Source organism: Aquimarina algiphila, assembly GCF_007489275.1.
GTDB lineage: Bacteria > Bacteroidota > Bacteroidia > Flavobacteriales > Flavobacteriaceae > Aquimarina > Aquimarina algiphila.
On sequence record NZ_VLNR01000056.1, the window covers coordinates 1 to 54,935 of the forward strand.

At 33.8% G+C, this 54,935-nt stretch carries 52 protein-coding genes and 1 pseudogene; 27 read left to right on the forward strand and 26 right to left on the reverse strand.

All coding sequences use genetic code 11. The features are described from left to right. The first annotated feature begins 129 nt into the window (after nucleotides 1-129). The 23 genes from FOF46_RS21790 (at nucleotide 130) to FOF46_RS21905 (ending at nucleotide 15,449) form a co-directional block, all read left to right on the forward strand. A complete protein-coding gene (locus tag FOF46_RS21790; protein ID WP_143917901.1) occupies nucleotides 130-699 on the forward strand; it encodes a hypothetical protein in 570 nt (189 codons plus the stop codon). A gap of 18 nt (nucleotides 700-717) precedes the next feature. Next, nucleotides 718-1,098: a hypothetical protein gene (locus FOF46_RS21795; protein ID WP_143917902.1), complete on the forward strand. Its 381-nt coding sequence runs from the start codon at nucleotides 718-720 to the stop codon at nucleotides 1,096-1,098. After that, nucleotides 1,098-1,883, forward strand: coding sequence for a DUF2586 family protein (locus FOF46_RS32975; protein WP_143917903.1), 786 nt, complete (start codon nucleotides 1,098-1,100; stop codon nucleotides 1,881-1,883). Before FOF46_RS21795 ends, FOF46_RS32975 begins: the two co-directional genes overlap by 1 nt. Before the next feature lie 14 nt (nucleotides 1,884-1,897). Beyond that, nucleotides 1,898-2,344 carry a DUF2586 family protein gene (locus tag FOF46_RS32980; RefSeq protein ID WP_262713263.1) on the forward strand — a complete coding sequence of 149 codons (447 nt, stop codon included), beginning with the start codon at nucleotides 1,898-1,900 and terminating at the stop codon, nucleotides 2,342-2,344. Beyond that, the gene (locus FOF46_RS21810) at nucleotides 2,344-2,760 is read left to right on the forward strand and encodes a hypothetical protein (protein WP_143917905.1); all 417 of its coding nucleotides are present in this window, start codon (nucleotides 2,344-2,346) and stop codon (nucleotides 2,758-2,760) included. Before FOF46_RS32980 ends, FOF46_RS21810 begins: the two co-directional genes overlap by 1 nt. A gap of 9 nt (nucleotides 2,761-2,769) precedes the next feature. Further along, nucleotides 2,770-3,090 carry a hypothetical protein gene (locus tag FOF46_RS21815; RefSeq protein ID WP_143917906.1) on the forward strand — a complete coding sequence of 107 codons (321 nt, stop codon included), beginning with the start codon at nucleotides 2,770-2,772 and terminating at the stop codon, nucleotides 3,088-3,090. A gap of 223 nt (nucleotides 3,091-3,313) precedes the next feature. Continuing rightward, nucleotides 3,314-3,895 carry a DUF6046 domain-containing protein gene (locus FOF46_RS21820; protein WP_143917907.1) on the forward strand — a complete coding sequence of 194 codons (582 nt, stop codon included), beginning with the start codon at nucleotides 3,314-3,316 and terminating at the stop codon, nucleotides 3,893-3,895. A 2-nt stretch (nucleotides 3,896-3,897) separates the two neighbouring features. Continuing rightward, on the forward strand, nucleotides 3,898-4,884 hold the full coding sequence (locus FOF46_RS21825) for a hypothetical protein (protein ID WP_143917908.1): 987 nt from the start codon (nucleotides 3,898-3,900) through the stop codon (nucleotides 4,882-4,884). Further along, nucleotides 4,881-5,432, forward strand: coding sequence for an N-acetylmuramoyl-L-alanine amidase (locus tag FOF46_RS21830; RefSeq protein ID WP_143917909.1), 552 nt, complete (start codon nucleotides 4,881-4,883; stop codon nucleotides 5,430-5,432). The genes FOF46_RS21825 and FOF46_RS21830 overlap by 4 nt, the downstream gene beginning before the upstream one ends. After that, the gene (locus FOF46_RS21835) at nucleotides 5,422-5,778 is read left to right on the forward strand and encodes a hypothetical protein (RefSeq protein WP_143917910.1); all 357 of its coding nucleotides are present in this window, start codon (nucleotides 5,422-5,424) and stop codon (nucleotides 5,776-5,778) included. The genes FOF46_RS21830 and FOF46_RS21835 overlap by 11 nt, the downstream gene beginning before the upstream one ends. Further along, nucleotides 5,720-6,097: a hypothetical protein gene (locus tag FOF46_RS21840; protein ID WP_143917911.1), complete on the forward strand. Its 378-nt coding sequence runs from the start codon at nucleotides 5,720-5,722 to the stop codon at nucleotides 6,095-6,097. The genes FOF46_RS21835 and FOF46_RS21840 overlap by 59 nt, the downstream gene beginning before the upstream one ends. Nucleotides 6,098-6,119: 22 nt before the next feature. Then, nucleotides 6,120-6,620, forward strand: a complete 501-nt coding sequence (locus FOF46_RS21845) for a hypothetical protein (RefSeq protein WP_143917912.1) — start codon at nucleotides 6,120-6,122, stop codon at nucleotides 6,618-6,620. Continuing rightward, entirely contained in the window at nucleotides 6,620-6,826 is a 207-nt protein-coding gene (locus FOF46_RS21850) for a hypothetical protein (protein ID WP_143917913.1), read from the forward strand. The genes FOF46_RS21845 and FOF46_RS21850 overlap by 1 nt, the downstream gene beginning before the upstream one ends. A gap of 1 nt (nucleotide 6,827) precedes the next feature. Beyond that, nucleotides 6,828-7,121, forward strand: a complete 294-nt coding sequence (locus FOF46_RS21855; RefSeq protein WP_143917914.1) for an oxidase — start codon at nucleotides 6,828-6,830, stop codon at nucleotides 7,119-7,121. Continuing rightward, the gene (locus tag FOF46_RS21860; protein WP_143917915.1) at nucleotides 7,121-7,432 is read left to right on the forward strand and encodes a hypothetical protein; all 312 of its coding nucleotides are present in this window, start codon (nucleotides 7,121-7,123) and stop codon (nucleotides 7,430-7,432) included. The genes FOF46_RS21855 and FOF46_RS21860 overlap by 1 nt, the downstream gene beginning before the upstream one ends. Then, nucleotides 7,432-7,725 carry a hypothetical protein gene (locus FOF46_RS21865; protein WP_143917916.1) on the forward strand — a complete coding sequence of 98 codons (294 nt, stop codon included), beginning with the start codon at nucleotides 7,432-7,434 and terminating at the stop codon, nucleotides 7,723-7,725. The genes FOF46_RS21860 and FOF46_RS21865 overlap by 1 nt, the downstream gene beginning before the upstream one ends. Continuing rightward, nucleotides 7,722-8,645: a hypothetical protein gene (locus tag FOF46_RS21870; protein ID WP_143917917.1), complete on the forward strand. Its 924-nt coding sequence runs from the start codon at nucleotides 7,722-7,724 to the stop codon at nucleotides 8,643-8,645. The genes FOF46_RS21865 and FOF46_RS21870 overlap by 4 nt, the downstream gene beginning before the upstream one ends. Nucleotides 8,646-8,675: 30 nt before the next feature. Beyond that, nucleotides 8,676-9,491 carry a hypothetical protein gene (locus tag FOF46_RS21875; RefSeq protein ID WP_143917918.1) on the forward strand — a complete coding sequence of 272 codons (816 nt, stop codon included), beginning with the start codon at nucleotides 8,676-8,678 and terminating at the stop codon, nucleotides 9,489-9,491. Nucleotides 9,492-9,501: 10 nt separating this feature from the next. After that, complete coding sequence (locus FOF46_RS21880; protein ID WP_143917919.1) at nucleotides 9,502-10,383, forward strand: nucleotidyltransferase; 882 nt, start codon at nucleotides 9,502-9,504, stop codon at nucleotides 10,381-10,383. A gap of 76 nt (nucleotides 10,384-10,459) precedes the next feature. Next, a complete protein-coding gene (locus FOF46_RS21885) occupies nucleotides 10,460-10,873 on the forward strand; it encodes a hypothetical protein (RefSeq protein ID WP_143917920.1) in 414 nt (137 codons plus the stop codon). After that, on the forward strand, nucleotides 10,861-11,766 hold the full coding sequence (locus FOF46_RS21890) for a hypothetical protein (protein WP_143917921.1): 906 nt from the start codon (nucleotides 10,861-10,863) through the stop codon (nucleotides 11,764-11,766). The genes FOF46_RS21885 and FOF46_RS21890 overlap by 13 nt, the downstream gene beginning before the upstream one ends. Nucleotides 11,767-12,017: 251 nt before the next feature. Then, nucleotides 12,018-12,842, forward strand: a complete 825-nt coding sequence (locus FOF46_RS21895) for a DNA adenine methylase (RefSeq protein ID WP_244299705.1) — start codon at nucleotides 12,018-12,020, stop codon at nucleotides 12,840-12,842. Nucleotides 12,843-13,715: 873 nt separating this feature from the next. Then, a complete protein-coding gene (locus FOF46_RS21905; protein WP_109438152.1) occupies nucleotides 13,716-15,449 on the forward strand; it encodes a carboxypeptidase-like regulatory domain-containing protein in 1,734 nt (577 codons plus the stop codon). A 53-nt stretch (nucleotides 15,450-15,502) separates the two neighbouring features. Here FOF46_RS21905 and scpA read toward each other — a convergent pair whose 3' ends face one another. The 23 genes from scpA to FOF46_RS22020 form a co-directional block, all read right to left on the reverse strand. After that, nucleotides 15,503-17,632 (reverse strand): methylmalonyl-CoA mutase, encoded by a 2,130-nt coding sequence (scpA, locus tag FOF46_RS21910; RefSeq protein WP_143917923.1) that lies wholly within the window; start codon nucleotides 17,630-17,632, stop codon nucleotides 15,503-15,505. A gap of 122 nt (nucleotides 17,633-17,754) precedes the next feature. Then, nucleotides 17,755-18,384 (reverse strand): hypothetical protein, encoded by a 630-nt coding sequence (locus FOF46_RS21915; protein ID WP_143917924.1) that lies wholly within the window; start codon nucleotides 18,382-18,384, stop codon nucleotides 17,755-17,757. Between the two features lie 85 nt (nucleotides 18,385-18,469). Further along, nucleotides 18,470-19,837, reverse strand: a complete 1,368-nt coding sequence (locus tag FOF46_RS21920) for a methylmalonyl-CoA mutase subunit beta (RefSeq protein ID WP_143917925.1) — start codon at nucleotides 19,835-19,837, stop codon at nucleotides 18,470-18,472. Then, nucleotides 19,830-20,195, reverse strand: a complete 366-nt coding sequence (locus tag FOF46_RS21925) for an FtsB family cell division protein (RefSeq protein ID WP_109438156.1) — start codon at nucleotides 20,193-20,195, stop codon at nucleotides 19,830-19,832. The genes FOF46_RS21920 and FOF46_RS21925 overlap by 8 nt, the downstream gene beginning before the upstream one ends. Before the next feature lie 32 nt (nucleotides 20,196-20,227). Beyond that, nucleotides 20,228-20,836, reverse strand: coding sequence for a uridine kinase (udk, locus tag FOF46_RS21930; RefSeq protein ID WP_109438157.1), 609 nt, complete (start codon nucleotides 20,834-20,836; stop codon nucleotides 20,228-20,230). Nucleotides 20,837-20,891: 55 nt separating this feature from the next. After that, nucleotides 20,892-21,977 (reverse strand): anhydro-N-acetylmuramic acid kinase, encoded by a 1,086-nt coding sequence (locus tag FOF46_RS21935; protein ID WP_143917926.1) that lies wholly within the window; start codon nucleotides 21,975-21,977, stop codon nucleotides 20,892-20,894. Between the two features lie 5 nt (nucleotides 21,978-21,982). Further along, nucleotides 21,983-23,557, reverse strand: coding sequence for a glycoside hydrolase family 3 protein (locus FOF46_RS21940; protein WP_244299707.1), 1,575 nt, complete (start codon nucleotides 23,555-23,557; stop codon nucleotides 21,983-21,985). After that, entirely contained in the window at nucleotides 23,535-24,809 is a 1,275-nt protein-coding gene (locus FOF46_RS21945) for an MFS transporter (RefSeq protein ID WP_109438159.1), read from the reverse strand. Before FOF46_RS21945 ends, FOF46_RS21940 begins: the two co-directional genes overlap by 23 nt. Before the next feature lie 53 nt (nucleotides 24,810-24,862). Next, nucleotides 24,863-25,612 carry a hypothetical protein gene (locus tag FOF46_RS21950; RefSeq protein ID WP_143917927.1) on the reverse strand — a complete coding sequence of 250 codons (750 nt, stop codon included), beginning with the start codon at nucleotides 25,610-25,612 and terminating at the stop codon, nucleotides 24,863-24,865. Nucleotides 25,613-26,009: 397 nt separating this feature from the next. Next, a complete protein-coding gene (locus FOF46_RS21955; protein WP_143917928.1) occupies nucleotides 26,010-29,345 on the reverse strand; it encodes a VCBS repeat-containing protein in 3,336 nt (1,111 codons plus the stop codon). A gap of 80 nt (nucleotides 29,346-29,425) precedes the next feature. Continuing rightward, nucleotides 29,426-31,000 (reverse strand): RagB/SusD family nutrient uptake outer membrane protein, encoded by a 1,575-nt coding sequence (locus FOF46_RS21960; protein ID WP_143917929.1) that lies wholly within the window; start codon nucleotides 30,998-31,000, stop codon nucleotides 29,426-29,428. A gap of 10 nt (nucleotides 31,001-31,010) precedes the next feature. Continuing rightward, complete coding sequence (locus FOF46_RS21965) at nucleotides 31,011-34,361, reverse strand: SusC/RagA family TonB-linked outer membrane protein (protein ID WP_143917930.1); 3,351 nt, start codon at nucleotides 34,359-34,361, stop codon at nucleotides 31,011-31,013. 362 nt (nucleotides 34,362-34,723) lie between these two features. After that, nucleotides 34,724-35,236 carry an RNA polymerase sigma factor gene (locus FOF46_RS21970; protein WP_109438164.1) on the reverse strand — a complete coding sequence of 171 codons (513 nt, stop codon included), beginning with the start codon at nucleotides 35,234-35,236 and terminating at the stop codon, nucleotides 34,724-34,726. 65 nt (nucleotides 35,237-35,301) lie between these two features. Then, entirely contained in the window at nucleotides 35,302-38,106 is a 2,805-nt protein-coding gene (locus FOF46_RS21975; protein ID WP_143917931.1) for a Kelch repeat-containing protein, read from the reverse strand. Nucleotides 38,107-38,123: 17 nt separating this feature from the next. Further along, entirely contained in the window at nucleotides 38,124-39,230 is a 1,107-nt protein-coding gene (locus FOF46_RS21980; RefSeq protein ID WP_143917932.1) for a glycoside hydrolase family 5 protein, read from the reverse strand. A 45-nt stretch (nucleotides 39,231-39,275) separates the two neighbouring features. After that, nucleotides 39,276-39,701, reverse strand: a complete 426-nt coding sequence (locus FOF46_RS21985; protein ID WP_143917933.1) for a GlcG/HbpS family heme-binding protein — start codon at nucleotides 39,699-39,701, stop codon at nucleotides 39,276-39,278. Nucleotides 39,702-39,703: 2 nt separating this feature from the next. After that, on the reverse strand, nucleotides 39,704-40,663 hold the full coding sequence (locus FOF46_RS21990; RefSeq protein WP_109438167.1) for a sugar phosphate isomerase/epimerase family protein: 960 nt from the start codon (nucleotides 40,661-40,663) through the stop codon (nucleotides 39,704-39,706). 28 nt (nucleotides 40,664-40,691) lie between these two features. Continuing rightward, nucleotides 40,692-41,255, reverse strand: coding sequence for a D-lyxose/D-mannose family sugar isomerase (locus FOF46_RS21995; RefSeq protein ID WP_143917934.1), 564 nt, complete (start codon nucleotides 41,253-41,255; stop codon nucleotides 40,692-40,694). 11 nt (nucleotides 41,256-41,266) lie between these two features. After that, on the reverse strand, nucleotides 41,267-42,535 hold the full coding sequence (locus tag FOF46_RS22000; RefSeq protein ID WP_143917935.1) for an MFS transporter: 1,269 nt from the start codon (nucleotides 42,533-42,535) through the stop codon (nucleotides 41,267-41,269). Continuing rightward, nucleotides 42,528-43,163 (reverse strand): GntR family transcriptional regulator, encoded by a 636-nt coding sequence (locus tag FOF46_RS22005; RefSeq protein ID WP_143917936.1) that lies wholly within the window; start codon nucleotides 43,161-43,163, stop codon nucleotides 42,528-42,530. Before FOF46_RS22005 ends, FOF46_RS22000 begins: the two co-directional genes overlap by 8 nt. 360 nt (nucleotides 43,164-43,523) lie before the next feature. Then, nucleotides 43,524-43,988: a c-type cytochrome gene (locus FOF46_RS22010; protein WP_244299709.1), complete on the reverse strand. Its 465-nt coding sequence runs from the start codon at nucleotides 43,986-43,988 to the stop codon at nucleotides 43,524-43,526. A gap of 9 nt (nucleotides 43,989-43,997) precedes the next feature. Next, nucleotides 43,998-45,119 (reverse strand): PQQ-dependent sugar dehydrogenase, encoded by a 1,122-nt coding sequence (locus tag FOF46_RS22015; protein WP_143917937.1) that lies wholly within the window; start codon nucleotides 45,117-45,119, stop codon nucleotides 43,998-44,000. 41 nt (nucleotides 45,120-45,160) lie between these two features. Continuing rightward, nucleotides 45,161-47,461 (reverse strand): TonB-dependent receptor, encoded by a 2,301-nt coding sequence (locus tag FOF46_RS22020; RefSeq protein WP_143917938.1) that lies wholly within the window; start codon nucleotides 47,459-47,461, stop codon nucleotides 45,161-45,163. A gap of 193 nt (nucleotides 47,462-47,654) precedes the next feature. On the opposite strand from FOF46_RS22020, the gene FOF46_RS22025 reads away from it, so the two are divergent. The 4 genes from FOF46_RS22025 to FOF46_RS22040 are packed head-to-tail and all read left to right on the forward strand — an operon-like array spanning nucleotide 47,655 to nucleotide 52,435. Further along, nucleotides 47,655-49,982, forward strand: a complete 2,328-nt coding sequence (locus FOF46_RS22025) for a TonB-dependent receptor (RefSeq protein ID WP_143917939.1) — start codon at nucleotides 47,655-47,657, stop codon at nucleotides 49,980-49,982. Nucleotides 49,983-50,010: 28 nt separating this feature from the next. Then, a complete protein-coding gene (locus tag FOF46_RS22030) occupies nucleotides 50,011-50,709 on the forward strand; it encodes a hypothetical protein (RefSeq protein WP_143917940.1) in 699 nt (232 codons plus the stop codon). Between the two features lie 23 nt (nucleotides 50,710-50,732). Continuing rightward, on the forward strand, nucleotides 50,733-51,761 hold the full coding sequence (locus FOF46_RS22035; RefSeq protein ID WP_143917941.1) for a sensor histidine kinase: 1,029 nt from the start codon (nucleotides 50,733-50,735) through the stop codon (nucleotides 51,759-51,761). Next, complete coding sequence (locus tag FOF46_RS22040) at nucleotides 51,758-52,435, forward strand: LytR/AlgR family response regulator transcription factor (protein ID WP_143917942.1); 678 nt, start codon at nucleotides 51,758-51,760, stop codon at nucleotides 52,433-52,435. Before FOF46_RS22035 ends, FOF46_RS22040 begins: the two co-directional genes overlap by 4 nt. A 3-nt stretch (nucleotides 52,436-52,438) precedes the next feature. Here FOF46_RS22040 and FOF46_RS22045 read toward each other — a convergent pair whose 3' ends face one another. From FOF46_RS22045 to FOF46_RS32655, 3 genes and pseudogenes are all read right to left on the reverse strand, one after another. Further along, a complete protein-coding gene (locus FOF46_RS22045) occupies nucleotides 52,439-53,587 on the reverse strand; it encodes an NAD-dependent epimerase/dehydratase family protein (RefSeq protein WP_143917943.1) in 1,149 nt (382 codons plus the stop codon). 64 nt (nucleotides 53,588-53,651) lie between these two features. After that, nucleotides 53,652-54,719: a helix-turn-helix domain-containing protein gene (locus tag FOF46_RS22050; RefSeq protein WP_143917944.1), complete on the reverse strand. Its 1,068-nt coding sequence runs from the start codon at nucleotides 54,717-54,719 to the stop codon at nucleotides 53,652-53,654. A gap of 106 nt (nucleotides 54,720-54,825) precedes the next feature. Next, a pseudogene (locus FOF46_RS32655) lies at nucleotides 54,826-54,935 on the reverse strand (IS982 family transposase); the annotation flags it as partial.

Consider the following 54,935-nt stretch of genomic DNA (forward strand, 5'->3'; position numbering starts at 1 on the left):
GAGAGTCGATGAGAAGAAAAAGAAAAAAATCGTAATTTTAACACTGAAATAAACACGCTTTTGGGAACTGTTTTGCTATGCTCTATTTAAACAGGAATACCCGGGTCAATTTCATAGGAATCTCCAATTATGGTGAGTAAACACAATAAGGCTGTACATGCACTGGGGGCTAATGAGGAAAAACCAACTACTCCAATACTGGTCACAACTGGCGCGGATGATGGTACAGGGAGAAGAAGGTTTGTACTTAAAGATGTTGCAACTCATAAAAAACAATATGATGATCTGAAATTACCATTAATGGGACGTACCCTGGTATTATCCTCTGAGCATTACAATGATTTACTTTTTGAGTGTTTAGATGCAAAAAAAACTACGGATCATTTAAGTTACGATGAAGCAGGGATGTTAAAACAACGCTTGTTTGGTTTTGAGACGTATCTGTATATCGATTGCCCGTATTACACTCTTTCTACCCTTAAAAAGAAAAGTTTTGGGGCTGTTATCGAAGCTGGAGACGTTCAGGGGTCTGTTTCTTATTTCTCTTTAGACATGTTCCGCGCTTCAGGGCTTACCAAAAACTATGCGGATGAGCCTACCACCCAAAACCACGCATGGTTATATAATGCGCGACATAATTATATCGTACTTCCAAAAAAGGAGCGTGCGGTGGGTGCTATTGTATCAGCGGATGTATAACCTTTAAAAACTTCAAAAATGAACCAGAAATTAAAAGCCAGGGCAAAACGGATATTTGAAAGTTCCCCATTTAAATTGGATACACTTTATGTAAACAAACACGGTAATTTTTTCACATCTCATAACCTAGCCCTTAATAGCGTAGAGAACGCTGAAGAAGTGGAAAAAATCACCATAGGAATGGTATTCGACACACAGGATAAAGCTCCGCAAAAACTGATCATAACGGCAGCCGATCAAAGTAAACTTTGTTTTGTTGAGCTTTCCCAGGGAGATGCCCCAAAGGTGGGTGATAAAGCCAAAGTAGGTAAGAAGAATGCGGAAGGTGTTTTTCAGATAAACCCACAGACCTCTTATAAGTTTGAGAAAGGAGCATTAACCCAAATCATTGAGAAATAATGGCAGATTTAGATGGAGTAGATATAAAAAAGGGTAAGATCGGAGCCAATACCATTGCCACTGGCGATGCTATCTCCGGGCTGGTGATTGCCAGCCCGGCTCCGGCAGGGCTCGCTCATGGTAAAGCTACCAAACTCTATAATATGGTAGATGTGAAAAACCTAGGGATTTCACTCGAATTTGATACCGCTAATGGTGTAAATCTATACCGTCATATCAAAGAATTTTACCGTATGGCTGGTGAAGGCAAAGAATTACACCTTATGCTGGTTCCACAGGCAACGACCATGGTGGCCATGTGTGAAGATACCCAGGAGGAATTGGGGAAAAAATTGCTCATTGAGGCTATGGGGAATATCAGGCAAATTGCTATTGCTGTAAACCCAACAGAAGCCACCACGCACCTTAACGGATTACCGGATGATGTGTACAATAGTATTGCTATGGCACAAGGGTTGGCAAAATGGGCGTTTGAGCGGCATATGCCATGCCAGATACTACTGGAAGGTTATGATTATGCCAGTCCGGCCGCTTCAGTTATTGATCTGAGAAAGTTACCCAATTTAAAAGCCCCAAAAGTAAGCCTTGTTATTGGTCAGGACTGGACATATGCCGAGGGGCTTACCGGTAATGCTCAAAAAATGGCAGATGTAGGTACCGCTTTAGGGACATTGTCCAAAGCAAGGATTAACCAAAATATCGGGGAAAACGAAAGTTTTGACTTACCGATGCAACCCGTAAAGCTTGGCTGGTTCCCGGGCTTTCTTCTCACCAGAAAAATGTAGATGTATTTAGTGATCTGCAAACCCTGGAAGATAAAGGATATATTTTTGGGATGACTTATACCGGGCTATCAGGGGTACGTTGGAATAATGACCATACGTGCACAGAGATTATACTGGATGCCGAGGGGAATGTAAATGAGCATACCATCGCATATGGGCGAACCCTGGATAAAGCGATACGCCTGTTACGAACGGCACTGCTCCCTAAGATAAAAACCTCACATCCCGTAGACCCGAAAACCGGAAAACTGCCCGTTGGAGTGATCAAAAACTTTGAAGATATAGGGGACACCGTGCTAGGGGATATGATTTTACGTAAAGAAATAACAGACGGGAAAACCACTGTTGACCCTGATAGCGACTTGGTTGTTGAGAAAAACTTAGGTACAGATTTTACGATAGTGCCCTATGGAAGTGTTGGGGAAATTAAAGGAAGTATTAACCTAAAAACCAATGTATAATGGGGAATGTAATAAAAAACAGTAAGGCATATGATAGTGGTGATGTAGAAGTAACCATTAACGGCACCCCTATTGATATTCTTGAAATCACTTACGACACAGAGCAAGAACACCAGTTAAACCATACGTTAAAAAATAATGCAAGATCATGGAGCCAGGGAAAAATAACCCATACCGCGTCCATACGAATGATGATGCATGATGCTGTAGTCCTGGAAGCTGCCGTGGGAGGTGATCTATTGTCGGCAAGACCATTTAATATCAATGTAACCTATATCAATCTATATAATGTGATTATCAATGACACCATTACCGCCAAATTTATGAAACAAGGCCGGGAAGTAACTGGGGACATGGGACTCAATAAACAGTACGATCTATTTGTATTGGATATCAAATATAACAACCTAATTTAATTAAAAATCATGGCAAAATTAACAAAAGAGCAACGCGAAAATTTTAAAAAAGAATATGGTGAGGATAAACTAAAATGGCTGGAGATTCCTACCGATGACATGAATACTGACTATATGGAGGTATTGGCGTGTATTCCCACAAGAGCGGTGATGTCCCAGTATATGAAGTATATCGATGTAAACCCTAAAAAAGCCCAGGAGATTCTTATTAAACAATGCGTGCTAACGGATAAAGAGACCATTATGGTGGATGACGCTCTTTTTATGACGGCTGTATCCATGCTGGCTGAACTTATCCCGATTAGAGAAGGAAGAATAAAAAAGTTCTAGCGGAGGACTGCTCCGGCCTCCATCATAGTGATTATAAGGATGTGATTATGAAAATTGATGCCTACATCAGTTTTGTACTTCACATCCCATACCCGGAGCAACTAAACGATACCGTATGGGCGGAGAAATGGGCACAAGTCCGTTTTTTGGCTGAAAAAGGAGTATTAGGAGATTTAAAAGAAGGGAAACTAATATGATAGAAAAACAAACTATAGCCATTGATTTGAGCAGTCGGTACCTGGCAGCATTCGGACTTTTGTTTGCAGGGCAATTGCCATCAAGAGCGAGCCTGTCACAAGATGAAAAAGGGTTTGAACTGACCTCATTTGACACTATAGATCCTGATTTTGAAAATATCAAATTTATATATTCAGGCAGCGAGATTAATTTCGCTGCCCTTCCTTTTGTCAGTACTCCTGATGAACCCATAGCAAATATATTGGCACCGCCCCCTATTATTAGTTTTAGTCGTCAGAAAGCGGATATCGAAACCCCTACAAATGAAAACGATAACATTGTAGTGGAACATTGGGGAACCCGTCCATGGGAGATCAGGATGCGAGGGCTTTTAATTGATGTGGAAAACCACCATTACCCGGAGCAAAGGATCAACCAATTGTACCAATTATTCGAATATAATGGGGTTGTGGAAGTATCCGGGACTCAGTTTTTTGACAAGGATATCGCTAGTATATACTTTAAAGGTATCGAGATCACAGGGATTCAGGGGTACCAGGATACGGTACAATATTCCCTGCAAGCCAGAAGTATACGACCTGTGGAATTCACGCTTTTAAACCCGTAGTTATGCAGTATTTGTATTACAATATGAATTGTGAGGTGACTATTGGCAAGGTGGTATTTGACCGGGTCAATAGTATCACCATTATGTCATCCATTAAAAAGCTAGCGGATACCGCAACTATTGTAGTGCCCCGTGCTTTTAACAGGGCTACAATAGCAGGGAAACCAGGTTCATTGGAAAAACGCAATATCACCGAGTATATAAAAGTCGATGACCCGGTATCTATTAAATTAGGATATGACGGTAACCTGGAGGAAGAGTTTTCCGGATATATCACCAAGATTGGTGCGGATATCCCCCTTAAGATTGAGTGCATGGATGAAATGACCCTGCTGAAGAAAAATAATTTTACCAGGACATTTGCTAGTGCAAGCCTTATGGAGTTGTTAAACTATATCGCTCCGGAATACACCCATGAGGTGATCGATGATGTAAACCTTCAGAAGTTTACCATTAATAATAAATCCGGGTTCCAGGTGCTTGAGCTATTACGTAAAAATTACGGCTTGCATAGCTATTTTAAAGATAAGGTATTACATGTAGGTTTTCCGATTTCGTTGATCCCAACACAAAACCACCGTTTTGTTCTGAATAAAAACGTTCGAGCAAAATCGAACAATCTAAAGTTTGTCAAAAAAGAAGATGTAAAACTCTTACTAAAGGCAATTAGTATCAATACCGATGGAGGTCGGATTTTTTCGGAGTTTGGAGATAAGGGTGGTGCACAGCGCACCTTACATTTTTCAAATAAAACCCTGGAGGAATTAAAAAACCTCGCTGAAAAAAATTACAAAAGCCTGAGTTTTGATGGATACCAGGGGAATATCCCAGGTTGGGGAATACCAAGAACCAAGCCCGGTGACGCCATTGAGATTACTGCACCCAAATACAGCGAGCGTGATGGTCGGTATTTAATTGAAGGGGTGACTATTAAATTTAATGGAAGTGACGGCTTTTTAAGAGAAAATAAACTAAGTCTAAAACTATGAAAACAGCAATTATTGTAGGGCATACAAAACGAAAACAAGGAGCAAAATCTCCTTATTTAAGTATACCAACCGAATGGAGGTTTAACAAGCTTGTTGCTGAAAAACTCCAGGACGTAGCTACCGTGTTTTATTACGATAGTTATAATACTGGATATACAGGTATGGTCAAACGAATGGCCAAGCAGATCAACCGTGAAAAATTTGATTTGGTACTGGAGTTACATTTTAATGCTTCGCAATCACCACAGGCAAATGGTTGTGAGGCGCTGTATTATTTTAAGAATGAAAGTGCGAAAGCATTGGCCGGGTATTTCTGTGAATTAATAGAGGAAGAACTGAAGATAAAAAACAGGGGTGCAAAGCCGTTACATGGAAAATCCCAACGAGGATTTGCTGCGGTATATTACCCTGAAGCCACAACGCTGATACTGGAACCATTTTTCGGCTCTAATGCATATGATTGTGTAAGAATGAATAGTCTAAGGGCAATTGATACTTATGTCCAGATAATAAAGAACCTAATTAAAGTATATAGGAATGATCACTAGGATTAACATATTCATAGGGGTAATCTTGGTGCTATTAGTGATCCTGATTATCCAGGGGATACAACAAGGTATTGAGAATCGCCGGAATGAAAAAAAAATAGACGAAATCTACCAGGTACAAATGATCAGCCTGGAACATATCAAAAGAAAAAATCAAGCGGTACTGGATAGTCTGGAGGTTCTTGTCTTGAATAAAAACAAAGAAATCAAATCCCTGGAAGAATCTTTATATCAAAATGTTGAACATATTCATAAAAACAATATCAAATATGAGAAACTCAAAAAAAATGCACTTCATATTACTGATACTGATAGCCTGGCAAACTCACTCACAAAACGTTATTAAAATTGATAGTATTACGTTGTCTTTTCAGGTAGCTAAAAAGATCAACCTGGATTTACTGGACTATGACCGGCTTATCTCTGGAGAAGTAGAACAAAATTTACAAAAATGCCTCTATCTCCAGGAGCAAAAGGATAGCATCATAATGCATATGCAGTCACAACTGGAAACGACCAGGAAACAAATAACACTTTCAAGGCAACAACATCAAATATTAAAAGAGCAATTACAATTCAAAAGTAAACGAAAAAGTAGCGGTTTTGTCTGGGGGTTTGTGGGTTTGGCTTTGGGTGTAACAACTGGGGTACTGATTGTAAATTAAATAGGGTTTAAAAGGTATTTAAATGGGAGCAGTCGAAGAAGTATTTAGCCAGATTATAGAGGCAAAAGGAAAGCAAAATGAAAAAATGATAGTGACTTTGGGAACCGTGACCCAGGTCAGGGAACTGGATTGTGATGTGTCCAGGGAAGAACTCCCGGAACTATTAGGGGTGCGCTATCATTCTATTATAGGGAATATTGACCAGTATATGCGGATCACACCAAAACAAGGAAGCAAAGTACTATGTGCCATTATTGAAAATGATATCAGTGAGGCCGTAATCATAGCTTATAGTGAGATTGATAGCGTACAAATAAAAATACAAGGGGCTGAGTTTGAAGTAAAGCAAGGCAAGTTTACTATTAAAAATGAAGCTGTAAACCTGAAAGATATTATTAGCAATGGATTTGACACCCTTATTAATGCAATTATAACGACTCCATCGGGACCAGGGGATTTTTCACCGGCAGACAAAACTAAGTTTGAAGAGTTAAAAAGTAAAACAACACAATTATTTATCTAATGGCACTAGTAACAGCACTTTTAAAGAAAGATATAAAAGGGATTTTAAATGACCTTAAAAATGATACGGATCAGGAGGCCGCCATTGAAAAGTATGCGGATCAGTTATCCAGGGCAATCGAGACTTATGTGAAATCAGCAACAGTAATTGTGACCGGTACCAGTGTTAGTGGTGGTGCTGTTACCGGAACTGGGCAAATTCAGTAGTATGGCAACACAAAGAAAAGATATCGCCAGGGATGAAAACAACGATATCAAAATCGAAAACGGTGATTTTGTGATCGAGGCTAGTGACCAGCAACATGTACAGGATATATTCAGGGCGCATAAAGGAGAATATAAACAGTGGCCACTGGTTGGTTTTGGAGCTTCCAGATACCTGAAGAAAACTACACTTTCAAAAGCGGAATTTTTACGTGATCTGAAAGTGCAATTAAAATACGATGGGTATGATAACCCTAATATTAACGGAACAATTGAACAATTAACCATCGAAATATAATGAAAGAGTTTTTAACAAACCATATAGAAAGCATTTTGGGTTTCCTCTTTGGAGCTGGAGGCTTATTTAGTGCATGGGCAGAACGAAAAAAACGAAAACAAGAATTGGTACAGGCAGAAATACAAAGCCAGCAACAAGTAGTTGACTTGTATCAGGAAGCCTTAGACGATTTAAAAAAGCGCTATGATGAAAAATTCAGCGAATTGGAAGGTGAAATAAAACAACTCCGTACTAATCTTGATTTATGGAAAGGTAAATACAGAACCTTAAAAAGTGAGTTTGATGCCTACAGAAAAGCACACGAGAATTGATGGAAACGACCATTTTAGAAAGACAAAACGTACTGGATATTACCCTACAGGAGTACGGGAGTATCACCGCGGTCTTTGATTTTGCATTAGGCAATGGATTAGGGATAACCTCAGAACCAGGTATCGGAGAAGATTTTATACTTCCTAAAAGTGAGGAATATGATCCGGATATACTGGGATATTATCAAAATTATAATATAAAACCGGTAACTGGTTCTACCGGGGGTCAGGTCTCTCCCGATGATAAAGGGATAGGTGTAATGATAACAGAACAAACGTTTATAATTGGATGAAAAAGCCACTACATTTAATAAAAACATGGTTTGAAACCGGAGATGTACCCACCCAGCAACAATTTCATGATGCTTGGGATAGTTTTCACCATAAGGATAACGGAGAAGTATTAGTAGGTAAAACTGTAAATGACAAAGGAGATATTACTTTTGTATTTTCAGACAAGGAAGAATTAATTATTGAAAAATTCATTCCTGATGTATCCAAGCCTATCGGATATATTGACGGATTAGTAGAGCAGCTTACGGGTATCCTTGATGCTATTGGTGGGTTACAATTGGGTAAAGTGGATACCATTGACGGTAAAGGATTGTCTGATACTAATTTTAGTCAAGGTGAAAAGGATAAATTGGAAGGTTTACAAAATTATACTCCTCCTACTTCGCAGCCTGTTTCCTTTATAGAAGGGTTACAAATGATTGTTGATGAGCTTACCCAAGATTTGAACCTTAAAGTAAATCAAGTAGATGGTAAAGGGTTGTCTGACACCAATTTTAGTCAAGAGGAAAAGGACAAACTAGCCAATATAAGTCCTGACTTAGCAGTATACAATTTATCAAATACCCCGGCATTTCTAAACTATAGGTATTTCGGTAAAAAAGTATATGGTGTATTGCTTGCTATACCCACTCCTGAGCTTGAGGTTAACTATACCTTTACTCATGCTTTAAATGTAGAAAAATATTTGCGTATAGAACTTTGGGAAGATGGATTGCCGCCAAATAATACAAGGCAAATAGCTAGGCAAGATTTGGCAAAACTCATTGGTGAGAATGCAGGAACTTTTAACCATACAAAAAATGTAATTACCACAACAGGATATAAAATACCAACAAACAAGTTACTCTATATTGAATATACAGAAATACCCCAAGGTGTTGGAACGGATATAATAGGGGTAACACCAATAGGAAGATAAAAGGAAACAAAATAATTAATAGACAATACAATGGCCAAAACAATTGCAGAACAAAAAGAACTTTGGAAAGATGGGTTTGTTCCTAATGAAAATCACTATTCCGATCTTTTTGATACTATAGAAGAAGTATCAGCAGGCACAACAAAAACACGTTTAGAGCAAAATAGACCTATAGAGGAATTTTTTGGATTTGGTGGAGAAGAATTCTTAGACCCGAATAGAATCATTTTATCAAATCCTATGAATCAAAATGATACTATAATAGATGTTTCTATCTCCTATACGACCTATATTCAAGGCGATATAGAAATGTCTGTAGAGAGTATTGACGATCCGGTTAATACTGGTCGTAAAGCATTAAGAATTGTATCTATAAAAGATGGAAGGAGTGACTTTTCCCTTTCCGGCACTTTTGAATTTTTCGGAAATGCTACGGATACTAAAGCTTTTAATTTTGATGGTAGCACCCCGGAAATTCTCATTGATAATATAGACCCGAGATTAGCAGGTGTAGGTATGAGGTTTGTCAATACAAAAGAATCAGATTTAACATGTACCAATGTAGCTACCTCTCAGGAAATAAAAACGTTTGGAACATCCATAGTTTTTGGTAATAGTTTTACCTATTCTGAATATATAAACGAAGGTGATACAACAGTAGTCAGGGAAGGGAAATATACTTCATCCAAACGAAATAGTTATTTAGTTCCAAAAAATAAAATTGGCTTTGATAGCGAAAATAATATCGTATTTGATGCTGATGGGCTTACGTATTTTTTCCTACTACCAGAGGCAGAAAAGCTTGTAAACATAAAAATAGAGTACATGGAAAGTCCAACATCTTAAATAAGTATCAATGGCAAGAACATTAAACGATATACAGCAAAGCATTTTAGATAAAAAAACGCATACCGTGGAGTTAGGGTTGAAGGTGTTAACCATCAATGAGCAAAGTACTTTAACAGACCTGACCAGTACTTCAAAAGTAGCAATATGGAGGTTATGGGTGTATATTGTTGCTTTTGCTATCTGGACTCTGGAAAAGCTTTTTGATATTCATATCATAGAGACTGATAAAAAGATAGCAGAAAACGAAATACATAATTTCCTTTGGTACAAAAAAAAGGCGTTACTTTTTCAATATGGGCATGCTTTGGTATCTCAAACAGATTATTACAATAATTCTGATATAGAAGTATCAGAGATATTGAAAAGTAAAATCATAAAGCATGTAGCCGTTATCCGAAAAATCATAAATGGTCATGGTTTTTTAGAGTTGAAGCTCGCCAAAGAAGAAAATGGGCAATTAGTGCCATTAACAACTCCTGAGATGGAAGCCTTTAAAGCGTATATGTTCTTGGTTGCTGATGCAGGAACGTATATACAATATATTTCTTTGCCTCATGATAGTTTAAAACTGGTTTTAGAAATACAATACGACCCACAAATACTATGGCAAGATGGTACTCGAAAAGATGGTACTGACAATACCCCAGTTATAAACGCTATCAATGAGTTTTTATATACCCTCGAATTTAACGGGGAATTGATACTAACCAAACTTACCGATTACTTGCAAAATGTAGAGGGGGTAAAAATTCCTAAGATACGGGAGACCTATTCTAAATATGGAAATTTTGATTATGAAATTATAGACGAAACCTATATAGCAAGAGCCGGGTATATGCGTTTGGACTTGGATAATACAATAATAAACTACATCCCTCGTGAACTTTGATAAAATATACATAATAGATTACAACAAATTAATTGTTTGGTTGTTACCCACATTTTTAAGAAGGGTTAAGCTCTTCATGTGGTTACAAGTACTGATTACACCGATAAGAGAGCTTTACAATAATTTTTTAAAGTATCGTAAACAGGTAAATTATAAGTTAAGTCATAATTCACAGGTATGCTATTTACAAAAAGTGTTGAACGATGCCTTTGATAACGAATTAAGACGTATTTATATTGAAAATGGGGTGTTTCTGAAAGCTTTATATGTATATACTCCTGAAGAGGAGTTACCTGTTTATATCGGTACAGAATACATATACAGCGATGAAGATTTAATTGGAGGACAGGACGATTTTATAGTAAATGTGCCTATCGATTTAAAACCATCTTCCACTATAGCTTTAGAGGGGATTTTAAGTGATATGAAAGGATTAATTAATGAATATAAACTAGCATCAAAAACATATAGTATAACATGGATAGAGTAGAACTATATAGTGGAGGGTTTCCCGTGACAACCACCACGTTTAATTTTTTACAGGAAGCTTATGGAAAAGCAATAAGTGCATTAACAGCATTAGGAGGTGAAACCTTTATTTTAGAAGGTGTCCAGGTAGTCGGTGATAATATTACCGATGGTACCATTGTATATAATGGTGAATACCTTCCGTTTTCAGGAGGGACGTTCAATGAGACGGTAAGTATATATGAGGATGTACAAGAAGTGGCCTATAACCAGGACAACGATAATGACGGAAATCTAGACCTAAAACGTGCATATATTAAAAGGTATGCTAAATGTGGTACCGATGGCCTGGAGTCATTTAACTTTGATCTTCTAAAAAGTTTCACACCACTTACAGAGTTATCCATGCCAATAGGATCAATAATCATGTGGAGTGGTTCCGTTACTAGTATTCCAAAAGGATGGGCGCTTTGCGATGGTGCAAATGGTACTCCTGACTTAAGAAATAGGTTTATAGTAGGTGCAGGAAGTTCTTATAATGTTGGTGCAAAAGGTGGATCAGACCAAGTAACACTAACCCAAAACCAAATGCCTTCGCATTATCATGATGGAAACACCAGTAGTGGGGGAAATCACAGGCATACAGGATCAACCTACTCAGGAGGTAGTCACAGCCATTCCGTACCAAATGAAAATGGAGTAAATGGAGGATCAGGAGTGCATTTTAGAATAGAAGGTCGTAACAGAGCTAGACAATCAGGAACAGTAGCAGGAAGTCACTCACATACCTTAAATATGAGTTATGCGGGTACTCATAACCATGCTTTTACAACTAACTCAAAAGGTGGTAATGCTGCCCATGAGAACAGACCGCCGTATTATGGATTAGCTTTTATAATGTTTAAAGGATTGTAGCTTACTTAAGGAGGTAGTAAAAAAGTCCTCCAGTTTTAAAAAATATCTCACCACTTTTTAAACCAAGCGCACCAAGCGACTGGAGGACTAAAATCTTCTGGTTCCTTGGTGTGTTTGGTTTGTGGTGAGATGTAACAAAAATAGGGATATTAATTAAAAAAGTAGACAAAAAAATGAATTGATATTAAGTAAAAAAACAGAGGAAAACAAAAGGAATAATAATGGGAAAATGTAAACAAAAAATGACAAAGATGTACACAACGGCACCGTTGCCGTTTCAAGGGCAAAAACGAAATTTTATCAAGCAATTTAAAGAAGAACTTTCAAAACAAAGGGCTCCGGCCTTCTATGTTGATTTGTTCGGGGGTAGCGGCTTGCTGAGTAGGACTGCTAAGGATATACATCCTGAAGCAACAGTAGTTTATAATGATTACGACAATTTTAGAGAGCGATTACAGGCAATACCCAAAACAAATGAACTTTTGGCTGACATACGGGTATTAGTTGAAGGGATAGCTAATAAATCAAGGATTGATAATGATATTAAAACACAGATTATCGATCGTATTGCACAAGAGAAGGGGTATATAGATTATATTACCATTTCCTCAAATGTGCTATTCAGTCAGAACTATGCGAATAGTATTGAAGCTTTAAAAAAGGAAAGTTTCTATAATAGAGTGCGTAAGTCAGATATTACCCTAGCAGATGATTATCTGGATGGATTAGAAATAGTAAGCATAGATTACAAACAATTATTTGAAACTTATAAAAACCATGAACATGTCGTGTTTTTGGTTGATCCTCCTTATTTATCTACAGACTGTACAACATATAAAAACTATTGGAGATTAAAAGATTACTTGGATGTTTTAAAAGTGCTTATAGAGCAAAAGTATTTTTACTTCACTTCAAATAAAAGCAGTATTGTAGAGCTTTGTGAGTGGATTGAAACCAATACAGGAGGTGTAAATCCATTTTATGAAGCAACCATTGTAGAACGTAAGACGAATATCAATCATCAATCAAGTTATACCGATATGATGCTCTTTAAATGGACTACCACGACAACATGATTTAAATAGTGTTTATATGGTATTTAAAAACCACTCTATATGAGTGGTTTTTTTATCAAAATAATCTATCAAAAAAGTTGCGTGCATTAACGATTTTTTTTGCACTTTTGGTTTTGCCGATTATATATTAATATCACCTATCAAGGAAATAAAAAATATGAACCTACCTATCTAAAAGCTACTGTGTATAGAAATTGGGGGAGAATCAATCAAACTCAGGAAATAAAGGTATTCAAACTTCAAAGAAAAGAATATAAGATGGGGTTGTTAAAATTTAATTCAAAACTCTCTACTGCAGGATATTAATCAATAATACTTTCTTCAATCATTAGATTCTAGTATATATTCTTAATAAAATCATAAAAATTATAAATAAAAATTTTTATGACACAATGTGGCAAAATATTTGATGCATTAAAACTAATAGGTTTTTTGCTAATTATCTAATTATGTGCGCAATACCATTGAGGAGATATTTAGTTTTTAAGCTAATACTAATTATTATATATGATTTGGAAGAAAGAGACTGGTCGGTTAATATAACTTATTAAGGAAACAAAAAGTATGAACCTACCTATCTTAAAGCTTCAATATATAAGAATTTAAGACAAGCAAATTTACCCTAAGAGAAAAAACTTTTTAAGCTATGCAATCAAAATTATAAGATGAGATTGCTAAAACTTAATGGCGGTTTTCTTAACTAGAATAAGTAGGTATCATTTTGCTAGCCAGTAAATTAGGAGGCGAAAACGAAGTGCGATTTAATGGCTTCATAAAATTAGTTAATTAACATTTCTATATTATAATCTGAGGGATTTCTTCAGTAAATTTAATAGGAATGTAACATATCATAACCTTCAAAATTCAACTAAAATGTTATTACAAAAAAACAGTATTACCAAAATCCTTATAGGGCTAACTTTATTTTTAAATTATTCACTTTCTTTTGGACAACCTTCCTCGATGAATAAAATAACCGGATATGTAACTCATGATAATGTACCATTAAATAATGTGAATATTTTCGTAAAAGGAACAGATAGAAAAGCTATCACTAATAAAAAGGGGCAATATTCTCTTCAGGCATCAGAAAAAGAAGTTATTCAATATTCCTTTGTTGGAATGAAACCCGTCGAGATAGTGGTAGAAGATGTGACTGATTTTTTAAATGTAAAAATGGCCAAAGTAGTAAGTGATTTAGAAGAAGTTTTGGTAGAAGGAGATGAAAATGTGAAGAGTTTTGGCACAAAAAAACAAAAAAGACCAAAAGTTTCAACGGCTTACGGGGATATTGATAGACGAAGTTTTTCAAATGCTGTTCAGATTATAGAGGGTAAAGATTTGTGGTTAGGTTCTGGGAATATTGCCCAGTCTTTGCAAAATCAGTTAGCTTTGAGTGGATATGGAAGTTTTGGAATACGACCTACAGGTACTTTCTCTGGCAGAAAAACTGCGTTATGGGATATTGATGGGATGATTTTTGAAAATAATCCTCCGCATGTAGATCTGGTTGATGTAGATTATGTTGCTGTCCTTAGATCTGTGGCTTCAACCACTTTATATGGGATGCGAGGCGCTTCAGGAGTAATTGTTGTAAGAACAAAAGGAGCCTCAAAATCTGAAGTATTAAAACAGCAATTGGGTTTTAGAAATCAATCTAAATATAAAAATGATGCATTGCCATATAGAGACTTTTCATTTAATACTGAATATTTGAAAAAATTGGAGCGTGTACCAAATCAAGAATTATATGATTCTTATAAAGATTTATCTGCTCAGTATAAGAATTCACCTAGTTTTTATTTAGATGTTTCTAATTTCTTTAGAATCGAGAAAAGAAATAAAAAAATGTCTTTGGCAGTGCTAGAAGATATGGAAGAAGCATTTGATCAAAATCCTGAGGCATTAAAAGCTTTGGCATATACGTATCAAGAGTTAGGAGAGAAGTCGAAAGCAATAAAAGTATATTATAAAATTGCTTTTTTAAGATCATCTTACACACAATCTTTTAGAGATCTTGCAAATGCTTATATAAAAAACAAGCAATATAAAGAAGGTTGGGATATGTATCTTAGATATTTACAAAGAGGTAATAAGCTGCAGGATAAAGGTATAGAGCAGATTGTTTATAATGAGATGAAATCTTTGTATTTACAAAAAAAGAAGGTTGCCAAAATAAAAGAAGTTTTCATTCCTAAGGATAAAAAAAATAATCCAGAAAGTGATTTAAGAGTGGTTTTTGAGTGGAATACTTCTGAAGCAGAATTTAAATTTGAATTTGTTGATCCAAAATTAAATTCATTTGTTTATGAACATTCTATGGAAAAGAATAGCGAACGTGTTGCAGATCAAAAAGCAAAAGGATATTCTTCTGAAGAGTTTTTTATATATGATATGAATAGTGGAGATTGGCTTATTAATATGACATATTTGGGAAACAAAAAATATGATCCAACTTATTTGAAAGCGACAGTTTACAAGAATTGGGGACGAAAAAACCAAAAAGAAGAAACAAAAGTATTTAAGTTAAGTGATCTTAATAATAAAGTACAGCTTTTTAAATTTAATTCTACGATACCGGTATCATCCGCTGTATCTTCAAATTAGAGGAACATCAATATATCCAATTATTATCTTAATCTCGACTTTTTAGGAAACTACTAGAAAGTCGAGATTAAAATTTCTAATATGGTGATAGCAGCATCACTAATCTTGGTTCCAGGTCCAAATATAGCTACTGCTCCTGCTTCAAAAAGAAAATCATAATCGTCGGGAGGAATTACACCTCCAACGATAACCATGATATCTTCTCTTCCGTATTTTTTGAGTTCCTCAACAATCTGCGGAACTAAAGTTTTATGTCCTCCAGCTAGAGAAGATACACCTACAATATGTACATCATTTTCTACAGCTTGTTTTGCAGCTTCTACCGGAGTTTGAAATAAAGGTCCGATATCAACATCAAAACCTACATCAGCATAACTGGTTGCAACTACTTTGGCACCACGATCATGGCCATCTTGTCCCATTTTAGCAATCATGATTCGAGGTCTTCGTCCTTCTAATTCTGCATATTGATTTGCTAGTTCTCTGGCCTTGTTAAAGGAATCATCATTTTTTATTTCTTTAGCATACACTCCTGTAAATGATTTTATTTCTGCTTTAAATCTTCCAAATTCTTTTTCTAAAGCATCACTAATTTCTCCCAAAGTAGCTCTTAATTTTGCTGCTTCTACAGCTAAAGCTAGTAAATTTTGATTATCATCGGCTGCAGCCACAGTTAAATTATTCAATGCCTCTTGTACTGCTTTTTCATTTCTTGAAGCTTTTACTTTTTCAAGCCCTTCTATTTGTTGAGTTCTTACTGCCTGATTATCAACTTTGAGGGTGCTTATAGCTTCTTCTTCCTCAAGCTTATATTTATTAACTCCTATGATAACATCTTGCTCACTATCAATTCTAGCTTGCTTTCTGGCGGCGGCTTCTTCAATTCTCATTTTTGGAATACCTGCTTCAATAGCTTTGGTCATTCCTCCCAGTTCTTCTACTTCTTCAATTAGTTTCCAAGCTTTTTCAGCAATATCATTGGTTAGAGATTCTACATAATAACTTCCTGCCCAAGGATCTACTGTACGAGTAATGTATGTCTCTTCTTGTAAGTAAATCTGAGTATTTCTGGCAATTCTTGCAGAAAAATCTGTTGGGAGTGCAATAGCTTCATCAAGAGCATTAGTATGCAAACTTTGTGTACCTCCAAAAGCTGCAGCACTTGCTTCTATACAAGTACGCGCAACGTTATTAAATGGATCTTGCGCAGTAAGACTCCATCCGCTAGTCTGACAATGGGTACGTAGCATTAAGGATTTTGGATTTTTTGGATTAAACTGTTTAATTAGTTTAGCCCAAAGCATACGTGCTGCTCGCATTTTTGCAATTTCCATAAAATGATTCATTCCTATAGCCCAAAAGAAAGAGAGGCGAGGAGCAAAAGAATCCACATCCATTCCAGTTTCAATTCCTTTCCTTATGTATTCTAAACCATCAGCCAATGTATACGCTAGTTCGATATCACAAGTAGCACCGGCTTCTTGCATATGGTATCCAGAAATACTTATAGGATTAAATTTGGGCATATGCGTAGAACAATATTTAAAGATATCTCCAATAATTCGCATTGAAGGAGTAGGAGGGTAAACATAGGTGTTACGCACCATAAATTCTTTAAGAATATCATTTTGAATTGTTCCCGAAAGAAGATTTTTAGCTACTCCTTGTTCTTCTGCCGCTACAATATAAAAGGCCATAATAGGTAAAACAGCCCCGTTCATAGTCATAGAAACAGACATTTTATCGAGGGGTATCTGATCGAATAACACTTTCATGTCTTCAACAGTGTCTATTGCTACACCTGCCATTCCAACGTCGCCAAATACACGTTCATGATCACTATCATACCCGCGATGTGTCGCAAGGTCAAAAGCTACTGATAACCCTTTTTGGCCAGCAGCAAGATTCCTGCGATAAAAGGCATTACTCTCTTCTGCTGTAGAAAAACCAGCATACTGTCGTATGGTCCATGGCCTTCTAACATACATTGTAGAATATGGTCCACGTAAATATGGAGGTATTCCAGCAGAAAAATTGAGATGGTCTAAAGTATCAATATCATCTTCAGTATAGGAGGATTTTATGTTAACTCCTTCTGAGGTAGTACATGTAGAAATCTCTTCCTGTCTTGTAGGAATTACTTTTTTTTGTAATTGGATGTGTTGTACGTCTTTTCTATTCATTATTCAACGCCTCATTTTTGGAAATGATAAATTAACAAGGCCATAAAATTAAGGTTTTAAAAATGATTTTTATTATAAAAAATCAATTCTACCTCAGGTTTTTAGAGAATAATGCAAAAAAATTACTTAAACGCTTTTTCAATAACCATTAAAATAGAATAATAGATATCAAAAGCGATAAAGTTTTTTATTTCAACAGCACAAAACTCTTTATCAGGAATGTAATAAATTCTTTGCGAGATCAATGAAGTACTAACATTTCCATCCTTTTCAAGCGTATCGATAATTTCTTTAAAATCATCACTGTCACTCGTGTTTTTAAGACATTGAATAAATCCACCTCTGTAATTAAATATTAAAACTTCTTCTTCATTTTTTTTGCTATTAGTAGAAGGAGAAGATTTCTTTACAGCTTCTTGATTTTCATACTCACTTAATCTGATCCAAAGTGAATTTTTATTATCCGCTATTTTCTTAAACTCACGGGCTAATTGAATAGAGTTACTAGAAGGAAGTTTTCTAAGATCTAGAGATAAACTTGCAACTTCTGCAAGGAAAGTTCTGTAGGTCTTAATAGAATCGTTACCAAATTTATAATAATCGAATAGGTCATTTTCGAAAGAATCGAATGCTTTTTTGATAATTCCTGTTTCATCTACACGATGACAATTAATACCATTTTGAGCATAAGTCATATTCAGAATTAATGATAAAGAAACGACTATGATTCTAGATCTAATCTTTAGGGGCATTGATTTAGATTTAGTACTGTTAGTATATAAGCTAAGTTTTATAATTAGCTCGAAAGTTAACAATAAATTAGATAATATTAACGTTTTATTGTGTTTTTTTCTCGACTATCTCACTTAATCTATGTTTTGTGATAGGTTGAAGTAGTGTTTTTCTTACATTTTTATCTGGAAAAACAGATTTTTGAAAAGGAGGTAAAACTTCCTCAGAGTTTACATATTTGTTAGCTCCGGTTAGTATAATGGTTTGATTGTCGAATAATTCTTGCTCTTTTTTAGCGCTTTCTTTTATTTTCTTTTGTAGGATTCCAGATTTTAATTGGTTTAAAAAACCACCACCTTCTTCAATATTTTTAAATAATGATAATCCTTTTTCTGCTAATTGATCTGTCAGACTTTCTATGTAATAAGATCCTGAAGCTGGGTTAGTAACCAAATCAAAATAACTTTCGTTTTTTAATATAAGAAGTTGGTTGAGAGATATCCTTGTTCCAAAATCATTTTCGAGATTATAAATATCATCATAAGGAAGATTCTGAACCGTATTTGCTCCGCCTAGTATAGCACTCATACATTCTGTAGTTGTACGAAGCATGTTTACATTATAATCCATGATTGTCTTATTACGGTGTGAAGGATATGCCAAAATATAGCATTCTTCTAGGATGTCATACTCAGAGGCTAATGAACGCCATAATATTCTTAGTGCTCGTAGTTTTGCAATCTCAAAAAAATAATTACTACCCACCGCTACCTTAAAAAGTATTGGGGTTTTTGTAAATGAAGAGAGCGTTATATCCTTAAAATGATTTAGATATTCATTAACATGGGCTAATGCATATGCCAATTGTTGAACCATTGTAGCACCCGCATTTTGATATAAACCTACGTCAATACTAATTGTACTTTTAAGGTGTTTGCTCTGCTTAATAATATCTTGTAGTATTTGATGATCATCTTTTAGGCTTGTAAACCAATTACCCGTACTTGCCAAATTACCAATGATATCTGTTGCTAAAAAGATATCTAAATTTAAATTTTGAGCAATGTCATTTAGCTCTTTTATATAGGAAAGCGAAAGAAACTCAGTTTCAATGAAAATCTGAGTATTTGGGGGTATATTTTCTAAAAGAAGATTAAGATCAATAGTTTCTTTTGCGATAACGAAATGAATACTTTCTGCACCTTTTTTAATAGCTTCCAGTGCTTTTTGATTACCAATAGTTGCATCTGATACTTCGATCTTTAGTGAATTATTCCAGGAAGAATTTTCTGAAATTGTTGTACTAATATGCTCCAGATCTTCTTGATGATAAAAAGGTTTAATATCAATTCCTTCTAAAGATTTGAATATTAGAGCTTCATTGTAATCAGCTCCTTTGAGATCAAATTGAATTTTTTGTTTCCATTGTTTTGCAGAAACGTCATCAAAACTATCAAATAAGGATTTAGTCATCTTTTTTGTTTTTAGGAACACTATCTTCATATTCGATAATGTAAATTTCTTCATTATCTCGTTTCATAAAGTATTCTTCTCGAGCAAATTTTTCAAGTTCACTACTGTCTTTTAGTGTTTTAATATCTTTTTGATCTTTTACAATCTCTTTGATATAGTACTCTTTATTATCCTCAAGTTCGCGAATCTCCTGATCCAATTCTTTATGAATAAGCCATGAGTTTGTATCAAGAAACAACATCCAAATCACAAAAAGAAGAACGATCAACACATATTTATTTAAAAATATTGCGAATATCGGTATCAGTGCCGGTTTGTTTTTAAGTTTCTGAAAATAACTTTTAAGCTTCAATCTCATTAAGAATTATATGGGTTATAAAGGTACAAAAGTTAATTCAAGCGTTCTTTAATAATGGTACGTACTATATCAACTGCTACATTGTTATAATTATTATTGGGGATAATAAGATCTGCAAATTCTTTGGTTGGATCAATGAATTGCTGATGCATAGGTTTTAATGTATTTTGATAACGATCCAAAACCTCATCCATATCTCTACCACGTTCTGCAATATCTCTTTTTAATCTTCGTATTAAACGTTCATCACTATCGGTATGTACATATATTTTGATGTCAAACATATCCCTGATTTTTGGGTTGGTAAGAATCAAAATTCCTTCTACAATAATTACTTTACTTGGAGCAGTTGTGATGGTTTCCTTAGTACGGTTATGCTCTACAAACGAGTATACTGGTTGGTCAATTGTTTTACCATTTCTAAGCGCGATCAAATGTTCACCTAATAAATCAAAATCTATAGATTGTGGATGATCAAAGTTTATTTTTACTCTTTCATCATAAGTGAGATGACTGGTGTCTTTATAGTAGGAATCTTGTGAAATTACACATACCTCATTTTCGGGTAATTCATTTACAATTTGATTGACTACAGTAGTTTTACCACATCCTGTTCCGCCAGCGATACCGATAATTAGCATTTCTATTTTTTTGGCAAATTTACAGAATGCAAATTAATCTTTGACATAAACTTATTCACGAAGGATAATAAATAGTTCCTGAAGAGGAATCTTTCTTCGCTCCGGTTACTGATTGCAGGCAATTGACTTCATTTCTTTCTTTTAATACTCCCATAAAACCAAAGACTAATGCTTCTTTAAAATCGATAATGTTTTCTGGTGGAATAATAACCGTAGTCAATTCATTTAACTTTTGTTGTAAAATTTCTATAAGAAAATCATTTTTTGCTCCGCCACCTGTTATTAGTATGGTAGCATGTTTTTTTGTTACTTTTTTTATAGTGTCCGCAATCTGCGTAGCGATATGATGTACAGCCGTATGCAAGAGATCCTGGGGAGAATCTTCAGAAACATTTATAATAGGTATTACTTTTTCTAAAAACCATTCGTATCCTAATGATTTAGGGAAGGGTTGCTTATAATATTCTAAATTGTTTAATGCACTTAATAAGGCCAAATTCAATTTTCCTGTTTTAGCAATTTCTCCACGATTATCATAGGATTTATCGATAGTTGCGCAAATAAAATTAAGTAACATATTTGCGGGCGAAATATCATAGGCAATTCTTTTTCCTTTATTTTCAAAGGAAATATTACTAATTCCTCCAAGATTAAGACAAAAATCATATTGATTGAACAATAATTGATCTCCTATGGGAACCAAAGGAGCTCCCTGTCCTCCTAAAGCGACATCATTAGTTCTAAAATCACTTATCACTTTACATTCACAAGCATTAGCCAAATGCTGTCCAGAGCCAATTTGATAAGTTAATCCAATTTTAGGTTGATGAAAGACAGTATGACCATGGCTTGAGATAAAATCAACCTTAAGGTTATGGTCAAGAATAAATTTTTTTACCTGATTGCCTAACCAACTTCCGTATTCATTATGAAAAGCCAATAATGAGACTGCATCAAGATTAACCGTGTTTTTAAGTTTTTCTTTAAATGTTATGTCATAATCTACACTTTGTGTGTTAAGAATTGTAAAATCCCAAATATCATTTTTTTTCTCAAAATGACAATAAACGATATCAAGACCATCCAATGAAGTTCCTGACATTAAACCTATGACTTTATATTGGTCTTTATTTGAATTCATGTTTTTTAGATTGAAAGTTGAACTGGCGATATTCCAATAGCCTTATGTTTGCCAATAAAATGTTGTGCCGCAACCTGCTGAAAGGTTTCAAGATCCTGATACCCAAGAATAATGTTGTTAATATTATCAGTTTGTAATATTCGCAAAGCGTAGGGGTTGCCAAACAGGTATAAAGCTACATTTTTTGTACGGCTTAATTCTGCAATTGTCTCCTTCATCTTTTTGTCTATTCCAAATTCGTTTTTTGGTTTTATAGAATCAGGGAATAGGGCAATAAGGATATTGTTATTTGTAGTCGTTTTAGAAAGATTTATAAGGTTAAAATTTTTTGTTTTTTCGATTTCTGTAAAGAAAATACAGTGGTCTGTATTTTTTATTAAAATAGCATCAAATCCCTCAATCATGAATTTGGATAAACTTTTTTGATCTGAGATATAATGAGTAAGTGATGCTTTGGCTATATTTTGATTTAGAGAAGTTATTTTGTTGATATCGATATTATGTTCTGAAGAGTGTTTTGTAAATGCATTTTCTTTAAATGCTGCGATTCTGCTAAAACTTTCTTCAATTTGATCAGTGGTCGCATTTTTTTCAATAGTTAGTATTCCTTCTTCCACATGCTCCGCAAAGCATAAAACATCGTTACCGGCATCAAAGGCCTTCCATTCTAAAAGTCCTTTTTCTGGGTATAGTTTTGAAACGCTATGCATATTAAGTGCATCAGAAATTACAACACCTTTAAAACCTAATTCTTGCCTTAATAGTCCCTTAATAATATCTTTTGATAATGTGGCTGATATATTTTTTCCTTTAGAAAGAGAAGGAACTGCTAAATGGCCAATAAGTATACTGTCGATACCTTGAGCAATAGCTTTTATAAATGGATATAATTCTGTGTTCTGTAATTCTTGTTTTGATTTCATAATCACAGGAAGACCCAAATGAGAGTCTACTTCGGTGTCCCCATGACCAGGAAAATGTTTGAAACATCCTAAAATTCCTGATGCTTTAAGTCCATTGTAAAATGCAATAGACTTAAGTGTTACCTGTTCTTTATTTTCTCCAAAAGCACGATAACCAATTACAGGATTATTAGGGTTGATATTTACATCTGCTACTGGGGCAAGGTTAAGGTGAATTCCAATATTAGCCAAATCATTTCCTACATGTTTTCCTACTTCAAAAATCAAATCTGTTTGGTCTTTTGGGAGGGCTCCTAATGTGATGGCATAGGGATATTGCGGAGTGTTTTCTACACGCATTGCTAGGCCCCATTCTGCATCTATACTTATAAGTAAAGGGTACGAGGCTATATTTTGATAGTGTTCGATAAGTTCTGATAATCTTTGTGCACTATTTTCGTTGCGTATTACTTTTTTCTTTCCTTCAAAGTTTGTTGCAGCACTAATTCTGCTATGAAAAAAAGTTACCCCTCCTATTTTATAATCTCTTATAAGTCTTTCAATCTTTTTTATTTCTGAATCACTATCATTTATAAATGCAGCAGGAAAGAAGAACTGACCAATTTTTTCTGTTTTGGATACGATATTCATACTGTTATTTTTTATCTTTCTTTCCATAATCATTAGGGTATTGTATATATCTGGTAAGGATGATTCCGGGTACAGCTGCTACTGCAACCCAAATAAAAAAGCCCGTATAACCGATAGCTTCCTGGATAATGCCACTGACCATGCCTGGCAACATCATTCCTAATGCCATAAATCCCGTTGCAATCGCATAATGAGAGGTTTTAGAAACTCCTTCGGCTACATAAATCATAAACATTAAATATGCGGCGAATCCAAAACCATATCCAAATTGCTCTATAATTACTACTAATGTTGCAAATAGAGTGGATGAAGGTTGCCAAAATGCAAGCAAAGCATATAATAGATTAGGTAGGTTTAATGCCAATATCATAGGAAGCATCCATTTTTTTAATCCGTGCATTGAGATTACGATTCCGCCAAGAATACCTCCAATAGTTAAGGCTATAAGTCCAAAAGTTCCGTATATAGTACCTACAGCTGTAGTAGATAATGCAAGTCCTCCAACTTCGGTTTGATCCAATAAAAATGGGGAGGCCATTTTGACTAATTGAGATTCTCCTAAACGATACATAAGGATAAAAGCGATCGCAAGTCCAATTTGTTTTTTTTGAAAAAATGTACTGAAAACATCAAAAAAACCTATTTTCTTCTCTTTATCCAGAGTATTCTCCTGTTCTATTTTTGGAGTAGTGAAGAAATTAGTAAGTGTTAATATCACCATAAAAACAGCAGTGATAGTTATAGTGTAGGACCATGCTTTCTGATTATTTCCATAATACTCTTCTAAAAAACCCGCAAGTACAACAATAAGCCCTTGTCCGGTAATCATAGCTAAGCGATAAAATGTACTACGTACACCGAGAAAAAAAGATTGTTTCTTTTCAGAAAGGCCAATTAAATAATATCCATCTGCGGCGATGTCATGTGTGGCAGAAGCAAAAGCAGCAATCCAAAAACAAGAAAGACTTAAAATAAAGAAATTGTTGGTAGGAATCGTTAACCCGACTCCAAGAAAAGCTATAGCAATAAGAAGTTGCATACCTAAAAACCAATTGCGTTTAGTGCTTTTAATATCTACCAAAGGACTCCACAAAGGTTTAAGAACCCATGGTAAATATAGCCAACTTGTATATATACCTATATCGGCGTTACTCACACCTAATTTTTTATACATAATTACAGAAACTGTAATTACTATTACATAGGGTAGACCTTCTGTGAAATAAAGTGAAGGTACCCAAGCCCAGGCATTTTTATCTTTATTTGATGATTCTATCATGAATTGTTTTTAAGGAAAGTAAGATACTCACAAATTTATTAATAAAACTTAGTTTATATTTTATCAATATAGTCTAACTCAAGCTTGTCAAGATGTATCTCGGGGAGTGATTTTTTATAAAAGAAATCAATGATTTGATTTTCAAGATATGAATTGATTTTGTCAATTTTTTTTTCTTCAATCATTGTAAAGATATTCATTGCTTCAGCCTTTTTAAATTCTGCAATAAGCTCGTCTGGATTTTTAACCGCATCCATGCCTCTATATCGTTCTATTTTTTTCTTCATCCATCGATGACTCATTAATTTTATTTGGCTATCATGAAATTCTTTACTCAGTCGATTAATTTCTTTAATATTATTTTTATCTTCTTTATTAGCACGATCCAGAGCTACTTTAGCTTTTGTAAATTGTCTTTCAAACTTAAAATCAAGACGTCGCATATCTCTTTTTAGATGTAAAATCACCGCATAGAGAGCATTGTCATATATGATTAAGAAATCTTCATAAGCATATAAAGCATCAAGAAATATGATCGCACGTTTTTTATACAATCGGGGTATGGGTTGTTCTCGTACTTTTTTAAAAAGCATATTAAGTTCGACTTGTTTTTCTTCAGGAATATTTACAAACCATGAATTATTCTTTAGCGTCCTTATTTTTTTGGTTATTTGGAGTTTAGTCCCTTTGTATAATTCTGATTTATAACTAAACCGATAGGTATTTGGATTAACTTCCTCAATTTCTTGAGCGCTGCTTTGATATATGAGTATAAATACAATAATGAATGTGAAGAGTTTCATATATCGTCTTTGATTAGTATAAGCCTTATTAAGTGTGTTGTAATGTTAACGTAAGATATGATTTGATTGTTGTATTATAAAATAGACATTGAATTTTAACTCATAAAAACACAATGTTTTGAACTTTGTTGTGAAAAAAAGTAAGGTGTAGAACGGCAATTCTACACCTCTTGTAATTAAGAAAAAAAGCTAACTCAGACTTAATTAATAGTTTTTGATTATATATTAAAACACAAGTTTAGTACTCTTTATAGAAGATCTCTTTATAATAAGACCCTAAAAAACACAAAAAGGGTAGTGGTAATATGAAAAAAAAAGAATAATGATTTAAAAAAGTTACCTCAATATTGTAATGTAGTTTTGCGTTCTAGGAGAATGATTAAAAAGTTTTGCTTTTTTAGGGTAGCGCCTGGATTGCTTTAGAAGAGTTATTTCTTTTAACCTTTACAAATTGAAGATCATCATTATTTTTAACAACACCAATATACCTTGTATTACCAATAGTGATGAAGGAGAAATCTTTAACATCCCCCTTAAGATATAATCCACATTGATCATTTGGTACTACAATAAAGTTACCATTACCATCACCCTTTAAAAAGGTACCAATACTTGAATCGTTTCTAGGGGTTTCGATTTCAGAAGCATACAAATTTCCTCCAAGTATAATGTCTTTGAAGCCATCTCCATCAATATCGTCAGAGATTATTTTATTAACCGAAGAAAATTGAGCTTCATTAGGCAATGGAGTTATTTTAAACTTTCCTTTACCTAAATTTTCTATGTAACTACTCGCAAAAGTTTGAACTTTGTAATGTATCTCGGCATTGTCTAGTTTTTCTTTACCATATACTTCATTAACATCTGCAATTGCAAACGAATTATAGTCTTGGAATTTTTTTCTTAATGTTGGCATTTGCTGAGATGAACATGATTTACCACGAACCGGAAATAATTTTCCAAAATTATAATAACTCAGTACTATATCTTTTCTCTTATTACCGTCAAAATCATCTGCATATACTTCAAAAGGTTCATCTTTTGAGGCTTTGTATTTGTAATTTAGACCTAAATTACCAATTATATAATCAATATCGCCATCATTATCAAAATCATCTTGAGTTATGCTTGACCACCAACCATTGGTGTTTTGAAGCCCAGTAGATGTTGTTGTATTTTGAAATGTATTACCATCATTGCTATAAAATAAGATTGGTGTCCATTCACCTACGATAATAAGATCTAGTGTACCATTATTATCAAAATCTGTCCAACTAGCATCTGTAATCATTCCTAATGTTGAAAAATCCGGGGCTATTTCTGCTGTTACATCTTTATAAATACCATTATCATTATTTAAAATATAACTCTTTGCCGGCCAGGGGTATTGTCCAACAACTAATCTCCCACCTACAAATAGATCTAAATCTCCGTCATTATCGTAGTCACCTGCTATTACTCGAGAACCGCTAGTTTCTATGCGAGGTAAAACGCTTATACTTTTAATAAATTTGCCTTTACCATCATTTATATAAAGACGGTCTTGAAAATTTGCTAAGTCTTGATCACCTTCATTGCCGCCACTCACTACATATAGATCTTTATCCCCATCATTATCATAATCCAAAAATAAAGCACTCATATCTTCCATAGCTTTATCAGCTTCCCAAATAATATCGTTGGTTCTGTTGAACTTACCTTCAGTATTTTGGACAAATAGTGTTGCTGCTTGTTTTGAAGCACCACCTATGTAAAAATCTTCTAAGCCATCTCCATTTACATCGCCAACCGCAATCCCTGGACCCAACATAGAAGTTTGATGAGGTAATAGAGGCTCAAAATAATAGTCATCATATTTGTTTTCTATATGGGCAAAATCTACACCAATGGTATCTAAAGCTATAGTTTGAAATAGCGGTTTATTTTGAAGAGATTCTTTTTTTGATTTCTGAGCAGAGGAAAAATCTACCAGGAGATTTTGATTTGCTTTTACATCTTTTATTTCAGAAATATCACCATTTGGCCATACTACTTTTACTAATGATACGATTTCTTCTTTCCCTAAACCAAAGTGTAATATAGGAGCTACAGAAGATTGAAATCCCCTGGTTAAGGTAAGTTCATTGAATTGTTGTGATTGATTGGTCGTTATATATACTTTTGCTCCAAGACCATTTTGGTTGTTTTTAGTGCCTTTTAGACTTATTGTTAAAAAATTATTATGGTTTAAATTATTGTTTTTATAAATCGAGGGATGCTGATCGATATTATTAATAACAAAATCTAAATCCCCATCATTATCCAAATCAGCATATAGAGATCCATTAGAAAACGTTTTTTCATCCCATCCCCATTCATCTACCATATTTTTAAAAGTAAAATCTTTGGTGTTTTTAAAAATATAATTAGATATTTTTTCTGAAGGGATTTGTTGTACTTCTTCTGCTGATAATGCTGCATTCCCAAAATAGTTCTTCGTTTTTAATTTTGCGAAATAATCCCTGTTATTAATATCCCTTCGTGTTCCGTTAGAAATAGTTATGTCTTTCCAACCGTCATTATCTAAATCTGAAAAAAGTATTGACCAACTCCAATCAGTGGTTGATATTCCGGCTATTCTTGAAACTTCACTAAAAACTGGATTTCCGTTAGCATCATTCCCCCTGTTTAATTGAAGACTATTTTGCATGTACTGATAGTTTAAACCAGAATTTACCATTTTAGTAAATCCCAATGGATTCATGCTTGACATATTAGCTTTAGATCTTCTGTTGTCTTCTGGAGTCATGTCTACCTGGGCTATGTCATGAAGATTATCATTGTTATAATCGGCTATATCTGCCCCCATGCCATATTGAGAAGTATGATTTACAGCTTCTTTAGCAATTTCCTTGAATGTCCCATTCTTATTATTTATGTACATGAAATCTGGAGAATCGAAATCATTAGAAACATAAATATCTTTAAAACCGTCGTCATTAAAATCTGCAATGGTCGCACTTAAGGAAAGTCCAAAGTTTAATATTCCAGATTCGATAGTGACATCAGTAAAAGTACCATCTCCATTGTTTTTAAATAGAATATCAGATTCTTCTATTTTTGGATTATTTACTTTACGTCTATAAAAAGATACGGGGCTTTTAAATGGAGTAGGTGGATAGTTGGCCAGATATAAGTCTAAATCCCCATCATTATCATAATCAAAAAAGGTACTTTGGGTAGTATGCCCGTCATGGTCTATCCCAAATGCTTCAGCCTTTTCTGTAAATGTTATTTGCCCAGAGTTTACCGAAGGACCATTATTAATATATAAAAGATTATTTCTTTTGTTGCTTTTCCCAGAAACACTTACGTAAATATCTAAATACCCATCGTTATTAATGTCAACCATGGTAGTTCCTGTAAACCACCTATCATCTCCTGCTACATTAGCCGCATCTGTAATATCTTCAAACTTAAATTTTCCTTTATTTAAGTATAATGAATTAGATTTCATATTAGCAGTAAAAAACAAATCTACAAGCCCATCGTTATTAATATCACCAGCAGATACTCCTCCTCCCATATACATATATGGGTAAGTAAAGTAATTTAGACTATCCGTCTCAATAATATCATTAGAAAACAAAATACCTGTACGATCACTGGATAGCAAACTAAACTGTTTTTCTTTATTTTCCTGACAAGAAAACAATACTATTGAAAAAAATACGATGCTATATATCCTCTTCATTTTTAAATTTTTTAGAAAATTATAAAAAGGGCCCCAAATAAACAATATCTAAGACCCTTTTAAATCATAATTATATTTTTTTAGTATCCTTCATTCTGTGGAAGTAAGTTCGGATTTATACTTAATTCAGAGTTAGGTACAGGAACTAATTCGTGACCTGCAGGTATGGTTTGATCATATCGTTCTTGAATATACCGGGTAGCTTCACCTGACCTTCTAATCACTGGCCATAAAGAAAATTCCCCTCCCAGCTCGTGTCTGTACTCTTCAAGAATAATATCCATCATACTTCCTGTTGGAGTAGGGGCAATGCCTCCCCAGGCACGATTTCTAATTCTCATTACGTTTTCCATGGCTTTACCGTCATTACCTGATTTATGATAGGCTTCAGCTAAACTTAGTAGTACTTCACCGTAACGTATCCAAATATGACCTTGACCTCCAAAAAGTTGAGTTCTACCCCAACCATCAATATTAGGATCTCTCCAGCTTTTAATACCCCAATATCCTGTTCTTTGATCAGATTCTGCTTCCCCTGCTGGTGCACCTGTCCAAGGATCAGCAATTGTACCACAAGTATTGATATCTACTCCCTCATACATATTAATATCAATTAATGGGTCAGGATGTTCTTCACCTGGTCCAATCACTGTGGCTTGCCTCCTTAAGTCTCCGGGTTCAAAAGAATCATATAATTCTTTTCTTGGGATACCTGCAAAACCACCACCACCGGTGATATCAGTTGGCATAGCAAATAATTGTAAAATATTTACTTCATCATTTCTGTTCCAGCTTAAATCACCATTAGCAGCCCATTGTATTTCAAATATTGATTCTTTACCATTTGGGTTTGCTACGGCATGAATATCAAGATAATTTTCTTCTAAAGAAGTAACTCCTCCAGTTTCTATAGCTTCAAAAGCTGTAATTGCCCTATCATATTGTCCTAACCACATATGAGCATTTCCTAAAACGGCATAGGCGGTTCCTTTGGATACCCTGCCTTTTTCATCATCATATGACCACGGAAGTCTATCTACTGCCTCTTCCATATCAGTAACTATTCGTTGCCAGATCATCTCTTCAGGGTCTCTACCCTTAAAAGGGTCATCATTTTGACTCAACATTAGAGGTACATTTCCATAGGTTGCGGCAAGATATTGATACGATATAGACCTGATTACCAATACTTCACCAATTAGCCTGTTTCCTAGGTCTGCATTTACATTTCCAGCATCAATAGCTGGTTGTAAATTATCAAGTGCATTATTGGCTCTACCAATAGCTCTATAAAGGTTGGGCCATATTTTAACAGCAACATCACCATCGGGACTAAGATCTAATCTGTCATATTCTGATTCTCCCCGTACAGCACTATCTTGCCAATCTAGTGTAATGTTATTAGCCATTCTAAAAATACCTTTAACATTAAACTCATTGGGTAGACCGGGATCACCCTGTGAATCATTTTGTAATCCATCATATACACCTGTTACAGCTGCTAATGCTGTATTATCATCGCTAAAAACAATGTTCTCTGATAAATCTTTTTCATTTTCATCTAATAAGAACTCATCAGAACAGCTCAATACAAAGGTTAGTATTGCAACTCCAAAGAAAACGAAAAGCTTAGTGTTTTTGAGTTTTATATTCATAACAATTTATTTAAAATTTTAAATTAAATCCAAGTGTAAAAAATCTTGATACTGGATAAGCACCAGCATCTATACCTCTGGTAGTAACACTGCTCTGACCTTGGATATCTGAGTTTTGTCCTACTTCAGGATCAGAACCACTATAATCTGTAATAGTGAATAGATTTTGAGCACTTAGATATAGTCTAAAGGAATTTAGACCAATTTTATCGGTTATTTCGCTAGGTAAAGTATACCCTAAATTAATGTTTCTTAACCTAAAATACGAACCGTCTTCTACAAAGTAACTGGAAGCCCTGTTATTTTGGACACTTCCATCATCGATTAAGGCTCTGGAAAAAGTATTTGAAGGGTTACCAACTGTCCATCTATTATTGAAATATTCGGTACTTACATTTGAGAAAGATGCCGAATTACCATAACCTGAGGCACTTTCTAATTCTCGTTTTACAAGATTCAATATTTCATTGCCATAAGTACCGTAGAAATTAAGTCCCAGATCAAAGTTTTTGTAAGCAAAGTTAAGGTTTAAACTTCCATAAAAATCTGGTATAGGACTACCTATAACTTCTCTGTCCTCTCCAGTAATTTGACCATCACCGTTAAGATCTCTAAACCTACGATCACCAGGTGAGGTCTCTGCAGCTTGATAATTTCCATTAGGAGAAGCTGTATTTAATGCATCGATCTCTGCTTGACTTTGGTAAATACCATCTGCTACAAAGCCATAGAAAGATCCTACCTCTCCACCAAGTTCTGATCGTGTTATGTCAAACCAAAAAGCACTTTCATTAAAACTATCTAAGAATTCGTTATTAAATCTGATTTGTCCTACAGGAGAATCAATTTTGGTAATTTCATTTTTGATCGTAGTAATATTGGCATTAATATCAAATGTAAAATCACCTTCATCTTTGCGATACCCGACTAAAAATTCGAATCCTTCATTAACAGCTGTAGCTCCGTTTACAGGTCTTGTAGGGAATCCAGATTGACCAGGCGTTGTTATGTCAAATAGGATATCTTTAGATTTTCTGTTAAAATAATCTACTGTAAAGTATATTTTATTATTCAAAAGTTCTCCATCGAATCCAATATTACTCTGTACTTGGGTTTCCCAGCGTAAATTAGAGTTTGAAGCACTTACAGGAGCTAGTCCTAATGATTGAGTAGTGTTTCCTCCAAAACTATAACTAGAATCATTTCTAGGTGTTCCGTTACTAAAGGTGGTGCCAGATACAAATGGAGCTATTCCAAAGAAGTTACCAGTTTCTCCCCAACTTCCACGAAATTTCAGGACATTAAAAATACTACCTTCCATGAAGTCTTCTTCATCTATATTCCATCCTGCAGCAAATGATGGAAATACATCCCAGGCATTTTCGACAAGAAATCTATTTCCTACACCATCTCTTCGTATAGTAGCAGTTGCGTAATATTTGCTTTCAAAATTATAATTTAACCTGGCAAACGTACTTGCTAAAGTTTCTCTGGCAAAGCTACCTTGTCTATTGGTAATATCTTGAGCTTGTGCAATATCCCGAATTCTGTTATTTAAGAATCCTGTACCTTCAATTTGAGTAAATTTTGTATACCCTCGTTGTGCAGAATATCCTGCAAGAACATCTAAGTTATGTTTAGTAGCAAAAGTCTTTTTATATTGAAATATATGTTCTGCTAATATTTCATTAAATGTATTCTGCGTAACAGTAAAGACAGCGTTATTTCTTAAATCAATATTTCCATTACTACGGTAATATTGTGGGTTAAAAACCCAACCTGCAAAATTTGTAGCTCGAGCACCAATGTTAACTCTAGTAGAAAGTCCGTCTATTATATCCCATTCTGCACTTATGTTAGCCAGTATATCATTTGTTACATTATCGCGATCATCTTCTAAAGCTCTGGCTACAAAATTTCTACCATCACGAAACGTTTCTGATCCCACATCTGGATAAGCTCCAAAGTTCCCATTTCCATCAACGGGTACATTACTTAAGTTAGGATCTCCATTAAGATTAAGTTCCCCTACTGGTGCTAAATGTGGTATATTTCCATAGAGATTTAATAGACTTCCACGTCCTGATCCCAACGGCTGAAAGTTTTGAGAAGATATATATTTTACACTTCCTTTGAAACGAACCTTATCGGTCACATCAAATTGAGCATTTAATCCGGCATCATAACGTTTGTATTCAGAGCCAATAAGAGTTCCTTCTTCATCATAAAACCCTAAGTTTAATGCTACTCTGGATTTTTCGCCACCTCCTCGTATACTTAATGTAGTACTTTTACTGATTGCTTCGCTAAATACCTCGTCTTGCCAATCTATGTTTCTCAGACTACCAGAATTGTTCCATCCATCATAAGGAATTGCAGAACCGGCAATTTCAGAATCACTGCTTCCGCTAAGTTCGAGTGCAAGTGAGGAAAATCTATTTACATCAAGGACATCAACACTTTTTGGTTTGGTACGTACTCCCAAAAAAGAATTTAACTCAACATTTACTCTTCCTTTTTTTCCTTTCTTAGTTTCAATGATTACAACACCATTACTTGCTCTAACACCATAAAGAGCAGTAGCAGATGCATCTTTTAAAACAGATAAAGATTCTATGGTGTTAGGGTTGATAAAAGAAATATCTTGTGTTGGAAAACCATCTACAATATAAAGAGGTGTAGTACTACCAAAAGAACCTACACCACGAATGTTTACTGTTACAGATGAACCTGGTGCTCCAGAATTAGCGGTGATTTGTACACCACTAGTTTTACCTTGTAATGCTTGATCTACGGTTGTAGTAGCAAAATTATTAAGTTCTTCTGAACTAATTACAGATACAGCACCAGTAAGATCTTTTTTAGTAGAAGTACCATATGCAACAACAACAACTTCTTTTAAAGCTTCTGCATTTTCTTCTAATTGAATGTTAATTGTAGTATTTGTACCTACAGGAACCTCTTTGGAAGTAAAGCCAATAGAACTAAAGGTTAAAATTGCATTTGCACTAGATACGGTAAGTGAATAATTGCCGTCAAAATCTGTTGCAGCACCATTCGAAGTACCTTTTTCAACAACAGACACACCGGGTATAGGTTGTCCGTTGGTATCTGTAACTATACCTGATATAGATTGTTGAATAGAAACGTAACCTATTTCTACAGATCGTTTTTTAGAGTCCTCAATCGTTTTCGTGTTTGATACATTTTTTAAATCCGGATTTATTTTGATATTCCCTGAATGGGTATTTGCCCGAATTGAAAAAAATGAAACTAATAAAGAAAATAAGGTGAGTCTTATTTTTAAGTTAAATTTAAGCAGATTGAGCTGATATCGCTCAGAGCCTTTAAGGTTTTTCATATATTTGAAATGTTTATATAGTTGCTAATTTTTAGTTGACTATTATATATCGGGAAATGTTGGAGCATTTCTCGATATTTTTTGTAATAATCAGAAATCTGGATGTCAATTTTATTGCATAGGCATTGTTATTTATAAATATTAGATTTACGATAAGTATCTTTTATAAAAGTGTTTAAGATTTTTTTTAATAGGTTTCTTTTTAATTTTTTAATTATAATTTAGGTTATATTCATTTGCACACAAAAAATCTAAAAATCCTCTTTATTATAAGACCCAAAAATTGTCAAATCGGGTAGTGTTAAAATGGGAAAATCGTATTTTTTTTATTAAAAAAATGTCATTAAATGAATTATGAATATTTAAGCATATGTATTTCGTAATGCTAAGCGTAATATTTTAAATGATTTTTTTAAATGGAATTTCACTGTATTTATTGAAATACCAAGTGAGTCAGCTGCATTTTGATATTTTTCTCCATCCAAAACACAAAGCTGAAAAACTTTTTTACTTTGTTCTGGTAATACTTCCATAGCCTTTTGTACTTTGATTTTTGTTTCTGTTTCAATCAAATATTCTTCATAAGAAGGAGAAGAAATTACATTAGAATTTTCTAATTTTTCTAATTTTCTATTTCTTTTAATCCTTTTTAAACTATTGTTTTTTACAGCTGTACTGATGTAATTTTTTAAATCTAAAATTTCGTTTTTAGGTTTTCTTCTCAATATTTTAACAAAAACATCCTGAACCATATCTTCGACTTCAGACATGTTTTCGATATAACTATATGATAGTAAACACCATTCTTGATAGTGTTTTAAAAACATGGCTTCAATTTCTGGTTGATTATTAATCTTTAAATTATTTCCCAACATTACATTACTATTTATCCAATATAAATTTTATCATTACACTTAAGTTCTTTCCTTAATAGCTTATCCTAATTATCTTTTTTTATTAAACAAACCCAATCTCTTTGAACAGTTTCATCTTTTTGAGTTAAGGGGAGACCTAGTTTTCGTATTCCTTCACCATGTATACTATCTACAGATCCTTTTTGCAACTGTCCTCCGTTTTGGGGATCAAACCAATGTATTGTAAAATCACCTTTTACATTAGTTAAATTGATGGTGTGTACTTTCGATTTTGGTAGGTAAACAGCATATATTTCTCCTGTTTTACGTAAGCAATATGCTTTTGATGAGTTGATTAGTGTATGCTCTGGTTGCATTTTCCAGTATGGTAAATTGTCTTGAAAAAATGTAATAGCATGATTAGTTAATTCCCAAAGTCGAGTTCGTTCTCTCCAATCTTCAGAATTTAGATCATTGTGTGGGTGCTTTGCGCCAAAATACCATTCCAAACCTGCAGCTCCCGACAATAAAGTTCCCCAAAGAACATATTGTCGTAAGGAATCATGATCGGGGTCTTCATTATCCGGTAAAGCTGCAGTATGCCATAAACCTATTTCGTCCATGGTAATTAACCAATCATGTCCTTTTTCTTTGGCTTTTGTTTTCCAGGTTTCAACTACATGTGATGCAAATTCTCTTTTGTCTTGTTGTAATGACAAGCCATCTAAGTACTGATATCCCAAAATAGAATCTAAAATTTTACTTCTTAGTGGATCATGTGAATGCGTATGTAAAAGAACAGGATGTCTATATGGGTCGGCATTTTTAAGAAATTTAGCCATTGCCTTTCGCTGACTATCATTTTGTCCTATTGGAGACCAGGAAGCTGGACCGTTTTCTTCTCCTAAGTTCCAGTTTAGTGCTAAATGATGTCCGAAGCGAGCAATTAATTCTCTGAAATATAATTGCCTCATAGGTCCTGTATTTCCCTTATCGAGCATTGTTTCATTTTCAGTTTCTTGTAGTACCAGATGTAATAAAATCCCTTTGGCTTGCATGTGCTGAAAGGCAATTTCCCATTGATCTAATTTGCTAACATCAAAACGGGTAAAATCTTCAGGGTGTATATATGGCCATACATCTTTACCATCTCCTAAAATATTCATGGTTAGAAAGTAGATCGAATTCATTCCTTTTGAAGCTAAAAAATTTATAGCTCCTATTAATGATTTTCCTTTGCCGTTTTTCCAACTGGGATCACCAGGCTTCCAATCTTTTAGATGAGGTTCATATTTATGTATTTCTTCTGTGGTACTTGCTTCGCCATCTTTGTTTGAACTCTGTATGCGATAGGTGTCATCAAAATCTACATATCCCAATAAGTTTTCAGGACTATTTGCTCCTCCTTTTAACCAGTATTTTTTTGAATCTTGAAATCGATAATATCCTTTTGAAGCTTCAAGACGACCATTAGCTCTAAAATCAACTCCATCTTTATCAGATTCTGTTACTATAAATTGACCTTTAGCATTTGTAATGTCAACTTGTTCTCCTTTTTTTAAATCATCATCTAGAGCAATACTATCTTTATGATGAAGTGTTGCAGAATAACTCCATTTTCCTATTTGATCTGGGGTGAATCTTGCCTTCCAGATATTTCCTTCTTTGGCTCCCGTTTCAGAAGCATTACCATCCGCAGCAAAAAAACCTCTTATGGTATATTGCGTTTTTTCATGTTTGAATTCTACATTTAAACGATAATTTAAAAATGGATTATCAGAAGCTGTTTCTGATGTTTCTGGTCCGGCAAACGATAAGGTTACGGTATGCCATTGCTTATGAATAGGTATAGCATTTGATTGTGTAACGGTTTCACTATTATCCTTAGATGGTAGTTTAAGTCGTTCTATTGAAGTAAGCTCTGGTCCACCACCGCGATTACCGCTTCCTGATGCTATGTATACATAGTCGCCAATAATAGCGAACCCTGTGCCATGACGCCCTTGTAGTAATGAAGGCCATTTGCTCCATGTTTTTGTTTTACTATTGTAAGCTTCAACTTCATTATGAGCAGCTTCATGCGCCATACTTTCACCTCCACCAATTATAATATCATTATTCCATGAAAATGCAGAATTACCGGCTCTTTGAGTAGGTATTTCTAGTATATTAGTTACTGTTTCCCATTTGGCAGTTTCAAAATCATATATATTTCCATAAGTATTGGTCAATGCCATATCTTGATTTGTTTTTTTTGAAGTTCTGCGGCCAGCAAAAGCATATAGTTTATTATTGGCCACTACAGCCTGAAAATGATCTCGTGCATCAGGCGCATCGTCCAAAACTTTCCAGGCTCCTGTTTTAGGATCATATTCATCTAACCAGGGTTTGTAGCCATCTACATGGCCATTTGTAATCCCGCCAACCAAATAAATTTTATTGTTATGATACACTACACCTGCGCCTCCACGACGTCGATGTTTAGGAATTGTATGGCCGTATACAAATTCATCTCGTTCAGGGTAATATATGATAACACGGTCGAGAGGTTTTTCGTTTGGCCATTTCCCGGTCATTGCACCTATAAGATATACAGCATCCTCTACAACTACCGGTTGAAAATGATGTAACTCGATAGGGGTCTTTGATTTAGCTTCCCAAGTATTTGTTTTTGTATCAAAAACATCAATAGGATTAATTCTTCTACCACCAATCAATAAAATTTTATCTTTAAACGCCACCATCCCTGCTTCATGACGAGCAGTTGGTTTACCCTGTACAGAAATAGTTTCCCATTGACTATTTTCTATTCGTGTTTCCTTACAGTTTACGAATAGGAGCAGGCTTAATAGCAATAGAAAATTATATGTAAGACTAAAAAGACGTTTCATAAGTTTTTACTTCATTTTTAAAGTTTAGTTTTGGTTTTTTTTCCTGAAATGATAGTTATTAGTTTTTGTTTTTTATTACCATCATTACCAACCAAACCAAATTCATCACTTTTATAATTCCAGTTTGCATATCCAATTCCTGTTTCTTCAAAAAGCTCGATCATATCTTCATACCAAATAAGACTATCTTTTTGTGGTGCGTCAGAAATAATTCCAAACTCCCCACAGTATAGAGGTAAGCCTAATTCTTTTGCTTTTTGAATGGGTTTTTGCCACATTTTTAATAATATGGCTTTGTTAAATTCTACATTTACCCATTTTTTTACTAATGGTTTTACAGCTTGAGGAAGTTTCTTAAATTCCTTTTCAGTAAGTATTATTCCCGGGTAATGCACAGGGCCTTTGTATTCTTTTAAAGGAGTCCAATGTGTTTTGTAATGACTTAATAAAAAAGGCTTATAAAAATGAAAGCTCAAAAGAATATTTTTATCATTTAGAGGCACTTCAAGAGCATCAAAAGTTTCTACCGATTGCCATCGATTAGAACCTATAACAATTGTACGTTCTGGTTCTAATGTTCTAATGGCAGAAAAAGCACTAACAAGCAATTTGTTCCAGTCATTGTGATCGTCTGCAACGGCTTCATTCATTAATTCATAGGCCAATAAATGATTAGGGTATTTTTTTAACGTTTTTGAAAGATCACGCCATAGGTCAAAGAATTTTTCTTGTTCTAATGTACTAGTCCATAATGGTTTTACTTTCGCATTGAAATGATGTGATCTTAAGATATGTAAATCGACTATAACTTTTAATCCATATTCAGAACACCAATTCACACAATCTTCCATTAATTGAAATGCATCTTCATATCGATTTCCATTTTCATCCCACATTTGTTCTTCATCAATGGGTAATCGTATATGATCAAAACCCAGATCTGCAATTTTTTTTACATCTGATTTTGTGAAAAACTTTGTTCGTTCTTCCGTTTTTTTCTTGGTTTGAGATAGCCAATGTGCAATGTTAGTTCCTTTTTTTACTTCAAATTTTTCAAAATCTGTTTGTTTTGAATTTTGACCAAAAGAAAGGGTAGAAGCCAATATTATAAAAATGGCCATCATATATTGCATTATTTTAAAGCTTGTCCTCATTGTATTTTATATATATTACCAACCTTTGTTATCAAGAGCTTCTAGAACGACTACTTCATCCATTTCTGCATCCATGGTACCAGCTACAGCAATGGCACCTAGAAGTTCATCATTATGCCAAATGGGATATCCTCCTTTTAAAGGAACATATGCTTCTGATGTAGCACTATCCAGAACCAACATAGGTGTTCTTCCTTCTAATACTACATTTTCGAGATCGATTGTGGGTCTTTTAAAAGCAGCAGCGGTGGCAGCCTTACCAATTGCTATTTTTGCAGCACTGCTCATTGTATTTTCAAGAATCTCTAATAATATTAGATTTCCACTGTTATCAACAATTGCAATTGCTCCTGGGACATTATGTTGAAATGCTGACTTTGTAGCAGCATTCATAAGTGATTTTGCGTCACCATACGTTATTTTAAAAGTTTCTTTTGGCATTTTTAAAGTCTATAAATTTCTTTTCGTACTAATTTCATCAAATCCATATGCTTTTCTTCATGCATAAGTCTTCTGTATTTATCACGATCTAGATGTTCTACAATATTCCAAATGGCTTTATTCATTTCTGCATGTTCAGTAAAAAAACCAACCATATCAAAAATACGGGGAGATGCATCGGCTGTAAAATACTTGTTGTAACCAAATTCTTTTGCATAAAAGAAAAACTCTACCGTATGTAAAAAATTTCTAGAACCACCAATTAAATCCCAGTCAAACTGCCAATCATTATCATTGGTGTGTAAGTAATAATCTACGTTTGACTGTTCGCACAGAGCGAGTACCTGTGCTGGATTTTCTTTGGCTAAAAGAGAATGACCAAAATCAATTGTAATTCCGGTTGCAGCATTCTGAACTTCTTTTAAAAACACAATTGTTTTTGCGCAACTATCCAAATGACAGTTTACTCTGGTTTCATTAATTTTATATTCAATAAACAAGGGCATTTCTGGTTTATAATCTGCAGCTTCGGCGACAGCATCAATCATATATTTCCAGGCTTTTTGATAATCTACCTGAAATAAGTTGTCAAACCCATCTGATAGAGGGCAACAAGTAACCAAGGGTGCACCAACGGTAATTGCATAATCTTTTGCATCTTTGATCATTTGAACAGCTTCTTGTCGCAGATTTTCTTTTGGTCTGGATAATGCACCAGGGACCCATTTTGTTTCTTTTTTGATATTGGCATTTACAGCAGCAAATTCTAATCCCATCTCTTGCATTAAAGCTTTGGTTGTATTAGCTTCTTCTGTTTCATAAGGAAACACAATCTCAACACCAGTAACTCCATTAATTTTTTTTACGATTTCAAGACGTTCTCTTAGAGCAGTAGGTTCTTGATATTCAGAAAACCTATCCTGTGTTTTACTTAAAAATGCGGTTATAATACTTTGTTTCATTTATATTTTATTTGATATTGTTGTTGTATTAATATGTGCTGTTACTAGGTTCTTGCTCGATAATGGTATCTCTTACAATATTTTGATCGGTAAACTGATCCATTAAATCTGTTACAGTTGTTGAAAAAGAATACATTACAGCTCCCTTTTTACCAGCTTGGAACCAATGTTTTGTCCCTGCTGGTAATACTAATTGATCTCCAGGGTTAAGTACAACTTCATTTCGCATGGTGTAGCAATCTTCTTTTCCATCTACAATAAAACCTTGTGTCATGTTATTTTCTCCAGGGATATAGAAATAAAGTTCTCCACTAATAGCTCTTATAACTTCTTCTTTTCCGGGGTCATTTCCTACGGTAGGGTGCCAGTGCTCTGGTTCTGTTTGATTAGGTAATAAAACCAATATTTTACCGGCTATTCTATCAGTCTGAAACATGGTTAGTATTTGAACGCCTTCTTTTTTTATATGATTTAAACCAAAATCTGCAGCTGTTATTTTCTTTTTATCCTCTGGTGTTAGTAATAGTCCAGCAGCTTCAATCATCTCAATGGATTGTTGGCAAACGTCTTTAAATTCTTCAAATTTTATCATTCTTTACTTCTTTATTGAGTTAGGGACAATGGTTTTTGTGGTTTTACGATCAGCCACATAGGTATAGCTAATACATTAAGTAGTGCGGCTAAAAAGAAAAAAGGAGTATTAGAACCTGTAAATGCTATCATATATGGGAAAGCTAATGCAGTAAAAAAAGAACCTAAGTTTCCTGCCATATTCATGGTTCCGCTAACAGTTCCCGAATGCTCTTTTCCAATATCAAGGCAAGCTGACCATGATGGACTTAACGTCATATCTGCTCCAAATACAGCCAGAGATATAAAGATTACGGCTCCCAGGACTTCGTCCATATAGATACTTGCTACTATTCCGATGGCTGCAAGAGCAAATCCTATCATGGCAGGTACCTTTCTTGATAGTTCCCAGTTTCCTTTTTTGTAAATGAAATCTACCATCCAACCTGAAACCCAATTTCCGATGGCACCAAATATAAATGGAGCAGAGGAATAGAAACCAGCTTCAATAATATCTAAATTGTATTTTGCCTTAAGGTGAGGGAACAACCAGGTTAAACAAAAAAAGAAGGTAAAATTACTACAGAAATACTGTCCCATCATTAGCCATACTGCACGAGAACCAAACAATTTTTTAAATGAGATAGATGGCTTATTATTATTTGTTTCTTGCACATTTTCTTTGATGATTTTTAATTCATTTTCTGAAACCGAAGCATGATTTTCTGGTAAATCACGATACCACCAATACCATATTAAGGCCCATAATACTCCAATTAATCCAAGAATAACAAAACTCATTCTCCAACTTGTAATATCAATTAACCATGCTACAATAGGCAATGCAATTGCAGCTCCGATTCTACCGCCAGAAAAATTTATACCGTGTACTAAACCTCTTTCTTTTATTGGAATCCAACTAAAAATTGCTCTCGCCATGGTTGGAAAGGCTCCTGCTTCTCCAACTCCAAAAAGAAACCGGACGATGATAAGAGTGAAAAAATTATAAACCGCTCCAGTAAGTGCTGTGAAAATGGACCAAATACTAACTACTGCGGTAAGAATTTTTCTTGCTCCGTGTTTATCTGCCAAAAATCCTGAAGGAGTTTGAAATAAGGCATAACCAAGAGCAAAAATAGATAATACCCAACCCATTTGTTTATCAGATAATGCAAGGTCATTTGCTACTGGGTCCTTGGCTACCGAAATTAAAATTCGATCAAAAAGGACAATCATAGAGAGAACAAATGTACCTAGTACCATACGATACCTAACAGGGAAAAAAGTGCTTTTTTTACTCATTTAACTTTTTTAGAATTAGTTGCTTCGTTCTATCTAGATGTGATCTGGAAAGTTCTTCAGCTAAGTCAGAGTCTCTTTTCTGGATTGCGTCAATCATTTCCATATGCTCCTGAAGTGTTTCATCAGGTTGTCTTAATAAACCTATTAAGTCAATACAAACCAATAAATTTCCTTTATGAAATAATTTGTGTAGAAAGTTATTTCCGCTGCCAAGCATAATGGCATCATGAAATTTGGCATCTGCTTTTTGATAAGCATCGTTGTCAATTTTTCCATTTAAAAAAGGAAGGAATAGATTTCTAAGTTCACTTATTTCGGCATCTGAAGCGCGGTCTGTAAATAATCGAATGGCAGTTACTTCTAAAGCTATCCTGCAATCGAATATTTCTACAATTTCTCTATCTGTAAATTCTTTTACAATTACACCTTTGCGAGGAACAGATTCTATTAAACCTTCTCCTTCTAACATTTGTAGTGCCGATCGTAAAGGCGTTCTGCTAATACCCAGATTTTCTGCTAGTTTGTCTTGAACAATCTTCTGCCCAGGGACTAGTTTTTTATTTATAATCATTGATCTGACCTCTTTGTAGGCCTGTGCACTTAGTTCATTATTAGAGAGTTTTTCCATCTTATATTTTATTTCGTATACGGTATACAGTATACTAAAGTAGTCTAAACTAATGATTTATACAAATGTTTTTTAAAATTGAATGAAAATTGAGTTTTAAAATAACCTCTAACTGAATAGCGGGAAAGTCTATAAGAAAGAAATATAAAGTTGAATAAGAACCTAATAAATATAGGTGTTTAAAGCGGGAGTATATAATGTTTGTGTTAAACTATTGTAGCAATTAATTTGTTGTTTTTACACATGGATAATATTTTAAAATATCTTTTATCATCATAGTAGTAATGTTATCAAACTATTGATAGGCTAAATAGTAATCAAGGAAGTTAGTATTATGTAGTATATGTTTTGGGAAGAGTATTATTTTTTTACTTTAGAAACTTCCTGAGTTGTAACCATTTTTTTCTGTGTATTTCCCCATGTGTTCATGATATAATTCATAACATCCGCAATTTCTTCATCCTCAAGCCCTAGTGAAGTCATTGCGCTATTGTATGATATTCCGTTAACTTCTATAGGGCCATTTAGTCCATACTTTATAGAGTGAATACTTTCTTTACGTTTATTAACTAACCAATCAGATCCTGCAAGGGGAGGGAATACTTTTGGAGTTCCTTTTCCATCGGGAAGATGACATTGCATACAAAAATCAGCATATATCTCTTTTCCACGGGCAATACTTTCTGAAAGTATTGCATCTTGAATTTCTAATTCTGTATTTGAAATGTATGTATAATCAGTGTTTCCTTTTTGAGCAAGAATCGATACGCTCATAACCAATATTATGATTTCAAAGATTAAAAGTTGTTTTAAACGCTTCTTCATTTTATACTTCTATTTTAGGGAAGGAACTATTTTTACAATACCTTTATTTTCGATAGCAACATAGATAAATCCATCAGGTCCTTGTCTTACATTGCGAACACGTCCCATGCCATCTAATAGTTTTTTTCGTCCTGTAACTTTATTGTTGCTTAATTCTACCAATTCTAAATATTGAAATTTTAAAGAACCTACTACGAGGTCGTTTTTCCAATCGGGGTATTTGTCACTGGTAATAAAATCCATACCACTGGGAGCAATAGAAGGTACCCAATAATATAAAGGTTGTTCCATTCCTTCTTTTTTGGTGATATCTGTTATCGATGTACCACTATAATTGATACCATAAGTGATTACTGGCCAACCATAATTTACTCCTTTTTTTATGGGATTAATTTCATCTCCACCCCTTGGTCCATGCTCATGAATCCAAATTGTGCCATCAGGGTGGATTGCCATTCCTTGAGGATTACGATGTCCATAAGAGAAAATCGCTTTTTTTGCACCATCCTTACTTACAAAAGGGTTATCTTTTGGGATACTTCCATCATCATTAAGACGATATATTTTTCCACCATCTTTGGTAATATCCTGAGGGTTTACATTTCTATTTCCTCTATCTCCAATACAAAAGTATAAGTATCCATCATTATCAAATTCTATTCTAGATCCAAAATGGTGTCCACGGGTAGTATTTGGAGTTCCCTTATATAATTTTTCTATGTTAACTAACTCATTATTTTTAAGTTTAGCTCTTATTAGTGCTGTATTTCCTCCTTTTTCTGGACCTTCTTTAGAAGAGTATGTTATGTATAGCCATCCATTTTCTTTGTATTTAGGATGTAGCTCGATGTCTAATAAGCCTCCTTGATTACGATTATATACTTCTGGTACACTTGTAATTGAAGTTTTAACACCATCTTTAAAGAGGATTAGCTCTCCACTTTTTTCTGTAATTAACATACTCCCATCAGGTAACCAAACCATTCCCCAGGGAATTAATAAATCAGGAACTACTATTTCTGTTGTGTAATTCTTAGGATCTTCTTCTAAAGTAATATCATTTTTCTTTTCCTGAGCACATGAAAAAGTTGTAAGGAAAGCAAAAGTCAATAGGAGAACAAAATTCTTCATAAATTATGTGTTTACTCTGGAAAAATACAAAGAAATATTGTTTATAATCTATAATTTATGTTAATCCCTCCATAGATATTAAATGGTAAACCTGGATAAAAATATCTTGGAGCGTTACCTCCAAAACCTCTTGCGTTAATCTGTAATTGAGAAGCATAGTCAGTGTCTAAAATGTTATTTACACCCAAAAATAAATCATAATTGAAGTGGTTACTAATACTATTCTTAAATCCTATTTTACCATGTAATAATTCATAGTTTTTACTAAAAGTAGTATTGGCGTCATTAACTGGGATTTTGCCTACGGTTTGATAATTAAGATTACCATAAAACCCTTTTTCTGTAATAAATTCGATGCCAGAATTGGTAACTTCTGAAGGAACACCAGTAAGATCGTTACCAGAAAAATTACTGTCAAGATCAATAAAATTATCAAATGTATGGTCATATATAGATGCGTTGAAAAAGAAATTTAAAGTTCTTTTACCAAGATTTAATCTGGCAACGGTGAAATTTAATTCAAACTCAGCTCCATTATGAGTGGTTTTGCCGGCATTAATTGCAAAGAAATTGTCATCTACAGTTCTCCTTGAGACTAACAAATCTCTGGCTCGAAGCGTGTACAAAGATAAAGAACCGTATACTCTGTCGTCAAGTAGTTTGTAACGTGTTCCAATTTCATAATTCCAACCTATTTCGGGCTTTATATTTGGATTAAAAATACCATTAGGTAATAATGTTTCTGATGTTGTAGGAGTAGAGAAACCATGAGCAATAGAACCGTAAAAAGTAACGTTGTAATTTAAAGTATAGTTTATACCAATTTTTGGAGAGAGTATAGGGTCGAAATCAAATTCTCCAGAATTGTCTTCTCCATCTGATAAAAACTGATCTTCAATGTCAAAGGAAGTTTGATTAAGGTGTGCCCCAGCATTAAATCTAAGTTTTTTGTTAATTTCATAATTCACTTCGCCAAACAGGTTATAATAGTATCGTTTTTCATCAAGATCAGAAAGTTGATTTCCCTGTACACTACCCGTTCCGATAGGGAAATCTTCATAAAGATTTTGAAAGGTCTTACCAGTATAATTTTCAAAAAATAATTCTCCGCCTATGGTCCAATTCAGTTTCTTTTTAGCGACAAGATGTGTGCCTAAAATCCTACTCCTGATACCAAAGCTATTTGTATTTTCTTTAAGGATGTTAAATGGTCTGGGTTCATCATTATTTCTAAAAGAAGTAAATAAACTGGTGTTGTTGGATATTTTTTCATTGAAACGATGTTTCCAGGTTAGTCCTAAAATTCCGTAATTTATGTCTTCAAAACCTTGAGCTCTTCCCCATGTAAATGCAGCTTGTCTGGGATTGTTATCAAAGTCTTCCTGATTTAAGGAACTAGGTATGCCCGCTTTGAGGTCGACATAACTTCCTAATATAGAAAAGCTATCTTTTTCTCCTAAATCAAAATCAGAGGCGAGTGTTATTGTATTTCGATCATACTCATTATTCTCTCGATAACCATCAGTATGGTTATTACTATAGAGTACAATAATATTTGAATTCTTCAGAGATGTAGAGGCTCTAGCGAGAATTCGTCTTAAACCATAACTTCCAAATGACGTAGTAAGTTGACTTTGGGTAGTATTTTCTTCAGCATATTCAGGCTTAAATAATATGGCGCCACCCAATCCGACACCAAAACTACTAGATGAAGGCCCTTTATGAATTTCAATTTGAGATACAGTCCCGAGTTCTAAATCTTCTATTGAAGATTCTCCATTTCCATCAGTTAATGGAATATCACCAAAATAAGCTCTGATATTTGCGGTTCCAAATAAATTTCTGGCACCAATTCCTCTAATTGTGATTCGATTGGTGTTTAATGTTCCGTTTTGCATAAAAACACCTGCCACACGATTTAGAACAGGGTGTAATTCTATCGGATTTCCTCGGTTAATATCATTTGCAGTGATAGTAGAAACAGCATCTGTTGCATATTTATGTGGTTGCGGACGAAAATAGTCTTCAATTAATACCTGTGTTAATTCTGTAATGGGGAATAATGTTATCTCTATATGTTTATCTTTACTATAATTGTCTTTGTCGATCAGGATGTAAACTCCGGCATATCCTTCTTTAGAAAATTCGATTTTACCTAAAGCCTTTATAGAAAATTTTCCGTTCACATCAGTTAAAATACTGACATTACTTCCGACATCAAGAACCTTAGCATTTTCTATGGGCAGGTTATTTGAACTATCAATTACGGTTCCGGTAACATTGAGTTGCGAGTAAGCAGGAAAACTACAAACAAGTATTAGCAATAAAAATATTCTTTTCAAGATTTGTTTTTGTTCAAATATCGTAAACTAAAGATAAATGCTTTTAAAAAACATGATTGTGTTAATGAATTTTACTAAATACCTTTTTAAAATTTAAGAGTTATATCGTTAACAGAGAAAGAAAGGACGTTCACAGATTAAAATTTCTTAAAAGCTGTAAGAGTATCACTTTTGATGTATCAAATTCAAAAAAATGATACGAACAGTAGTTGTTATGTTTTGTTTCTTCATTGGATCTCTAATCACGACCAGTCAAGAGGTAAGAACTTTTAGAGGTACGGTAATAGACGTAGTCACTAAAGAAATAATTCCTTTTGCAACAATCGCAGTTTATAATGATAAAAATGAATTGTTAGATGGTGCCTCGACAAATGATAGAGGACATTTTCAGTTAAAAACTAATAAACGATTTACATATTTTGAAATTAGTTTTATTGGTTATGAAAACTTTGTGAAACGACTTTCTGAAATTAATGACCTTACCAATATCTCAATTGAATTAAAACCGACAGTGAGCAATCTCGAAGAGGTTGTGGTAGAAGCTGGCCGAACCACTACACAACTCAAAATTGATAGAAAAATTATTGACATAGGTGCAGATATTCAGCAATCAGGAACTACGGCACTCGAAGCTTTTGACCAAATAGTTGATATCCAAACTGACCTGGGGACAGGTAGTATATCTTTACGAGGAAGTGATAATGTAAGATTATTAATCAATGGGAAACCATCTTCTATGGATGCTGTAGAATTGTTAGAACAAATTCCGTCATCTACTATTAAAAGTGTAGAAATCATTACTTCTCCTTCAGCAAAGTATCAAGCAGATGGGTTGTCTGGTGTTATCAATGTCATTCTAAAGAGAAATTTGAATACTGGATTAAATCTTAATCTCAATAGTTCTGTAGGAACAAAACGTTATGGTTATGGAATTGATGGAAACTATAATTTATCGTTTGTAAATCTAAGGTTTAATGCTTCACAATCTGGACGAGAAATGGATAGTAAGCAAACTATCGATAGAACTTTTCTGAATGGTAATACCCAAAGCATTTTTACTCCTCATGATTTTAATGGCCTTGTTAGACAAGGAACAGTAGGATTGGATTTTTTTATAGATAAATATAATGAGTTCTCGATAGGTTTTGATTATACTGATGATTATCACAGTTTTTATAACAATTCACAATATTTTAATGTGACAGATCGTAATGATTTTGTGTATACCCGAAACTCAGCACATTCACATTTTACTTCCGTTTTTAATGCTAATTATCGCAAAGCGTTTCGTAAAGAAGGACATTTTTTAGAGATAGATTATAATCTTAATGACAATAAAAATGAATATCCTGCTTCTGATTTTGAAGATGCTGTTTTTTTGTTTGATCAAATTATAGAGGAAGATAATACCATTCATGCAATATCATTAGACTACGTTTTACCGGTTTCAGAAAAAATTCAAATAGAAACAGGAGCTTCCTGGAATAGAAGTGATACAAAAAACCAGCAGTTTTTTAGAGCAAATAACACTACCGGAGCACTAGATACATTTGATTATGAAGAAGAATTGTTAGGTATTTACGGACTTGCAAAATTTAGTGCTCAAAATTTAGACTGGCAAGTAGGGTTGAGGTATGAAGATTTTTCTTCGACATCGCAAAACACGTTGAATTTATCTACAACAGATTTGGATTTTTCTAACTTTTTTCCATCAATACATGTTTCCTATAAGTTTAATGAAGATAATACAATCGGTTTAGGATATAGTAAGCGAGTCTCCCGTCCTAATCTACATCACATCAATCCTTTTCAGTTAGGTAATCCTTTCTTCAGGTTTGATGGTAATCCAGAATTAAAGCCAGAATCAAGTGATAATATTGAATTGAATTATCAAAATAATGGCGAAAAAATAAATTGGTCTTTAGCGACATTTTATCGGTATAGGAAAGATGTAATCCTGTGGGTAAATGATATCGAAGACAATAATGTACAGGTAATCTCATTCCAAAATATCGGGGTAAATCATTCTTTTGGAGTTGAAACTACAGTGAAATACAAATTTGCTAAGTTTTGGGATACAGCTCTTACGGGCAACTATTATTATACGGCGATAGATGATAATAATCTGGTTACGTGGGATGAGCTATACTCATCAAATCTACAACTAAAAAATACATTTAAGATTTCTAAAAAGATTAGTACAGATATTACATATCGACATATGCCAAGACGACAAAATGCTTTTAATTTTATTGAACCAAGACATAGAGTAGATTGGGCATTAAGAGCAAAATTTCTAAAAAATAAATTGAGAGCTAACCTTAGAGTCGTTGATGTGTTAGATAATAATTTAATGAAACGAAATACGCGTACCACAGAGTTTAATCAACGTACCGTGTGGAAGTTTCAATCACAAACTCTTGGATTTCTTTTTAGCCTCAATTACATGCTTTTCAAAAATGAAAATAAAGAGAGAAATAGAAAAAAAAGAGAATATAGACATAATGATTCTAACAATTAAAAATTGAACAATGGTAAAATTTAATGTAATGAAAAGGAACTCTTTTCTATTTATGATATTAGTAGTTTTGGGATTAGGACTAGTAAGTTGCAATTCTAATGAACTTATTGAAGAAAAAGTTAGTTCTCAGGAGCTCTCTGGGTGGGAAACACTAGGGAAAGGTAAAACTTCGATACAAGATCATGAATTTGTTTTTGAAGAGATAGATAGCTCTGATGGTTTCTTTTTGATAAGTCCAAAAAGATATGAAGGTGATATGGTATTAAAGTATAAGATAAAGCCTTTGTCTGAAGCATCGGTATTAATCACATTGTTTTCGGCATCTGATACAGCAGAAACATTACAACTCACCTTACCAGAAAAGAACGCTGATGAAGAGGCAATATGGGAGTGGCGCAGAGAAATGAACCATTATAACTTGACCTTTAATAATGAATCTCATGGATATACTCCATTTTTTTATAAAAACATTTCTTCATTAGATCGAGATTTTCATCTCCGAAAAGAAGAAAATATAATGAAGTCTAAGGAATGGGTTACCGTAGAAATAGGTAAAAAAGAGAATAGTGTATGGTTTTCTCTTGACGATATTGTTATTTTCGAACGTACAGACTTTTCGCCACTTTTAGGAGGACATGTGATTTTTAGAATAAGCGGCACTACAACCAAAGAAAAAACTATTCTGGCAAAGGCATCAATAAAGGATTTAGTGATTTATCATCAATAAAAATAATAACTTAGTACTCTTCTATGAATAATAACACGATGTATCTAAAACTGAAAAAGACAGAGCCTATATTGCATTTGTTCTTTTGGGGAATGGTACTCTTTTTTCCGTATGTAAAATATATGGGTAGAGAAGGAGGGTATCCTATGAGTTTTATGCATGAATTGGTAGCATTATTATTCAATATGATTCCCACATATATAATGTATTTGTGGTTCTTTCCATTAAGCAATAAGAGAAAATATATTCTTTTAGTATTGCTTGTCTTTATTTGCAACGCTTTGATTCATTACTATGCCGATACTTTTTTTCATCCAGAAGAAGGACATAAGCATCATCGTTGGAGATCTATAACTTCTAGTTTGGTAACATACTTATCTTTTAGTTTGGTTTTTTTTGCTTTACATTCTGTAAAGAAGTTATATACAAAACAGCAAGAGTTAGATGCTACAATACAAGAAAAACAACAAGCAGAACTTAGAGCGTTAAAAGCACAAGTGAATCCACATTTTTTATTTAATACACTCAATAATATTTATGCAAATGCATTAAAAGGAGATGAAAAAACTCCTGATTTAATTTTAAAACTCTCAAATAATTTTAGATATGTATTGCATGAAGGACAAAAAGAAGATGTGTCTCTTGATCAGGAAATTACTCATATAAAAGACTATATTAGTTTGCAAGAAGAACGATTATCTACTAAGGTAAAAGTTAATTTTTTGAGTAAGATGGATAATGCAAAAAAACAAATTGCGCCATTACTATTAATTCCTTTTGTAGAAAATGCATTTAAGTACACAAGTATTTTGAAGGGTAATAAACATCCAATAAATATTAAAGCAGTATTAAAAGATAACCAGTTCTCTTTTTATTGCGAGAATCCATACGATGAAAATGGAAAACAAGAGATCGAAATAAACTGTCAAGAGAGCGGTATTGGAATAAAAAATACACAAAAAAGGCTGCAATTGTTATATCCAGAACAGCATCAATTAGAAATTAAAAAAGAAGAGAATCTATTTAGAGTGATACTTACTATTTCATTATGATACATTGTTTAATTATAGAAGACGAGCATGGAGCGCAAGAGGTTTTACAAAATTATATCGAGAAAACCCCTTTTGTGAACTGTTTGGGGGTGTATGAAAGTGGATTGGATGTACCATTACAAGAGCTAGATGAAACAGATTTTTTGTTTTTGGATATTCAACTTCCCGAATTAAATGGTTTATCTTTTTTAAGAACGTTATCAAATCCTCCTAAAGTTATTATTACTACAGCTTATCCAGATTATGCGGTTGAAGCTTTTGAAGAAGCAGTTGTGGATTATCTGGTAAAACCTTTTTCATATGAACGGTTTTTTAAAGCTGTAAACAGGTTACAGGATATAAAAGCATTAGATAATAATGAGAACACAAAACAGCTTTTTATCTATGCAGATAAGGCTATTTATAAGGTAAATATTGATGATATTCTTTTTTTGAAAGCAGAGGTGGATTATGTGAAGGTAGTTACAAAAGATAAAAGTATTTTGATTTTAGATAGCCTTAGAAATTGGGAAGAAAAATTGTATAATTCTAATTTTGTTAGAATACATCGTTCTTATATTATCAATCTGGATAAGATTGAAAAAGTCTTGGGAAATCAGGTTTTTATTCAAGATACAGTAATGCCGATCGGAAAAACATACAAGAACGATTTCTTAAAGCGTATTAGTTATTAATAATTATTTAGCAAGCCATTTTTTGATAACCTCTTTTTCCTTATCCATAGAATAATATTTCATTTGTTTATTGTTTATAACAACTCCAAATTTTACATCATCATTTGGATGTCTGCTTTTATACCCTTCTAATTGATCTATGGTCATTTCTACCATTGGACGATTCACTAACCCTGCTTCAATTGCTTTCTGAACATTAAAATAATAAGAACCAGCCGGACTTGGTTTCCATAAAGGCATTATTTTGTATGGAAGGATCTCATTTTTTATTAAAAAGTCACCATCAATCCAATGCATTTTCTTCGGCATTTGGGTAGCATGTATTAGGCTGGAGACATAATCTTTAAAGGGAGTAGGAGTGTATGCAACATTGTAGTCTCCATAAATTTTATTCTTAGCGCAGTGAATGATAAAATTCACTAAACTTTTTACATCAGTAACCTGGATGTGATGATTGTGGGTTGCAGGTAACAGGATTTCACCTCCTCTATAAAATCTAATAGGCCAAAATGGTTCTGAATTGGGATCTTCGGGTCTTGTGGTCCTAAAATCTTTCATGCCATGAGATCTGTATATTGTATACTTATTTGTCTTTTCTCTTATGGTGACTTCAGAAAATGTTTTTCTAATAGCATACCTAAAATCTTCTTGTATGGTTTTCGGAAATTTTGGAAGTGGATTTAAAGGTTCTGTCTCTGTTATAAATTTCTTGTCCCATTTATCATAAACAGAAACAGTAGAGACATAATGATAGTGTCCAATTTGTCCCTCAAATTCCTCCAGGAAATCTGAAACAGCTTTTGGAGATTTCTGCCATGTGTCTACAACGATATCCCAATACGTTTCTTTATGTTTTTTATCAATAGTTTTAAGCCCTTGTTTGTTTTCCAGTTCTCTATCGCAGATTATTATGGGAAGATTTTTAAAAAGGTGAGGGTTTGTTTTTCCTCTATTTAATAAAGTAACATGATAACCAGATTTTAAAAAAGCACTAACAATAGTTGGTCCTATAAAACCTCTTCCGCCTAGAACGAGAACCTTAGGAATATGGTTTTTATCACTATTTGATGTATATGTTAAAGCTTCTAATGGATTTAAAAATGTAAACGCTGTAGCTGCTCCCATGGTTTTTATAAAATCTCGTTTCTTCATTTTGTTTAATCTTAAATTGAGATACAAACAAAGTGATTTGCAAGATGATAACGGAACCTCTTAATTAATCCGAACTTATTCCTTTTACAAATTGACCTGGTGTTTTTCCTGTATGCTTTTTAAAATGATGAAAGAAAGTGGATTTAGAATTAAACCCACACTCATAACCCAACCCTTCAAATGTCAATTGTTTATTATTTCCTTTCCTTATTCTGTGCATAGCATATTCTATTCGTTTTGTATTAATCAAATCATAAAAGGTAGTACCCATGTCCGAATTTATAATCTGAGAAAGGTGATGTTTAGGAATATTTAAAGATTTTGATAAAGTGGTTAATGAAAAATCTGAATGCAAATACATAGTACTTTCTTTAAAAAAGGAATTAATTTTATTTTGAAAAATATTGATCTCATCATTCTTTAAAGGACTATGCTTGTATTTTTTTTCTTCCGGAAATGCACTAAGAGAGATTTCTGGTGTATAGACGATACCATATTTCAAACCAAAAAAACCAATAATTGTAAAAAGGCTAACATAAAGTAACATATCCAGAAGTTCAAAGTATGCAACACCAACCAGAAGTTCTGTAGTAAGCCTTAACATCGCAATTCCTGAGCTAATTAAAAACAAGATTGCTATATTTTTAAGCCAGGATAATTCTAATATACTATGATCGGCTCTTTTTGATTTCAAAAATTTAAGTTTTGCATTAAGCGAGAATAATACATATAAAGGGTAAATAATTCTAGAGGCAAGTTTTGCAATAAGAACGATGATTTCTAACGATAATTCTTGATTAGGTTTGATATAAAAGCCAGAAATAGTGAAAACCAAAAAAGGTAAAAAATGTAAAATATCAAATTTGCTGGGGTGTTGATTGAATATAGTTTTTGCGTAATAGTAAAAAAAAGGGCCATGTAGAAAACCAATGGTCATTGTTAGTATTTCTAAAGCATTTATAGGATATTTTTCTTTTACTATAGCTAATACTAAGTGAGTGAAAAAAATTAAAAACCAAAGAATTAGATTCCAATCAGATAATCTTTTGTTCTTTTTTGCTAATATTAATAATATGAATAAAATACTTTGAATTGCTCCTATTCCACAAAATATTTCTAGCCAATAAGTCATGTAGTCATATCTTTTTTAATATTATCTATTACAGAATTAGGTAAAAAATAAAGTATAATCAACGCTAGATTAATATCTGAAAAGTAATAATTAACCCGTTGTGCATTTAGTTAATATTAATTTTTAGGTTGTTTATATTTCTGTTGAATTCAAACCTATTGATATATTGAATAATGGTCATTGCTGTGATCTTTGATAAGATTCTATTTTTAAATC

Bases quoted from the DNA above. Each gene is read 5' to 3' on its own strand.
- FOF46_RS22025 (WP_143917939.1), top strand. From the start codon at position 47,655: ATGATACGAACAGTAGTTGTTATGTTTTGTTTCTTCATTGGATCTCTA.
- FOF46_RS21885 (WP_143917920.1), top strand. From the start codon at position 10,460: ATGTGGTTACAAGTACTGATTACACCGATAAGAGAGCTTTACAATAAT.
- FOF46_RS21920 (WP_143917925.1), bottom strand. From the start codon at position 19,837: ATGACTAAATCCTTATTTGATAGTTTTGATGACGTTTCTGCAAAACAA.
- FOF46_RS21870 (WP_143917917.1), top strand. From the start codon at position 7,722: ATGAAAAAGCCACTACATTTAATAAAAACATGGTTTGAAACCGGAGAT.
- FOF46_RS21940 (WP_244299707.1), bottom strand. From the start codon at position 23,557: ATGGAAAGAAAGATAAAAAATAACAGTATGAATATCGTATCCAAAACA.
- FOF46_RS21895 (WP_244299705.1), top strand. From the start codon at position 12,018: ATGTACACAACGGCACCGTTGCCGTTTCAAGGGCAAAAACGAAATTTT.
- FOF46_RS22030 (WP_143917940.1), top strand. From the start codon at position 50,011: ATGAAAAGGAACTCTTTTCTATTTATGATATTAGTAGTTTTGGGATTA.
- FOF46_RS21960 (WP_143917929.1), bottom strand. From the start codon at position 31,000: ATGAATATAAAACTCAAAAACACTAAGCTTTTCGTTTTCTTTGGAGTT.
- FOF46_RS22010 (WP_244299709.1), bottom strand. From the start codon at position 43,988: ATGAAGAAGCGTTTAAAACAACTTTTAATCTTTGAAATCATAATATTG.
- FOF46_RS21855 (WP_143917914.1), top strand. From the start codon at position 6,828: ATGGCAACACAAAGAAAAGATATCGCCAGGGATGAAAACAACGATATC.
- FOF46_RS32975 (WP_143917903.1), top strand. From the start codon at position 1,098: ATGGCAGATTTAGATGGAGTAGATATAAAAAAGGGTAAGATCGGAGCC.
- FOF46_RS21945 (WP_109438159.1), bottom strand. From the start codon at position 24,809: ATGATAGAATCATCAAATAAAGATAAAAATGCCTGGGCTTGGGTACCT.
- FOF46_RS21795 (WP_143917902.1), top strand. From the start codon at position 718: ATGAACCAGAAATTAAAAGCCAGGGCAAAACGGATATTTGAAAGTTCC.
- FOF46_RS22035 (WP_143917941.1), top strand. From the start codon at position 50,733: ATGAATAATAACACGATGTATCTAAAACTGAAAAAGACAGAGCCTATA.
- FOF46_RS21850 (WP_143917913.1), top strand. From the start codon at position 6,620: ATGGCACTAGTAACAGCACTTTTAAAGAAAGATATAAAAGGGATTTTA.
- FOF46_RS21835 (WP_143917910.1), top strand. From the start codon at position 5,422: ATGATCACTAGGATTAACATATTCATAGGGGTAATCTTGGTGCTATTA.
- FOF46_RS21980 (WP_143917932.1), bottom strand. From the start codon at position 39,230: ATGATGGCCATTTTTATAATATTGGCTTCTACCCTTTCTTTTGGTCAA.
- FOF46_RS21810 (WP_143917905.1), top strand. From the start codon at position 2,344: ATGGGGAATGTAATAAAAAACAGTAAGGCATATGATAGTGGTGATGTA.
- FOF46_RS21880 (WP_143917919.1), top strand. From the start codon at position 9,502: ATGGCAAGAACATTAAACGATATACAGCAAAGCATTTTAGATAAAAAA.
- FOF46_RS21965 (WP_143917930.1), bottom strand. From the start codon at position 34,361: ATGAAAAACCTTAAAGGCTCTGAGCGATATCAGCTCAATCTGCTTAAA.
- FOF46_RS21995 (WP_143917934.1), bottom strand. From the start codon at position 41,255: ATGATAAAATTTGAAGAATTTAAAGACGTTTGCCAACAATCCATTGAG.
- FOF46_RS22050 (WP_143917944.1), bottom strand. From the start codon at position 54,719: ATGACTTATTGGCTAGAAATATTTTGTGGAATAGGAGCAATTCAAAGT.
- FOF46_RS21825 (WP_143917908.1), top strand. From the start codon at position 3,898: ATGCAGTATTTGTATTACAATATGAATTGTGAGGTGACTATTGGCAAG.
- FOF46_RS21975 (WP_143917931.1), bottom strand. From the start codon at position 38,106: ATGAAACGTCTTTTTAGTCTTACATATAATTTTCTATTGCTATTAAGC.
- udk (WP_109438157.1), bottom strand. From the start codon at position 20,836: ATGCTAATTATCGGTATCGCTGGCGGAACAGGATGTGGTAAAACTACT.
- scpA (WP_143917923.1), bottom strand. From the start codon at position 17,632: ATGAATAGAAAAGACGTACAACACATCCAATTACAAAAAAAAGTAATT.
- FOF46_RS21985 (WP_143917933.1), bottom strand. From the start codon at position 39,701: ATGCCAAAAGAAACTTTTAAAATAACGTATGGTGACGCAAAATCACTT.
- FOF46_RS21890 (WP_143917921.1), top strand. From the start codon at position 10,861: ATGGATAGAGTAGAACTATATAGTGGAGGGTTTCCCGTGACAACCACC.
- FOF46_RS21815 (WP_143917906.1), top strand. From the start codon at position 2,770: ATGGCAAAATTAACAAAAGAGCAACGCGAAAATTTTAAAAAAGAATAT.
- FOF46_RS21915 (WP_143917924.1), bottom strand. From the start codon at position 18,384: ATGCCCCTAAAGATTAGATCTAGAATCATAGTCGTTTCTTTATCATTA.
- FOF46_RS21860 (WP_143917915.1), top strand. From the start codon at position 7,121: ATGAAAGAGTTTTTAACAAACCATATAGAAAGCATTTTGGGTTTCCTC.
- FOF46_RS22005 (WP_143917936.1), bottom strand. From the start codon at position 43,163: ATGGAAAAACTCTCTAATAATGAACTAAGTGCACAGGCCTACAAAGAG.
- FOF46_RS21955 (WP_143917928.1), bottom strand. From the start codon at position 29,345: ATGAAGAGGATATATAGCATCGTATTTTTTTCAATAGTATTGTTTTCT.
- FOF46_RS21925 (WP_109438156.1), bottom strand. From the start codon at position 20,195: ATGAGATTGAAGCTTAAAAGTTATTTTCAGAAACTTAAAAACAAACCG.
- FOF46_RS21990 (WP_109438167.1), bottom strand. From the start codon at position 40,663: ATGAAACAAAGTATTATAACCGCATTTTTAAGTAAAACACAGGATAGG.
- FOF46_RS22000 (WP_143917935.1), bottom strand. From the start codon at position 42,535: ATGAGTAAAAAAAGCACTTTTTTCCCTGTTAGGTATCGTATGGTACTA.
- FOF46_RS22015 (WP_143917937.1), bottom strand. From the start codon at position 45,119: ATGAAGAATTTTGTTCTCCTATTGACTTTTGCTTTCCTTACAACTTTT.
- FOF46_RS22045 (WP_143917943.1), bottom strand. From the start codon at position 53,587: ATGAAGAAACGAGATTTTATAAAAACCATGGGAGCAGCTACAGCGTTT.
- FOF46_RS21790 (WP_143917901.1), top strand. From the start codon at position 130: ATGGTGAGTAAACACAATAAGGCTGTACATGCACTGGGGGCTAATGAG.
- FOF46_RS22040 (WP_143917942.1), top strand. From the start codon at position 51,758: ATGATACATTGTTTAATTATAGAAGACGAGCATGGAGCGCAAGAGGTT.
- FOF46_RS21950 (WP_143917927.1), bottom strand. From the start codon at position 25,612: ATGAAACTCTTCACATTCATTATTGTATTTATACTCATATATCAAAGC.
- FOF46_RS21905 (WP_109438152.1), top strand. From the start codon at position 13,716: ATGTTATTACAAAAAAACAGTATTACCAAAATCCTTATAGGGCTAACT.
- FOF46_RS21875 (WP_143917918.1), top strand. From the start codon at position 8,676: ATGGCCAAAACAATTGCAGAACAAAAAGAACTTTGGAAAGATGGGTTT.
- FOF46_RS21830 (WP_143917909.1), top strand. From the start codon at position 4,881: ATGAAAACAGCAATTATTGTAGGGCATACAAAACGAAAACAAGGAGCA.
- FOF46_RS21845 (WP_143917912.1), top strand. From the start codon at position 6,120: ATGGGAGCAGTCGAAGAAGTATTTAGCCAGATTATAGAGGCAAAAGGA.
- FOF46_RS21970 (WP_109438164.1), bottom strand. From the start codon at position 35,236: ATGTTGGGAAATAATTTAAAGATTAATAATCAACCAGAAATTGAAGCC.
- FOF46_RS21865 (WP_143917916.1), top strand. From the start codon at position 7,432: ATGGAAACGACCATTTTAGAAAGACAAAACGTACTGGATATTACCCTA.
- FOF46_RS21935 (WP_143917926.1), bottom strand. From the start codon at position 21,977: ATGAATTCAAATAAAGACCAATATAAAGTCATAGGTTTAATGTCAGGA.
- FOF46_RS21840 (WP_143917911.1), top strand. From the start codon at position 5,720: ATGCACTTCATATTACTGATACTGATAGCCTGGCAAACTCACTCACAA.